The organism is Enterobacter cloacae complex sp. 2024EL-00227, assembly GCF_043945315.1.
GTDB lineage: Bacteria > Pseudomonadota > Gammaproteobacteria > Enterobacterales > Enterobacteriaceae > Enterobacter > Enterobacter roggenkampii.
Window position 1 is genome coordinate 228,578 of sequence record NZ_JBIMQP010000003.1, and the last position, 56,282, is coordinate 284,859.

General features: G+C 54.5%; 56 protein-coding genes, 1 pseudogene and 1 other annotated feature (1 of these 58 cut by a window edge). Of the genes and pseudogenes, 34 read left to right on the forward strand and 23 right to left on the reverse strand.

The genetic code is table 11. The annotated features are described in order from the left end of the window. The first annotated feature begins 155 nt into the window (after positions 1-155). From sapA to ACHH0Z_RS06815, 6 genes are all read left to right on the forward strand, one after another. Positions 156-1,796, forward strand: a complete 1,641-nt coding sequence (gene sapA, locus ACHH0Z_RS06790) for an ABC transporter substrate-binding protein SapA (RefSeq protein WP_008501231.1) — start codon at positions 156-158, stop codon at positions 1,794-1,796. After that, entirely contained in the window at positions 1,793-2,758 is a 966-nt protein-coding gene (sapB, locus tag ACHH0Z_RS06795) for a putrescine export ABC transporter permease SapB (RefSeq protein WP_008501230.1), read from the forward strand. The genes sapA and sapB overlap by 4 nt, the downstream gene beginning before the upstream one ends. Then, on the forward strand, positions 2,745-3,635 hold the full coding sequence (gene sapC / locus ACHH0Z_RS06800; RefSeq protein ID WP_008501229.1) for a putrescine export ABC transporter permease SapC: 891 nt from the start codon (positions 2,745-2,747) through the stop codon (positions 3,633-3,635). The genes sapB and sapC overlap by 14 nt, the downstream gene beginning before the upstream one ends. Further along, complete coding sequence (sapD, locus tag ACHH0Z_RS06805; RefSeq protein WP_008501228.1) at positions 3,635-4,627, forward strand: putrescine export ABC transporter ATP-binding protein SapD; 993 nt, start codon at positions 3,635-3,637, stop codon at positions 4,625-4,627. The genes sapC and sapD overlap by 1 nt, the downstream gene beginning before the upstream one ends. 1 nt (position 4,628) lies before the next feature. After that, entirely contained in the window at positions 4,629-5,435 is an 807-nt protein-coding gene (gene sapF / locus ACHH0Z_RS06810) for a putrescine export ABC transporter ATP-binding protein SapF (RefSeq protein WP_008501227.1), read from the forward strand. A 148-nt stretch (positions 5,436-5,583) separates the two neighbouring features. Next, the gene (locus ACHH0Z_RS06815; RefSeq protein ID WP_045410372.1) at positions 5,584-6,525 is read left to right on the forward strand and encodes an ATP-grasp fold amidoligase family protein; all 942 of its coding nucleotides are present in this window, start codon (positions 5,584-5,586) and stop codon (positions 6,523-6,525) included. Here the strand turns inward: ACHH0Z_RS06815 and ACHH0Z_RS06820 are convergent. Together ACHH0Z_RS06820 and ACHH0Z_RS06825 are read right to left on the reverse strand one after the other, a co-directional pair. After that, positions 6,506-7,570, reverse strand: a complete 1,065-nt coding sequence (locus ACHH0Z_RS06820; protein WP_045410374.1) for an ATP-binding protein — start codon at positions 7,568-7,570, stop codon at positions 6,506-6,508. The genes ACHH0Z_RS06815 and ACHH0Z_RS06820 overlap by 20 nt on opposite strands. After that, positions 7,567-8,271: a response regulator gene (locus tag ACHH0Z_RS06825; protein WP_008501224.1), complete on the reverse strand. Its 705-nt coding sequence runs from the start codon at positions 8,269-8,271 to the stop codon at positions 7,567-7,569. The genes ACHH0Z_RS06820 and ACHH0Z_RS06825 overlap by 4 nt, the downstream gene beginning before the upstream one ends. Positions 8,272-8,542: 271 nt before the next feature. Here ACHH0Z_RS06825 and ACHH0Z_RS06830 point away from each other — a divergent pair, with 271 nt between their 5' ends. The 6 genes from ACHH0Z_RS06830 to pdeR all read left to right on the forward strand — a co-directional run bounded on the left by ACHH0Z_RS06830 (position 8,543) and on the right by pdeR (position 18,656). After that, a complete protein-coding gene (locus ACHH0Z_RS06830; protein ID WP_045410524.1) occupies positions 8,543-8,929 on the forward strand; it encodes a hypothetical protein in 387 nt (128 codons plus the stop codon). A 93-nt stretch (positions 8,930-9,022) separates the two neighbouring features. After that, positions 9,023-12,118, forward strand: a complete 3,096-nt coding sequence (locus tag ACHH0Z_RS06835; protein ID WP_045410377.1) for a multidrug efflux RND transporter permease subunit — start codon at positions 9,023-9,025, stop codon at positions 12,116-12,118. A 270-nt stretch (positions 12,119-12,388) separates the two neighbouring features. Then, positions 12,389-13,177, forward strand: a complete 789-nt coding sequence (gene fabI, locus ACHH0Z_RS06840; RefSeq protein WP_003856831.1) for an enoyl-ACP reductase FabI — start codon at positions 12,389-12,391, stop codon at positions 13,175-13,177. A 154-nt stretch (positions 13,178-13,331) separates the two neighbouring features. Further along, a complete protein-coding gene (locus ACHH0Z_RS06845; RefSeq protein WP_045410379.1) occupies positions 13,332-14,318 on the forward strand; it encodes a CMD domain-containing protein in 987 nt (328 codons plus the stop codon). A gap of 88 nt (positions 14,319-14,406) precedes the next feature. Next, complete coding sequence (locus ACHH0Z_RS06850; protein ID WP_045410380.1) at positions 14,407-16,341, forward strand: exoribonuclease II; 1,935 nt, start codon at positions 14,407-14,409, stop codon at positions 16,339-16,341. Positions 16,342-16,664: 323 nt separating this feature from the next. Next, complete coding sequence (gene pdeR, locus ACHH0Z_RS06855; RefSeq protein ID WP_021240293.1) at positions 16,665-18,656, forward strand: cyclic di-GMP phosphodiesterase; 1,992 nt, start codon at positions 16,665-16,667, stop codon at positions 18,654-18,656. Here pdeR and ACHH0Z_RS06860 read toward each other — a convergent pair. Next, complete coding sequence (locus ACHH0Z_RS06860) at positions 18,653-19,522, reverse strand: crotonase/enoyl-CoA hydratase family protein (RefSeq protein ID WP_045410383.1); 870 nt, start codon at positions 19,520-19,522, stop codon at positions 18,653-18,655. The genes pdeR and ACHH0Z_RS06860 overlap by 4 nt on opposite strands. A 193-nt stretch (positions 19,523-19,715) precedes the next feature. On the opposite strand from ACHH0Z_RS06860, the gene ACHH0Z_RS06865 reads away from it, so the two are divergent. From ACHH0Z_RS06865 to osmB, 3 genes are all read left to right on the forward strand, one after another. Further along, the gene (locus ACHH0Z_RS06865; protein ID WP_021240294.1) at positions 19,716-19,898 is read left to right on the forward strand and encodes a hypothetical protein; all 183 of its coding nucleotides are present in this window, start codon (positions 19,716-19,718) and stop codon (positions 19,896-19,898) included. A 44-nt stretch (positions 19,899-19,942) separates the two neighbouring features. Next, on the forward strand, positions 19,943-20,695 hold the full coding sequence (locus ACHH0Z_RS06870) for a DNA-binding transcriptional regulator YciT (RefSeq protein WP_023327631.1): 753 nt from the start codon (positions 19,943-19,945) through the stop codon (positions 20,693-20,695). 259 nt (positions 20,696-20,954) lie between these two features. Beyond that, entirely contained in the window at positions 20,955-21,173 is a 219-nt protein-coding gene (gene osmB, locus ACHH0Z_RS06875) for an osmotically-inducible lipoprotein OsmB (RefSeq protein ID WP_008501216.1), read from the forward strand. 105 nt (positions 21,174-21,278) lie between these two features. Here the strand turns inward: osmB and yciH are convergent, their stop codons facing one another. From yciH to pgpB, 5 genes are all read right to left on the reverse strand, one after another. Beyond that, positions 21,279-21,605, reverse strand: a complete 327-nt coding sequence (yciH, locus tag ACHH0Z_RS06880; RefSeq protein WP_045410385.1) for a stress response translation initiation inhibitor YciH — start codon at positions 21,603-21,605, stop codon at positions 21,279-21,281. Next, the gene (gene pyrF / locus ACHH0Z_RS06885; protein WP_008501214.1) at positions 21,605-22,342 is read right to left on the reverse strand and encodes an orotidine-5'-phosphate decarboxylase; all 738 of its coding nucleotides are present in this window, start codon (positions 22,340-22,342) and stop codon (positions 21,605-21,607) included. The genes yciH and pyrF overlap by 1 nt, the downstream gene beginning before the upstream one ends. A 185-nt stretch (positions 22,343-22,527) precedes the next feature. Beyond that, positions 22,528-23,697, reverse strand: coding sequence for a lipopolysaccharide assembly protein LapB (gene lapB / locus ACHH0Z_RS06890; protein ID WP_021240297.1), 1,170 nt, complete (start codon positions 23,695-23,697; stop codon positions 22,528-22,530). Between the two features lie 6 nt (positions 23,698-23,703). Further along, on the reverse strand, positions 23,704-24,012 hold the full coding sequence (locus tag ACHH0Z_RS06895; protein WP_008501212.1) for a LapA family protein: 309 nt from the start codon (positions 24,010-24,012) through the stop codon (positions 23,704-23,706). Between the two features lie 148 nt (positions 24,013-24,160). Further along, positions 24,161-24,928, reverse strand: coding sequence for a phosphatidylglycerophosphatase B (gene pgpB / locus ACHH0Z_RS06900; RefSeq protein ID WP_021240298.1), 768 nt, complete (start codon positions 24,926-24,928; stop codon positions 24,161-24,163). Between the two features lie 196 nt (positions 24,929-25,124). Between pgpB and ribA the strand changes: the two genes are divergently transcribed. Continuing rightward, a complete protein-coding gene (gene ribA, locus ACHH0Z_RS06905; RefSeq protein ID WP_008501210.1) occupies positions 25,125-25,715 on the forward strand; it encodes a GTP cyclohydrolase II in 591 nt (196 codons plus the stop codon). A gap of 36 nt (positions 25,716-25,751) precedes the next feature. Here ribA and acnA read toward each other — a convergent pair whose 3' ends face one another. From acnA to topA, 6 genes are all read right to left on the reverse strand, one after another. Then, on the reverse strand, positions 25,752-28,427 hold the full coding sequence (acnA, locus tag ACHH0Z_RS06910; protein ID WP_045410387.1) for an aconitate hydratase AcnA: 2,676 nt from the start codon (positions 28,425-28,427) through the stop codon (positions 25,752-25,754). 161 nt (positions 28,428-28,588) lie between these two features. Then, positions 28,589-28,687 (reverse strand): small membrane protein YmiC, encoded by a 99-nt coding sequence (gene ymiC / locus ACHH0Z_RS06915; protein ID WP_032623144.1) that lies wholly within the window; start codon positions 28,685-28,687, stop codon positions 28,589-28,591. A gap of 137 nt (positions 28,688-28,824) precedes the next feature. Continuing rightward, positions 28,825-28,995: a hypothetical protein gene (locus ACHH0Z_RS06920; protein ID WP_021240301.1), complete on the reverse strand. Its 171-nt coding sequence runs from the start codon at positions 28,993-28,995 to the stop codon at positions 28,825-28,827. Positions 28,996-28,997: 2 nt separating this feature from the next. After that, the gene (locus tag ACHH0Z_RS06925) at positions 28,998-29,138 is read right to left on the reverse strand and encodes a YmiA family putative membrane protein (RefSeq protein ID WP_222424595.1); all 141 of its coding nucleotides are present in this window, start codon (positions 29,136-29,138) and stop codon (positions 28,998-29,000) included. A 336-nt stretch (positions 29,139-29,474) separates the two neighbouring features. Continuing rightward, positions 29,475-30,449 (reverse strand): HTH-type transcriptional regulator CysB, encoded by a 975-nt coding sequence (gene cysB, locus ACHH0Z_RS06930; RefSeq protein ID WP_008502814.1) that lies wholly within the window; start codon positions 30,447-30,449, stop codon positions 29,475-29,477. A gap of 187 nt (positions 30,450-30,636) precedes the next feature. Then, positions 30,637-33,234: a type I DNA topoisomerase gene (gene topA, locus ACHH0Z_RS06935; RefSeq protein WP_023292242.1), complete on the reverse strand. Its 2,598-nt coding sequence runs from the start codon at positions 33,232-33,234 to the stop codon at positions 30,637-30,639. 399 nt (positions 33,235-33,633) lie between these two features. On the opposite strand from topA, the gene ACHH0Z_RS06940 reads away from it, so the two are divergent. Then, on the forward strand, positions 33,634-33,885 hold the full coding sequence (locus ACHH0Z_RS06940) for a YciN family protein (protein ID WP_045410389.1): 252 nt from the start codon (positions 33,634-33,636) through the stop codon (positions 33,883-33,885). Positions 33,886-33,919: 34 nt separating this feature from the next. Here ACHH0Z_RS06940 and sohB read toward each other — a convergent pair whose 3' ends face one another. Next, positions 33,920-34,966: a protease SohB gene (gene sohB, locus ACHH0Z_RS06945; protein ID WP_008502812.1), complete on the reverse strand. Its 1,047-nt coding sequence runs from the start codon at positions 34,964-34,966 to the stop codon at positions 33,920-33,922. A 251-nt stretch (positions 34,967-35,217) separates the two neighbouring features. On the opposite strand from sohB, the gene ACHH0Z_RS06950 reads away from it, so the two are divergent. Continuing rightward, on the forward strand, positions 35,218-35,979 hold the full coding sequence (locus tag ACHH0Z_RS06950) for a YciK family oxidoreductase (protein ID WP_008502811.1): 762 nt from the start codon (positions 35,218-35,220) through the stop codon (positions 35,977-35,979). Continuing rightward, positions 35,976-36,566: a cob(I)yrinic acid a,c-diamide adenosyltransferase gene (gene cobO, locus ACHH0Z_RS06955; protein WP_032652163.1), complete on the forward strand. Its 591-nt coding sequence runs from the start codon at positions 35,976-35,978 to the stop codon at positions 36,564-36,566. Before ACHH0Z_RS06950 ends, cobO begins: the two co-directional genes overlap by 4 nt. Positions 36,567-36,601: 35 nt before the next feature. On the opposite strand, the gene rluB is transcribed toward cobO, so the two are convergent. From rluB to rnm, 3 genes are all read right to left on the reverse strand, one after another. After that, the gene (rluB, locus tag ACHH0Z_RS06960; RefSeq protein WP_395149506.1) at positions 36,602-37,477 is read right to left on the reverse strand and encodes a 23S rRNA pseudouridine(2605) synthase RluB; all 876 of its coding nucleotides are present in this window, start codon (positions 37,475-37,477) and stop codon (positions 36,602-36,604) included. 96 nt (positions 37,478-37,573) lie between these two features. Next, positions 37,574-38,194 (reverse strand): L-threonylcarbamoyladenylate synthase, encoded by a 621-nt coding sequence (locus ACHH0Z_RS06965; RefSeq protein WP_003856793.1) that lies wholly within the window; start codon positions 38,192-38,194, stop codon positions 37,574-37,576. Next, positions 38,191-39,072: an RNase AM gene (gene rnm / locus ACHH0Z_RS06970; protein WP_039266532.1), complete on the reverse strand. Its 882-nt coding sequence runs from the start codon at positions 39,070-39,072 to the stop codon at positions 38,191-38,193. Before rnm ends, ACHH0Z_RS06965 begins: the two co-directional genes overlap by 4 nt. Before the next feature lie 139 nt (positions 39,073-39,211). Between rnm and trpL the strand changes: the two genes are divergently transcribed. The 9 genes from trpL (at position 39,212) to ACHH0Z_RS07015 (ending at position 47,972) form a co-directional block, all read left to right on the forward strand. Beyond that, the gene (gene trpL / locus ACHH0Z_RS06975; protein WP_116311720.1) at positions 39,212-39,256 is read left to right on the forward strand and encodes a trp operon leader peptide; all 45 of its coding nucleotides are present in this window, start codon (positions 39,212-39,214) and stop codon (positions 39,254-39,256) included. Further along, positions 39,233-39,326 (forward strand) — a sequence feature (Trp leader region). (Overlaps the previous gene by 24 nt.) A 25-nt stretch (positions 39,327-39,351) precedes the next feature. Next, positions 39,352-40,914 carry an anthranilate synthase component 1 gene (locus ACHH0Z_RS06980; RefSeq protein WP_045410391.1) on the forward strand — a complete coding sequence of 521 codons (1,563 nt, stop codon included), beginning with the start codon at positions 39,352-39,354 and terminating at the stop codon, positions 40,912-40,914. Then, the gene (trpD, locus tag ACHH0Z_RS06985; RefSeq protein ID WP_045410392.1) at positions 40,914-42,509 is read left to right on the forward strand and encodes a bifunctional anthranilate synthase glutamate amidotransferase component TrpG/anthranilate phosphoribosyltransferase TrpD; all 1,596 of its coding nucleotides are present in this window, start codon (positions 40,914-40,916) and stop codon (positions 42,507-42,509) included. Before ACHH0Z_RS06980 ends, trpD begins: the two co-directional genes overlap by 1 nt. Before the next feature lie 3 nt (positions 42,510-42,512). After that, the gene (trpCF, locus tag ACHH0Z_RS06990; protein WP_008502805.1) at positions 42,513-43,871 is read left to right on the forward strand and encodes a bifunctional indole-3-glycerol-phosphate synthase TrpC/phosphoribosylanthranilate isomerase TrpF; all 1,359 of its coding nucleotides are present in this window, start codon (positions 42,513-42,515) and stop codon (positions 43,869-43,871) included. Positions 43,872-43,881: 10 nt separating this feature from the next. Continuing rightward, positions 43,882-45,075, forward strand: coding sequence for a tryptophan synthase subunit beta (gene trpB, locus ACHH0Z_RS06995; RefSeq protein WP_008502804.1), 1,194 nt, complete (start codon positions 43,882-43,884; stop codon positions 45,073-45,075). Further along, on the forward strand, positions 45,075-45,884 hold the full coding sequence (trpA, locus tag ACHH0Z_RS07000; protein ID WP_045410394.1) for a tryptophan synthase subunit alpha: 810 nt from the start codon (positions 45,075-45,077) through the stop codon (positions 45,882-45,884). The genes trpB and trpA overlap by 1 nt, the downstream gene beginning before the upstream one ends. A 181-nt stretch (positions 45,885-46,065) precedes the next feature. Next, positions 46,066-47,277, forward strand: a complete 1,212-nt coding sequence (gene yedE / locus ACHH0Z_RS07005; protein ID WP_008502802.1) for a selenium metabolism membrane protein YedE/FdhT — start codon at positions 46,066-46,068, stop codon at positions 47,275-47,277. Next, positions 47,274-47,507 carry a sulfurtransferase-like selenium metabolism protein YedF gene (gene yedF / locus ACHH0Z_RS07010; protein ID WP_003856774.1) on the forward strand — a complete coding sequence of 78 codons (234 nt, stop codon included), beginning with the start codon at positions 47,274-47,276 and terminating at the stop codon, positions 47,505-47,507. Before yedE ends, yedF begins: the two co-directional genes overlap by 4 nt. A gap of 126 nt (positions 47,508-47,633) precedes the next feature. Continuing rightward, the gene (locus tag ACHH0Z_RS07015) at positions 47,634-47,972 is read left to right on the forward strand and encodes a hypothetical protein (protein ID WP_071530987.1); all 339 of its coding nucleotides are present in this window, start codon (positions 47,634-47,636) and stop codon (positions 47,970-47,972) included. Between the two features lie 45 nt (positions 47,973-48,017). On the opposite strand, the gene ompW is transcribed toward ACHH0Z_RS07015, so the two are convergent. Beyond that, on the reverse strand, positions 48,018-48,650 hold the full coding sequence (gene ompW / locus ACHH0Z_RS07020) for an outer membrane protein OmpW (RefSeq protein WP_008502800.1): 633 nt from the start codon (positions 48,648-48,650) through the stop codon (positions 48,018-48,020). 282 nt (positions 48,651-48,932) lie between these two features. On the opposite strand from ompW, the gene ACHH0Z_RS07025 reads away from it, so the two are divergent. The 4 genes from ACHH0Z_RS07025 (at position 48,933) to yciA (ending at position 51,202) form a co-directional block, all read left to right on the forward strand. Next, positions 48,933-49,337 carry a YkgJ family cysteine cluster protein gene (locus ACHH0Z_RS07025; protein ID WP_021240310.1) on the forward strand — a complete coding sequence of 135 codons (405 nt, stop codon included), beginning with the start codon at positions 48,933-48,935 and terminating at the stop codon, positions 49,335-49,337. 25 nt (positions 49,338-49,362) lie between these two features. Continuing rightward, complete coding sequence (locus tag ACHH0Z_RS07030) at positions 49,363-50,106, forward strand: YciC family protein (RefSeq protein ID WP_045410396.1); 744 nt, start codon at positions 49,363-49,365, stop codon at positions 50,104-50,106. Between the two features lie 56 nt (positions 50,107-50,162). After that, on the forward strand, positions 50,163-50,702 hold the full coding sequence (locus ACHH0Z_RS07035) for a septation protein A (protein WP_008502797.1): 540 nt from the start codon (positions 50,163-50,165) through the stop codon (positions 50,700-50,702). 104 nt (positions 50,703-50,806) lie between these two features. After that, entirely contained in the window at positions 50,807-51,202 is a 396-nt protein-coding gene (gene yciA, locus ACHH0Z_RS07040; protein WP_008502796.1) for an acyl-CoA thioester hydrolase YciA, read from the forward strand. A gap of 38 nt (positions 51,203-51,240) precedes the next feature. Here yciA and tonB read toward each other — a convergent pair whose 3' ends face one another. Beyond that, the gene (tonB, locus tag ACHH0Z_RS07045; protein WP_023617069.1) at positions 51,241-51,963 is read right to left on the reverse strand and encodes a TonB system transport protein TonB; all 723 of its coding nucleotides are present in this window, start codon (positions 51,961-51,963) and stop codon (positions 51,241-51,243) included. A 220-nt stretch (positions 51,964-52,183) separates the two neighbouring features. Between tonB and ACHH0Z_RS07050 the strand changes: the two genes are divergently transcribed. After that, complete coding sequence (locus ACHH0Z_RS07050; protein ID WP_008502794.1) at positions 52,184-52,480, forward strand: YciI family protein; 297 nt, start codon at positions 52,184-52,186, stop codon at positions 52,478-52,480. A gap of 41 nt (positions 52,481-52,521) precedes the next feature. Here ACHH0Z_RS07050 and ACHH0Z_RS07055 read toward each other — a convergent pair whose 3' ends face one another. Beyond that, positions 52,522-53,475, reverse strand: a complete 954-nt coding sequence (locus ACHH0Z_RS07055) for a helix-turn-helix domain-containing GNAT family N-acetyltransferase (protein ID WP_045352386.1) — start codon at positions 53,473-53,475, stop codon at positions 52,522-52,524. A 464-nt stretch (positions 53,476-53,939) separates the two neighbouring features. Between ACHH0Z_RS07055 and ACHH0Z_RS07060 the strand changes: the two genes are divergently transcribed. Beyond that, a complete protein-coding gene (locus tag ACHH0Z_RS07060; protein WP_127913784.1) occupies positions 53,940-54,959 on the forward strand; it encodes an SMEK domain-containing protein in 1,020 nt (339 codons plus the stop codon). A gap of 127 nt (positions 54,960-55,086) precedes the next feature. Here the strand turns inward: ACHH0Z_RS07060 and ACHH0Z_RS07065 are convergent, their stop codons facing one another. Together ACHH0Z_RS07065 and ACHH0Z_RS07070 are read right to left on the reverse strand one after the other, a co-directional pair. Continuing rightward, on the reverse strand, positions 55,087-55,308 hold the full coding sequence (locus tag ACHH0Z_RS07065; RefSeq protein WP_072050681.1) for a DNA-binding transcriptional regulator: 222 nt from the start codon (positions 55,306-55,308) through the stop codon (positions 55,087-55,089). A gap of 79 nt (positions 55,309-55,387) precedes the next feature. Further along, a pseudogene (locus tag ACHH0Z_RS07070) lies at positions 55,388-56,282 on the reverse strand (phage late control D family protein) (it continues 270 nt past the right edge of the window).

Genomic DNA, 56,282 nt, shown 5'->3' on the forward strand with positions numbered 1-56,282 from the left:
AAGTGGATTGCAGGTATGAACGTGCATCGGGTTGTGACGCTGAGTGACCGACTGCAAACGTTACTGCCCCATTATGCCCTCAGGCTTAAACGATACTGGATAATGTCGTTTAAAATTAGTAGGATAGCCACTTCATATTTAATACCTTAAAAATTATGCGTCTGGTTTTATCGTCCTTTTTTGCACTTGGTCTGTTTAGCAGCCAGGCCTTTGCCGCGCCCGGGCAAACGCCGCAGCCTGACATTCGTGACAGCGGCTTCGTCTATTGCGTAAGCGGCCAGGTGGATACTTTCAACCCGCAAAAAGCGGGCAGCGGCCTGATTGTGGATACCCTTGCCGCGCAGCTTTACGATCGTCTGCTTGATGTAGACCCGTACACTTACCGTCTCGTGCCCGAGCTTGCGGAAAGCTGGGAAGTGCTGGATAACGGCGCAACCTACCGTTTTCACCTGCGCGATGATGTCGCGTTTCAGCGTACGCCGTGGTTTACCCCCTCGCGCAAGCTGAATGCGGATGACGTGGTCTTCACCTTCCAGCGTATCTTCAACCGCAATCACCCGTGGCATAACGTTAACGGCAGCAATTTCCCCTATTTCGACAGCCTGCAGTTTGCCGACACCGTGAAAAGCGTGCGCAAGCTGGATAACCGCACGGTTGAATTTACGCTGACGCGCCCGGATGCCTCATTCCTGTGGCATCTGGCAACCCACTATGCGTCCGTCATGTCGGCCGAATACGCGGCGAAGCTGACGAAAAAAGATCGTCAGGAACTGCTCGATCGTCAGCCGGTCGGCACCGGTCCGTTCCAGCTGGCCGAATACCGCGCCGGGCAATATATTCGTCTGCAGCGCCACGAACACTTCTGGCGCGGTACGCCGCTGATGCCGCAGGTGGTGGTCGATCTCGGCTCTGGCGGAACGGGACGTCTGTCAAAACTGCTCACCGGGGAATGTGACGTGCTTGCCTGGCCCGCGGCCAGCCAGCTCACGATTTTGCGCGACGATCCGCGCCTGCGTCTGACGCTACGTCCGGGGATGAACATCGCCTATCTGGCCTTTAACACCGATAAGCCGCCGTTGAATAACCCTGCCGTTCGTCACGCCCTTGCGCTGGCCATCAACAACCAGCGCCTGATGCAGTCGATTTATTACGGTACGGCGGAAACCGCCGCCTCAATTTTACCGCGCGCCTCGTGGGCCTACGACGGTGAGGCTAAAATTACGGAATACAATCCGGCAAAAGCACGTGAACAGCTGAAAGCGCTGGGCGCAGAAAACCTCACGCTGCAGCTTTGGGTGCCGACCAGCTCCCAGGCGTGGAACCCGAGCCCGCTCAAGACCGCCGAACTGCTGCAGGCGGATATGGCGCAGGTGGGCGTAAAAGTGATCATCGTACCGGTAGAGGGCCGTTTCCAGGAGGCGCGCCTGATGGACATGAATCATGATTTAACCCTCACCGGCTGGGCCACCGACAGCAACGACCCGGACAGCTTCTTCCGGCCGCTGCTGAGCTGTGCGGCGATAAACTCGCAGACCAACTACGCCCACTGGTGTAACCGGGAGTTTGACGCCGTGCTGCAAAAAGCGCTGGCTTCCCAACAGCTGGCCTCGCGCATCGACGCCTATGATGAAGCGCAGAAGATCTTAGCCCAGGAACTCCCGGTGCTGCCGCTGGCCTCTTCCCTGCGCCTTCAGGCGTATCGCTATGATATTAAAGGCCTGGTGCTGAGCCCGTTTGGCAACGCCTCGTTCGCCGGCGTGTCGCGTGAAAAAGAACAAGAGGTGAAAAAACCATGATTATTTTTACCTTGCGCCGGCTCCTGTTGCTGCTGGTGACGCTCTTTTTCCTGAACTTTGTCGGCTTTAGCCTGAGCTATTTCACGCCCCACGCCCCGCTCCAGGGATCGTCGCTGTGGGATGCCTGGCTCTTCTGGTTTAACGGGCTGCTGCACTGGGATTTCGGCGTGTCCAGCATTAACGGGCAGCTGATTTCCGAGCAGTTGAAAGAGGTTTTCCCGGCCACGATGGAGCTGTGCATTCTGGCCTTCGGGTTTGCCCTGATGGTCGGGATCCCCGTGGGCATGCTGGCCGGGATATATCGCAACAAATGGCAGGATAAGTTTATTAGCGCCCTCGCCCTGCTCGGCTTCTCCATTCCGGTCTTCTGGCTGGCGCTGCTGCTGACGCTTTTCTTTTCGCTGACGATGGGCTGGCTCCCGGTTTCTGGCCGTTTTGACCTGCTCTATACGGTTAAATCGGTGACGGGCTTTGCCATTATCGACGCGTGGCTGTCCGATTCCGTGTGGCGGCATGAGATGATCGTCAGCGCCCTGCGCCATATGGTGCTGCCGGTACTGACGCTGGCGGTTGCGCCAACAACCGAAGTGATCCGCCTGATGCGCCTGAGCACCATCGAGGTCTTTGACCAGAACTATGTCAAAGCCGCCGCCACGCGCGGACTGTCGCGCCTGACCATCCTGCGCCGCAACGTCCTGCACAACGCCCTGCCGCCGGTTATTCCGCGTCTGGGATTACAGTTTTCCACCATGCTGACGCTGGCCATGATCACCGAGATGGTCTTTAGCTGGCCGGGCCTCGGACGGTGGTTGATTAACGCTATCCGCCAGCAGGACTATGCCGCGATTTCCGCAGGGGTGATGGTGATTGGTTCGCTGGTGATTATTGTTAACGTGTTGTCCGATATTCTGGGTGCCATGGCTAACCCGTTGAAGCATAAGGAATGGTATGCCCTACGATAACGTATACAGTGAAAAGCGCACGCCCGGTGTGCTGCGTACCGTGTGGCGTAAATTCTATGGTGATACCACGGCGATGATCGGCCTTTATGGCTGCGCCGGTCTGGTGTTGCTGTGCGTCTTTGGCTCCTGGTTTGCGCCGTACGGCATTGACCAGCAGTTCCTTGGCTATCAGCTGCTGCCGCCGTCCTGGTCCCGCTACGGGGAAGTCTCCTTCTTCCTGGGAACGGACGACCTCGGACGTGACGTGTTGAGCCGCCTGCTGAGCGGTGCGGCCCCGACGGTGGGCGGCGCGTTTGTGGTGACGTTCGCGGCCACGATCTGCGGGCTGGCGCTGGGTATTTTTGCGGGATCCACGCATGGCCTGCGCTCGGCGGTGCTTAACCACATTCTGGATACACTGCTGTCGATTCCGTCTCTGCTGCTGGCGATCGTTGTGGTTGCCTTTGCCGGTCCGCACCTGTCGCATGCCATGTTCGCCGTCTGGCTGGCTATCCTGCCCCGCATCGTACGCTCGGTTTACAGCATGGTGCATGACGAGCTGGAAAAAGAGTATGTCGTCGCTGCGCGCCTGGACGGCGCGACCACCTTCAACATCCTGTGGTTTGCCGTGCTGCCTAACATCGCGTCCGGGCTGGTCACCGAGATCACCCGCGCCCTGTCGATGGCGATTCTGGACATCGCGGCGCTCGGCTTCCTCGACCTCGGCGCGCAGCTGCCGTCGCCTGAATGGGGCGCGATGCTCGGTGACGCGCTGGAGTTAATTTACGTGGCGCCGTGGACGGTTATGCTGCCGGGTGCGGCCATCATGGTGAGCGTGCTGCTGATCAACCTGCTGGGCGACGGTATTCGCCGTGCAATTAACGCGGGGGTGCAATAATGCCGCTTCTTGATATTCGCAACCTCACCATTGAATTCAAAACCGGTGAAGGCTGGGTTAAAGCCGTCGATCGCATCAGCATCACCCTCGCGGAGGGTGAAATTCGCGGGCTGGTGGGGGAATCCGGCTCAGGCAAAAGCCTGATCGCCAAAGCCATCTGCGGCGTGGCGAAAGATAACTGGCGCGTCACCGCAGACCGTATGCGGTTTGATGATATCGACCTGCTGCGCCTCTCTCCCCGCGAGCGGCGTAAGCTGGTCGGGCACAACGTCTCCATGATTTTCCAGGAGCCGCAGTCCTGTCTCGACCCGTCCGAGCGCGTGGGCAAACAGCTGATGCAGAACATCCCCGGCTGGACCTATAAAGGCCGCTGGTGGCAGCGCGTGGGCTGGCGCAAGCGTCGCGCCATTGAGCTTTTACACCGCGTCGGGATCAAAGATCACAAAGATGCGATGCGCAGCTTCCCGTACGAGCTGACCGACGGCGAGTGTCAGAAAGTGATGATTGCCATCGCGCTGGCCAATCAGCCGCGTTTGCTGATTGCGGATGAACCGACGAACGCGATGGAACCCACCACGCAGGCGCAAATCTTCCGCCTGCTGTCGCGTCTTAACCAGAACAACAACACCACCATTTTGCTGATCAGCCATGACCTGCAAATGCTCAGCAAATGGGCGGATAAGATTGACGTGATGTACTGCGGACAAACGGTCGAAACCGCGCCGAGTGAAGACCTGATCACCGCGCCGCACCACCCGTATACGCAGGCGCTAATCCGCGCTATTCCCGATTTTGGCAGCGCCATGCCGCATAAGAGCCGCCTGAATACCCTGCCCGGGGCGATTCCGCTGCTGGAATCGTTGCCGATAGGCTGTCGTCTGGGGCCGCGTTGCCCGTATGCTCAGCGTAAATGTATCGAGACGCCACGCCTGACCGGGGCCAAAAATCATCTTTACGCCTGTCATTTCCCGCTGAACATGGAGAGAGAGTGAAATGGTCGAAACCTTGCTGGAAGTCCGCAACCTGAGTAAGACCTTTCGCTACCGCACGGGGCTGTTTCATCGTCAAACTGTCGACGCGGTAAAACCGCTCAGCTTTACCCTGCGTGAAAAACAGACCCTGGCAATCATCGGCGAGAACGGTTCCGGGAAATCCACCCTTGCGAAAATGCTCGCCGGTATGGTTGAACCGACTGCAGGCGAAGTATTGATTGACGATCACCCTCTCACGTTCGGGGATTACTCTTTCCGCAGCCAGCGCATCCGCATGATCTTCCAGGATCCGTCGACCTCGCTCAACCCGCGCCAGCGCATTTCGCAGATCCTCGATTTTCCGCTGCGTCTGAACACCGACCTGGAGCCCGAGGCGCGCCGTAAGCGTATCTTCGAAACACTGCGCATGGTTGGGCTGTTACCGGATCACGAAAGCTACTACCCACACATGCTGGCACCCGGCCAGAAACAGCGTCTGGGTCTGGCGCGTGCGTTGATTTTGCGCCCGAAAGTGATCATTGCTGACGAAGCGCTTGCCTCGCTGGATATGTCGATGCGTTCGCAGCTGATTAACCTGATGCTGGAACTGCAGGAAAAACAGGGCATCTCGTATATCTACGTCACCCAGCATCTGGGGATGATGAAGCACATCAGCGATCAGGTGATGGTTATGCACCAGGGTGAAGTGGTCGAACGCGGCAGCACGGCGGATGTGATGGCCTCCCCGCTTCACGAACTGACAAAACGGCTGATAGCCGGTCATTTCGGTGAAGCATTGACGGCCGATGCGTGGCGCAAAGATCGGTAAACAAACGTTGCACCGCTTAATAAGGATTAAATAGCCTTAACACGCTGTTTAATCCTTAACTTTTTCATCTCCATAGCTGCTCCATATTCTCAGCAAAATACATCAACAGTTCTTCTCCAGAATATCCGGACATTATGGAGGAGAAGAAATGAACAACGCCACTTACGTTCTCAAATATACCGAGTACCTCATCAAAAAATGTCGTTCATTTTTAATGACGGACCTGTACTTTCATACTGTGAGGCTCAAGAAAACATCGGGGAAGCACCCTGACATTAAATCACCCACGACGTTGAGTGAAAAAATATGTCATCGTCTGGTCTATGACCACAATAACGTCTATACCCTGCTTGCCGATAAACTCGCCGTTCGGGAATACGTAATCTCCAGAACAACGCGTGCGAAAACGGTGCCATTACTTGGCGTGTACAGCAAGGTGTCCCAGATTGATTTTTCGACGCTCCCTGAAAAATTTGTCCTTAAGTGCAACCATGACAGTGGCAGCACAATAATATGTACGAACAAAGCGCAATTTAACATCAGGGAAGCGTGTAAAAAACTCAGTCTCGCGTTAAAGAAAAATATGTACTACACCACGCGCGAATGGCAGTACAAAAACATTACGCCAAAAATACTTTGCGAACCGTATGTCGATCTCTTCGATGATGCAGACAGGAACACAGCGCCCGAAATGCTAAGGATCCATTGCTTTCATGGCGTTGCCCACTATGTTGAAGCGGATTTTACGGATGACAGCGGCAAAGGTTTCATCAACGTTTACGACAGGTACTGGAACTTACAACCCTTTCAGATGGAATATCCGAATACACCGTTGGCGCCAGGCGAACCGGCCTTGTTCCGACAAGCGTTGCTGGCATCCCAGGAGCTGGCGGATGGCATTGACTACTGCCGCGTTGACCTCATGCTAAAAAAAGATGAAATCTATTTCAGTGAAATAACCTTAAGCCCGAGACGCGGTAAACTGTCGATTACCCCGCAGGAATGGGATGCTAAGCTAGGAAAAATATGGCATTTACCGCCGGCAGGCACATTTGACCTGCCGCTGACGCTCACGAGTCGGGCCAGGTGAGTTTAAATATCGAGTGGTTTTGCGTTGATAAGGTATAGGTAACATCGCCACCATGCGCCAGCATGATGGCTTTTACCACCGACAAGCCCAAACCACAGCCTTCCGGGTTCAACTGTCTGGCGCCGTTATCGCGCTGAAAGGGCTGAAACAGGAAGTCATGAAACTCCCTGGGGATACCCGGTCCCCCATCCTGAATCAGGATAAAATTGCCTTTATCCGAAACACCATTTTTTACGGTGAGCTTGCGCGAGGTGGAATAGTGTAAGGCATTGTCAAATAAAACGGTCAGACACTGATTGATGCGTAAGGGATCGAATGCGCACTGCTGCTCCCTCAGTTCGGTATGGACGGTAAATGCCTTACGGTTGAACTCGGGCATGAAGGTATCGAGCGCGTCCTGTAGTGTCCCTTTCAGATCCGTTCTGGCCTGGTATAACGTGTATCCTGCCCCGCCATCCGAACTGATAACCCGGAGATCTTCAATCAGACGGGTTAATCCTTCCGTCTGTTTGAGGAGGTTAGTAAACAGCACCGGGTCCGGGGTAAACACACCGTCAACCAGCCCCTGAAGCCTTCCGCGTAAAATGGTGACCGGGGTTCTGAGTTCATGCGCAATCGCAGCATTCCAGGATTTCCGCTGGATATCCAGCGTTTGCAGCTTTTCTGCCATTTCATTGAAATCCGTAACCAGGTGATTGATCTCTCCCAGCCGGGAACTGGCACAGAATGCCCTGGCGTCCAGATCGCCCTGAGAAATTTTTTTCAGGCTGGACGCGACCGCGTTTAGCGGGGTGAGTATTCGCGATGAAAGTTTGACCGTAAAGAATACGGCAATGATCAGGCTGATCGTTGTCGCGGTCCCAATCCATACCCAGTCCCACATCGTCATCTGCTCGTCATCGCCCGCAGCAGGGCCGCCGGGAAGATGATCCAGAATAAAGGAGTAAAAAAACCAGGAGCCCAGTATGGCGATGGCAATTATCGTAAACGTCAGCAACAGCATATACGTTAAGATCTGACGACTCAGGACAGACTCTTTATTCATTTCTTTTCCCCAAGCCGGTAACCCATGCCCCTGATGCTCTCGGGAACGCCATAAAGACCGGCCAGCTCCAGTTTTTTTCGCAGCTTGCTCATATGGCTGTCGACGGTTCTGTCGAGCGTATCGCCTTCCGGCAAACACGCGTTGAGCAACTCTTCACGGGAACAGACCTTGCGCGGATACCGCACCAGGTAAGAAAGCAACTTAAATTCGGTCGTCGTTAAGACCGGGGAGATAACCTCGGGCCCCGCAGTAACCTCCACGTAGAAATCATCCGGATAGACCGTAATGAATGGCGTTCTGAGCGGCAGGGCCCCCGCCTGCTGAAGCGCAGGCTTTGTTCTACGCAGCACCGCCTCAACCCGCGCGACAACTTCCGAAGGGTTGAAGGGTTTGATGACGTAATCATCCGCGCCGAGCCTCAGACCCATAAGTTTATCGACGTCCTGATCGAGAGCGGAAACCATAATGACGGGGACAGCGCTTTCATGGCGAAGCGTGGTAAGCACGCTCCAGCCGTCACACACGGGCAGGTGAATGTCCAGCAAGATGAGATCCGGTTTATGGAGGCGATTGAGCGTTATCGCCTGCTCGCCCTGCCTGGCCCTGAGCGTTTTCATTCCCGAACGCTCTAAGTAGCTCATCAGTATATCGGCGATTTCGTCTTCATCTTCAACAACAAGGATAAGCGTATTTTTGTTCATATTATCTCCGCGGGTGAAATCCCTTTAAGCACGCTATCAGATATCTTGAGCACAATAAGACACAGCCTCCGGGAAAAAGTGCCGTAGTCACGAAAATTTCCCGGTTGATTTAAATGCCCGGTTATTTCTCCACACAGCCTACACATTCAGTCAATAAAGACTCGACAATGTCCGTTCAAAATCGCTAATGAGGCATAACGCGTTGTGCATTGCGGGCTGCAAATTACCACTGTTTCTTAAAGATTTTATGAAGTTGGCTGAAATAATGAACATGGAACTTTCTAAATATTTTTCTCCTAAAAAACTGGGTATATATTTCCTGTTTCTGCTGCAGTCGTGGGGATTACTTTATACCTGGCTGATGCTGGTACACAGAGTGGATGAGAAAGTCGCCTCGACGCTGCTCTCTTCACCCCTTATCTATGGCTGCATCGCATTGTCAGTGGTTTCTCTGGTCATACAAAATAAAGCCGGCGCGTTCATTGAGCTTCTTATCATCGCCTTCTGGCTGATGGTGATTTTTGTTTATCTCATTATTACGTTCACCGTGCTGTTAAACGCGATGCCCGATATTGAGGATCTGATCTTTTACTATGAATGTTATTTGATCATTTTTTTTGGTGGAGCACCGCTGTACCTCATTATGAGAATGATCTGAGCCCTTGCTCCACACATCCTCCATAAACCGCCCACTTCCGCTAAACAGGTGCGCGGTAGAGTCTCTGCCTCACTCTTTTGCACAAAAAAACCAATGCCTCATTTTTTTATTGACCGCCCTATTTTCGCCTGGGTCGTGGCGCTGTTTATCGTCCTGACGGGTCTCCTGTCTATTCCTCGTTTGCCGGTTGCGCAGTATCCGGCGGTGGCACCGCCGGGCATCATTATTTCCGTCAGTTACCCGGGGGCCAGCCCCGATATCATGAATACGTCGGTGGTATCGTTAATCGAGCGCGAAATCTCTGGCGTAGATAATTTGCTCTACTTCGAATCATCCAGCGACACAACCGGTTCGGCGTCTATTACCGTCACGTTTAAACCCGGCACGGACATCAAGCTGGCACAGATGGATCTGCAGAACCAGATTAAGATCGTCGAGCCTCGTCTTCCTCAGGCGGTAAGACAAAACGGCATTAACGTCGAGGCCGCTAATTCTGGATTTTTAATGATGGTGGGGCTGAAGTCCACCAGCGGTCAATTCGAGGAAGCCGACTTAAGCGACTATTTTGCCCGAAACGTCAGTGACGAGCTTCGTCGCGTGCCCGGCGTAGGGAAAGTTCAGCTGTTTGGCGGCGAAAAAGCGCTGCGTATCTGGTTGGATCCGATGAAGCTCCACAGCTACGGCCTTTCGGTGAGCGATGTACTTACTGCTGTTGGCCAGCAAAATGCCCTGGTTTCGCCCGGCAAAACGGGAGATGAACCAGCATCTGCGGGACAAGGCGTAACGTATCCCATCACCGTGAAGGGGCAACTCACTTCGGTAGAGGCGTTCAGAAACATTACCCTGAAATCAGATGCATCGGGCGCGAGGCTGAAACTGTCCGACGTCGCGCGCGTTGAGTCCGGCCTGCAAAGTTACGCTTTCGGTATCCGCGAAAATGGCGTGCCTGCAACGGCTGCGGCAATCCAGCTCTCGCCGGGTGCCAACGCAATGAGTACAGCTTCAGGCGTACGCGCGCGCATCGGCGAGCTTTCCCAGGTATTACCGGAAGGAATGGCGTTTACGGTTCCCTTCGATACCGCGCCGTTTGTGAAACTGTCTATCATGAAGGTGGTTCAGACCTTTGTAGAAGCGATGGTCCTGGTCTTCCTGGTGATGCTTCTGTTTCTGCATAAGATACGCTGTACGCTTATCCCGGCGATTGTTGCTCCCGTCGCACTTCTTGGCACCTTCACGGTGATGTTATTGAGCGGATACTCCATCAATATTCTGACGATGTTCGGCATGGTGCTGGCGATAGGGATTATCGTTGATGATGCCATTGTGGTAGTGGAGAACGTCGAACGACTGATGGCGGAAAAAAGCCTCTCCCCACGGGACGCTACCCGACAGGCCATGCAGGAGATCGCCCCGGCGATTATCGGGATCACGCTGGTGCTCACAGCCGTCTTTATCCCCATGGGGTTTGCTGAGGGTTCGGTCGGGATTATCTATCGACAATTTTGTATTTCTATGGCGGTCTCCATACTGCTGTCCGCGTTTCTGGCCCTGACGCTGACGCCTGCCCTGTGCGCAACGTTACTCAAGCCGCACAAGGCAGGAAAGAGCGGAAGTGGAAGGTTCGCGGCCAGGTTTAACGCGCGCTTCCGTTTGCTCACCGTCTGTTACGAAGCCGGGCTGGGTGCCGTTCTGAAGCGAACCGGGCGTATGCTGCTCCTGTACGTTGCGCTCTGCACGGCGCTGTTTGTTGGATTGTCTTCGCTACCGTCGTCCTTTCTGCCGGATGAAGATCAGGGCTACTTTATGTCCTCTATCCAGCTGCCTTCTAATGCCACGATGCAGCGCACCCTCGACGTGGTCAAAAAATTTGAAGCGGAAATTGCGGCCCGGCAGGACATTGAAAGCAACATTATGATCCTGGGGTTTGGCTTTTCAGGTTCAGGACCGAATTCGGCTATGGCCTTCACCACGCTGAAGGACTGGAAAAATCGGCAGGGCTCGACGGCTCAGGATGAAGCCGACCACATACAGGCCAGCATGACGAACGTCTCTGATGCCGTCACGATGAGCCTGCTCCCGCCGGCCATTTCGGATATGGGCACCTCCTCGGGCTTCACATGGTACGTTCAGGACAGAGCGGGAGCGGGCTATGACGCTCTAAAGAGGGCCGCCGACGCGCTGGTTCTGCAGGCTAATCAACGCCCTGAACTCAGCGATGTCTATATAGACGGTCTGCCGGAAGGAACCAGCCTTGCGCTCCAGGTTGACCGGGAAAAGGCGGAAGCGATGGGCGTCTCATTCGATGAAATCAACCAGACGCTCTCCGTCACCCTGGGCTCAAATTACGTCAACGACTATACGAACAACGGCCGCGTTCAACAGGTGATTATGCAGGCCGATGCCCCTTACCGAATGCAGCCCGAGCAGATACTGAAACTATCAGTGAAAAACCGGATGGGTGAGATGGTGCCGGTATCATCGTTTGCGACGATCTCCTGGAACGTGGCACCGCAGCAGTTGACGCGCTACCAGGGTTATTCTGCTATACGGATTACCGGAAGTGCGGCGTCAGGCGTATCCAGCGGCACTGCAATGAAGGCCATGGAAGGCTTGTCCAGGAGCCTGCCTCAGGGCATGGCGGGTGAGTGGGCCGGGAGTTCGCTACAGGAGATAAAATCGGAATCGCAGCTTCCGGGCCTGATCGCCCTGTCGATACTGGTCGTATTTATGGTGCTCGCCGCGCTGTATGAGAGCTGGTCTATCCCATTCGCGGTCATGCTGGTCGTTCCACTGGGTCTTATCGGCGCGGTAGTAGCGGTGTCTGTCGCCGGTATGACGAATGACGTTTTCTTCAAGGTGGGTCTGATTACGCTCATCGGCCTGTCGGCCAAGAACGCCATTCTGATTGTCGAATTTGCCAGGCAGCTCCATCGTCAGGGGCAGCCCCTGCTGGCGGCAACCGTTCATGCCGCCAGCCAGCGCCTGCGCCCCATTCTGATGACATCGTTAGCCTTTACCTTAGGAGTTGTTCCTCTGATGCTGGCCACCGGTGCGAGCGACAGTACGCAGCATGCCATCGGTACCGGAGTTTTTGGCGGCATGATTAGCGGCACGCTTCTCGCGATCTTCTTCGTACCGGTTTTCTTTATCGTTATTGCGCGCTTCATCGGCAACATCAGGAAAGCGTGAACACCCTTGCGGGATCGCGCCTCCTCGCTGGTTGGATGAGGCGAAGCTGTTGCCGGGTGATATACTGGACGAATGCTGAAATTTCGCGCCCCCGCGAGTCCGCGGCGCATTCTTCGGGGCATGCGACTTCGGAGAAGTGCGAGAAATATCGTGACACAAAGGGCCGTGAGTGGGCTATAATTTCGAGCTAATTTCGAATGATTTTGAAATACTGCCTGTAACGCTATGAATTACAAGGCAAAATAAGCAATGAATATAAGGATTAAAGCTATGGGTTTTCTTTCCGGTAAGCGCATTCTGGTGACTGGCGTTGCCAGCAAACTGTCCATCGCATACGGCATCGCACAGGCAATGCATCGCGAAGGCGCTGAGCTGGCGTTCACCTACCAGAACGACAAGCTGAAAGGCCGTGTTGAAGAGTTTGCCGCGCAGCTGGGTTCCAGCATTGTTCTGGAATGTGACGTTGCACAAGACGAAAGCATCGACGGCATGTTTGCTGAACTGGCAAAAGCATGGCCGAAATTCGACGGTTTCGTTCACTCCATCGGCTTCGCGCCTGGCGACCAGCTGGACGGCGACTACGTGAACGCGGTAACCCGTGATGGCTTCAAAATCGCGCACGACATCAGCTCCTACAGCTTCGTTGCGATGGCGAAATCCTGCCGCGCGATGCTGAACCCGGGCGCAGCCCTGCTGACCCTGTCCTACCTGGGCGCAGAACGTGCGATCCCTAACTACAACGTAATGGGTCTGGCTAAGGCGTCTCTGGAAGCCAACGTACGCTATATGGCGAACGCAATGGGTCCTGAAGGCGTGCGCGTTAACGCCATCTCTGCGGGTCCAATTCGCACCCTGGCCGCTTCCGGTATTAAAGATTTCCGTAAAATGCTGGCACACTGCGAAGCGGTTACCCCGATTCGTCGTACTGTTACCATTGAAGATGTGGGTAACTCTGCAGCATTCCTGTGCTCTGACCTTTCCGCGGGTATCTCCGGCGAAGTGGTTCACGTTGACGGCGGCTTCAACATCGCTGCAATGAACGAGCTGGAAATTAAATAAGCTGTGACTCTCTTCCCGCCCGGGAAGAGAGTATTTCCCCCCGCGTCACCCCTTCGTTATTCCGTTCTGCTATTTGTTATCACCTAACAATATTTTTCCCTTTATCTGCCTTACGCCAGGATATTGATCGCCATTTTGAGATCAAGGAACGCACATGGAACAACGCCGTTTTTCCGGCAAAGGCCACTGGTATCATGAAACCCAGTCAAACCACGCGCAGACGGATGTTCTGCCCCTGGTACCCGAAGCCGCTAACGTCGACGATCGTTTTTTGCTCGATTTAGCCCTGCCTGATGAGATTGTCGCCGCCTGTTCTGGCTGGCTTACCCCTGCCAGAGCCTTATGCCACCAGCTGTTTCCGCTCTCAATTCCCGTGAACCGACTGCATACGCTCAGCGCTTACGATCGACTCAGTACCGCGCTAACGGTCGCTCAGGCCTGCGGCGTTCAGCGGCTCTGTAACCACTACGCCGCCCTCCTCGCCCCGCTTCCCGGCCCGGACTCCTCGCGCGAAAGCAACCGCCGCCTGGCACAAATCACCCAGTATGCCCGCCAGCTCGCCAGCTCACCTGATGTCATTGATGATAAAGCCCGGAACCAGCTTGATGAGGTGGGCCTGTCCACGTACGACATCGTGGTGATTAACCAGATTATCGGCTTTATCGGTTTTCAGGCGCGCGTGGTCGCGATTTTTCAGGCCCTGTTGGGACATCCTGTTCGCTGGTTGCCGGGACATCATATTCAGCCGCACACGATCCCCGCGAGCCACGATGCGTGGATGCCGCTTTTACCCGTCGTCGAACTGCGCTACGCGAATGCGCATCAGCTGGAGTCCCTCTCCCGCTGGCAGGCCGAACCCGCGCTCGAGGCGTTGACGCCGGTGCTTTGTCATGAGCCGACGCTGCTCGACCTGACCGGAGAAATCCTGTTAAACAGCCGCGCGGAGATCCCGCAGACGTCACCCGCACTTTCGGCAGCGGTCGAACTGCTGACCCGCTCGCCGGACCGCTTCAGCGCCGCGCAGTTTACCCCGCTCACGGATCAAGGACTCCAGGGCGAATATGCCATCACGCTGCTTACCCAAAGTGCGTTTGATGGCTGGCTTAATCGTCTGAAAGTGGCGTTTGGTAAAGAGGAATAACCACACTCATTACCCAAAGACCGCTTGCTGAGACAGTGAGAATCGCGTAAAACTGTCAGCCGCTCAATGGCTACGAAAATAGAACATTATGTTTCAGGACAACCCGCTGCTAGCGCAGCTTAAACAGCAACTGCATTCCCAGACGCCGCGTGCAGAAGGGGTCGTAAAAGCCACGGAAAAGGGCTTTGGCTTCCTTGAAGTTGACGCGCAGAAAAGCTACTTCATTCCGCCACCGCAGATGAAGAAAGTGATGCATGGCGACCGCGTCATGGCCGTCATTCATACCGAAAAGGAACGTGAGTCCGCCGAGCCGGAAGAACTGATCGAACCGTTCCTGACCCGCTTTGTGGGTAAGGTGCAGCGAAAAGACGATCGTCTTTCTATCGTGCCGGATCACCCTCTGCTGAAAGATGCCATTCCCTGCCGCGCCGCCCGTGGCGTTGAGCATGATTTTAAAGAAGGCGACTGGGCCGTAGCAGAAATGCGCCGTCATCCTCTGAAGGGCGATCGCGGTTTTTATGCGGAACTGACCCAGTTCATTACCTTTGGCGCCGATCATTTCGTGCCATGGTGGGTTACGCTGGCACGCCACAATCTTGAAAAAGAAGCGCCGAACGGCGTGGCAACCGAGATGCAGGACGAAGGTCTGACGCGTCGCGATCTCACCGCGCTGGAGTTTGTCACCATCGACAGCGCCAGCACCGAAGATATGGACGATGCGCTCTACGCTGAAGAGAGCGCCGACGGCAAACTGCACCTGACTGTTGCCATTGCCGATCCCACCGCCTGGATTGTTGAAGGCAGCAAGCTTGACGAAACGGCGAAAATTCGTGCGTTCACGAACTACCTGCCGGGCTTCAACATCCCAATGCTGCCTCGTGAACTGTCAGACGATCTCTGCTCGCTGCGCCCAAATGAAGTGCGCCCGGTTCTCGCCTGCCGCATGACCATTGCCGCGGATGGCGCGATTGAAGACGATATCGAGTTCTTTGCCGCCACCATCGAGTCGAAAGCCAAGCTGGCCTACGATAACGTCTCCGACTGGCTGGAAAATACCGGTAGCTGGAAACCAGAATCAGACGCCATTGCCGCGCAGATCCGTCTGCTGCATCGCATCTGCCTGAACCGCAGCGAGTGGCGTCAAATCCATGCGCTGGTGTTCAAAGATCGCCCGGATTATCGCTTTGTTCTGGGTGAGAAAGGCGAAGTGCTGGATATCGTGGCCGAGCCGCGACGCATTGCGAACCGCATCGTTGAAGAAGCGATGATTTCCGCCAACATCTGTGCCGCACGCGTGCTGCGCGACAAGCTGGGCTTTGGTATTTACAACGTCCATACCGGCTTCGATCCGGCGAATACCGAAGCGCTGGCGGCCCTGCTGAAGAATCACGACGTGCACGTCGATCCGGAAGAAGTGCTGACCCTGCCGGGCTTCTGCAAGCTTCGCCGCGAACTGGACGCGCAGCCATCGGGCTTCCTGGACAGCCGCATTCGTCGCTTCCAGTCCTTCGCTGAAATCAGCACCGAGCCTGGCCCGCACTTTGGTCTCGGCCTCGAAGCCTACGCGACCTGGACGTCACCGATCCGTAAGTATGGCGATATGGTTAACCACCGTCTGCTGAAAGCGATTATCAAAGGCGAAACCGTTGCCCGCCCTCAGGAGGAGACCACGCTGCAAATGGCCGATCGTCGCCGTCTGAACCGCATGGCAGAGCGTGACGTTGGCGACTGGCTGTACGCGCGCTTCCTGCAGGATAAAGCCGGTACGGATACCCGTTTCGCCGCCGAGATCATTGATATCAGCCGCGGGGGGATGCGCGTCCGCCTGGTCGATAACGGTGCTGTCGCGTTTATTCCGGCGCCATTCCTGCATGCTGTTCGTGATGAAATGGTCTGTAGTCAGGAAAACGGTACGGTGCAAATTAAAGGTGAAACAGTTTACAAAGTCACCGACGTGATTGACGTCACTATCGCTGAAGTCCGTATGGAAACCCGCAGTATTATCGCGCGTCCTGTCGCCTGATAACCTGTTCAATTGTCGGTCATTTCCTTTCCGGAAAGGCCGACAATTTTTCTTTTTATCCCCGCCACAAAATCATTATTTTTTCTTACTATTTTCAGCCTCTCCTCGCCCAAATTCGCCATAATTATCTACAGTAAAAGAGTGTTGTTATATTCGGTTACGTGAATTTTTATACGCTTAGTATCCTTTTAAATCTGACTCGTTTTATTATAAGAATTCAGGGAAAAACAATAAGTTCACTTCGGTTTTGCCGCTGCTTCTCAACGGAAAAGTCGACTGCAAATGAATAATTGGTGCGCTACTGAACAGCTGCGGGAGAAAACATGATGGACGATCTGGAGCAGAATTTGCTGTTTCGCTACATGGGAACCCACAGCCCATGGTGGCGCTTGTCAGCTGACAGCAACGCTCTGCACCTTGCCGCCAGTGAAAATGCCGATGTCACCCAAGTGATTGCGCTGGACGACGATCAGGCCGATCTTATCCGTCATTTAACCGTTATTACCTCCAGCATTTCCATGACGCTCTCGTTATTCGGGGAAGATGTCCCGGTTCACCTTGTAGGCCGTAAAATTACCCGTAACGAGTGGGCCGGTACGGCTTCCGCCTGGAACGATACGCCCTCCGTGGCGCGCGACCTGGCTCAGGGACTCTCTTTTGCGGAACAGGTGGTGTCAGAGGCTAACTCCGTGATTGTTATTCTCGATCAGAATGGCAATATTCAGCGTTTTAACCGACTGAGCGAAGAGTATACCGGCCTCAAAGAGCAAGAAGTGATTGGCCAGAACGTGTTTAAGCTCTTTATGAGCCGCAGCGAAGCGGCTGCCTCAAAGCGCAATATTACCGGTTTCTTCCGCAACGGCAGCTCCTACGAAGTCGAACGCTGGATCAAAACGCGTAAAGGGCAACGACTGTTTCTGTTCAGAAACAAATTCGTTCACAGCGGCAGCGGTAAAAATGAAATTTTCCTTATCTGTTCCGGTACCGATATTACCGAGGAACGCCGCGCTCAGGAGCGGCTGCGCGTGCTGGCCAATACCGATACCATCACCGGCTTACCAAACCGCAATGCGATCCACGACCTGATCTCTGACGCCATCAGTCACCGCGGCGACACGCAGGTTGGCGTGGTGTATCTCGACCTGGATAACTTTAAAAAGGTCAACGACGCTTACGGGCATATGTTTGGCGATCAGCTGTTACAGGCTGTGGCGCTCGCCATTTTGAGCTGTCTGGATGAGGGACAGGTGCTGGCACGACTTGGCGGAGATGAGTTTATCGTCATGGCCACCCATACTTCTCAGGGCTCTCTGGAAGCGATGGCGTCGCGCATTTTAACCCGCCTGCGCCAGCCGTTCCGAATCGGCCTGATCGAAATTTACACCGGCTGTTCCCTGGGCATCGCCCTCGCCCCGCAGCACGGTAACGACCGGGAAAGCGTCATTCGTAACGCCGATACCGCCATGTACACCGCTAAAGAGAACGGCCGGGGCAAGTTCTGCGTCTTCTCGCCCGAGATGAACCAGCGCGTGTTTGAGTATCTCTGGCTGGATACCAACCTGCGTAAGGCGCTGGATAACGACCAGCTCCTGATTCACTACCAGCCTAAAATCACCTGGCGCGGAGAGGTCAGAAGTCTTGAAGCGTTGGTCCGCTGGCAATCGCCCGAACGCGGGTTGATCCCACCGCTGGAGTTTATCTCTTATGCCGAGGAGTCAGGGTTGATTGTGCCGCTGGGCCGCTGGGTGATGCTGGATGTGGTTCGCCAGGTGGCGAAATGGCGCGATAAGGGAATTAACCTGCGCGTGGCCGTGAACGTCTCTGCGCGTCAGCTGGCCGACCAGACTATCTTTAGCGACTTAAAGCAGGCGCTGAAGGATCTGAACTTTGAATACTGCCCGGTCGACGTTGAATTAACCGAAAGCTGTCTCATCGAGAACGAAGAGCTGGCGCTCTCCGTGATCCAGCAGTTCAGCAGGCTGGGGGCGCAAATTCATCTCGACGATTTTGGTACCGGATACTCCTCCCTTTCTCAGCTGGCCCGCTTCCCTATTGACGCCATAAAACTCGATCAATCGTTCGTCAGGGATATTCATAAGCAGTCCATCTCCCAGTCTCTGGTGCGCGCCATCGTCGCGGTGGCGCAGGCGTTAAACCTGCAGGTGATTGCCGAAGGGGTGGAAAATGCAAAAGAAGACGCCTTTCTGACCAAGAACGGCGTCAACGAACGGCAGGGTTTTCTGTTTGCTAAGCCGATGCCCGCTGCCGCATTCGAGCGATGGCTAAAACGATATCAGGCGCGAAAACAGCATTAACTGGCTTTACGCAACCCCGCCGCGTGATGGCGGTTTTGCAGCATGACCAGACGCTCCATGTAGGCGATATCTTTCGGTTCCAGACAGAAAGCCGCGTCTACCCAGTCTTCCGTGATGTCCATTAATTCACTGCGCGGCAATTGCAGAACGCGCGTACGGGCGCGCAGCATCGCCCTCACGCCATTCATTTTTGGCCGTAGCGTGTCGATGAAGGTTCGTGTGGAGACATAGCTTTGTCCGGGTTCAAACAGGAGATCCACCAGGCCATGCTGTTCGTACCATTCCGCCGTATGGGATTCCCCCTTGTAGATGAGTTCCTCCGCCAGCTTCATGCCTGAACGGCGAGCTACCAGAGAATATCCCCCCATGCCCGGGAACAGGTTAAAAGCAATCTCGGGAAAACCTAAACGTGCATCGCGCTGCGCCAGAACGAAATGGTGCGCAAGAGCGGCCTCAAACCCGCCCCCTAACGCGCTGCCTTCGACCATAGCCAGCGAGATGGCCCCCGTATCAAACCCCCGCGATGCGGCATGCACGCAATCAACGCAGGCGCGCGCATAGGCCCGCAACGCTTCACGTCGACCGTGCTGAATACACTCGACGAAGAACTGCAGGTCACCGCCCGCATTATACATCTCGGGAACCAGCGATCCGGTCACCCAAAAATCGACCGCAAAACCAGACTGGCGGACGAGCCATGAAAGGTTCATGATCTCCTCTATTAACGCATGGTTGAAGCAAGGACGTGGCTGAGCCCGCAACATCATCCAGACTGTATGTCGCTCTGCCTCGTAATAGCCTGACAGCTGGGTGAACCGTTCAGTGTCGGTAAACAGTGTGCAGGTAGGCTGATTGATAACTGTCATAGTCTAATTCCTCTTATAAAAAAGCGCGTTGCGCGCAGTTTTAGACTAATCCACTCAATAAGCCCGCAGCATGAGGGGGAATAATTTTATCACTTCCGTTTATGGAATTTGGTTATTGCATTTTTTCCCTTCTCTTTTGAAGCCAATTTCTGCATCATTGAAAATATTAACTTTTCGCGCCTGGGGTAAGATTATGTCAACTATTGACGCACAAGCTGTAGCACAACGAATTGATACCGTGCTGGATATCCTGGTGGCGGGCGATTATCACTCTGCTATCCGTAATCTTGAGATCCTGAAGTCTGAACTTCTTGCTCAGAATGGCGCTGACGATGCGCCCGAAAACAGACAGCCAAAAGCGCCGTGGGAAGTTTAACCCCCACCGTTTCCGACCTCGTTTCGCTTTATTAAATGGATGCTATGAATTCCCGACAACAACTCATTTTGCAGATGGTCATCGATCAGGGACGCGTAAGCGTAGTCGATCTCGCTAAAACCACTGGCGTTTCTGAAGTCACCATCCGTCAGGATCTTAATCTGCTGGAAAAACAGAGCTACCTGCGTCGCGCGCACGGCTATGCGGTCCCGCTGGACAGTGATGACGTTGAGACGCGCATGATGAACAACTACGCGCTCAAACGTGAACTGGCGGAATTTGCTGCGTCCCTGGTGAACAACGGCGAGACCGTTTTTATTGAAAACGGCAGCAGTAATGCCCTTCTGGCGCGAACGCTTGCCGATCAAAAAGACGTTACCATCATCACCGTCAGCAGCTATATCGCGCATTTACTTAAAGAGACGCGCTGCGAGGTGATTCTGCTGGGCGGCATCTATCAGAAAAAAAGTGAAAGCATGGTTGGCCCGCTGACCCGTCAGTACGTCCAGCAGGTCCATTTCAGTAAGGCCTTTATCGGGATTGACGGCTGGCAGCCGGAGACAGGCTTTACCGGCCGGGATATGATGCGCTCTGACGTGGTGAATGCCGTACTGGAAAAAGAGTGCGAAGCCATTGTGCTCACCGACAGCTCTAAATTTGGTGCCGTTCACCCTTACACGATGGGTCCCGCTGCACGCTTTAGCCGCGTGATTACCGATGACCGTTTGAGCGAAGCGCATCGCAATAAACTCGAAGAGAGCGGTTTGATCGTCAATATTATTAAAGCCAGCGCCTGATTTCCCTCCGCGCCCGTATTTCGGGCGCACACGTCTTTCTCTGAGATGATTCTTAACCCTGCTTTAAGAGTTTTTACCTGTTTAACCTGCCCTAAAGTCGTAAAATTACTATTAGCGATATAACAGGAAGTGACTATCACCTGCGTGATGAAGTAACGCCTGCGCGACCAGCTTTCACGGGGAAAAGAATTAAGTATTCGATTAGTCTATACTTAACGTGTACATCTTTCCGTGAATCGATAATTCAGGAGAAAGTATTATGACCTTAACCAGCAAAAAATTAGCCGCCGCTGTTCTGGCAATCACTGTCGCTATGTCCCTGAGCGCATGCTCTAACTGGTCTAAACGTGACCGTAACACCGCGATTGGTGCCGGTGCCGGTGCTCTCGGTGGTGCAGTATTAACGGATGGTAGTACGCTGGGTACATTAGGTGGCGCTGCTGTCGGTGGTATTATCGGTCACCAGGTTGGCAAATAACTATTATCTAAGCCTTCCTCGATATTGCGATATTTAAACGCATTTCAGGTCTGACATACGCACGTATATAACACGAGCCACGGCATTTGCCGTGGCTCATTTATTTTAGCCGCCTGCCAGTTTGACTTTCATGCCTTTGGCTTCGAGCAGTGATTTAATTACATCACGTTTATCACCCTGGATTTCGATAATGCCGTCCTTCACAGCCCCGCCGCATCCACATTTCTTTTTCAGTTCGGCAGCCAGCTTTGTCAGTTCAGCATCATCCAGATCAATACCGGAAATAAGGCAGACCCCTTTCCCCTTACGTCCGCTGGTCTGACGCTGAATGCGCACGATACCGTCCCCCTTAGGACGTTCCACTTTCGTTTTCGGTTCGTCGATACGCCCGCTCTCGGTTGAGTAGACCAGACGGCTGTTGGAATCGGTCATTACGCCCCCTTTTTCAGCGATGCGTTGATAGCCTTAAGCGTCTCTGCCGGGTTTGCAGACTGCGTCACCGGACGTCCAATGACCATATAGTCAACGCCCGCCGCCAGCGCCTGCTCAGGCGTCATGATGCGACGCTGATCGCCCACGTCGCTGCCCGCAGGACGGATCCCCGGCGTAACGAGTTTAAAATCCTGGCCCAGCGCTGATTTGAAACGTACCGCTTCCTGCGCGGAGCAGACTACGCCATCCAGGCCGCACTGCTGCGTCAGACGCGCGAGACGTTCGGCATGTTCCGCAGGTGACAACGTCACGCCAAGGTCGCGTAAATCATTTTCGTCCATACTGGTCAGCACGGTGACGGCGATAAGCAGCGGCGCGTCGTTACCGAACGGCAGGAGCGCCTCACGGGCAGCGGTCATCATTCTTGCCCCACCCGACGCATGGACGTTGACCATCCATACGCCCAGCTCGGCGGCTGCAGCAACGGCGTGGGCCGTGGTGTTCGGAATATCATGGAATTTGAGGTCGAGGAAAACGTCAAAGCCGCGCTGTTGCAGATCGCGAACGATTTGCGGTCCAAACAGCGTGAACATCTCTTTGCCAACTTTCAGGCGGCAATCGCGAGGGTCGATACCGTCGACAAACGCCAGTGCAGCGTCACGCTTATTGTAATCAAGCGCAACAACAACAGGAGAATCCGTAATTACGCGGGAAGTGGAGGATGTAACAGACGTCATGACCAGCCCTTTTCGTCTATGGGCGCGCAGCGGCGCGGAACAGATAAACGGCCAGCATTCTACCTGCCGACGCCGCAAATTGACAGAATCCATTTATCTGCCTGCCAGGCCGGCAAACCGCACGGTGCTCAGAAAGCGTTAAATACCATCAGTATGTTGTAACTAAAATGAAGGCTTTTAAAAAATTACTGCCCGTCCAGGCCGCGGATGGGCTTGATGGTGGACCAGGCCCGGCAGGACGGACAATGCCAGTAGAGCGTGTAGGCGGTAAAACCACACTTCTGGCAACGGTAGCGCGGTTTGCTGCGCACCTGCTCGCCAACCATGTCGCGCAGCACCATCAGGCTCTCTTTCGCGCGCCCTTCTTCCGCGTCGTTCAGGTGATAATCCATCAGCTTATGGAAGACCCGCATGGTCGGATGACGCTGAAGCTGTCGGGTGATATAGACCTGCGCGGTGTCGCCCCCCTCATACTGCTCAACAACGTCAGCAAGCATCAGTTCCGCGGTTGCGCCGGTATTCTCTTCCACGCAGCGACGCAGAAATGCCACCCACTCTTCCCGCTTGTCCAGCTGTTGATAGCAGGTTTGCAGCATTTCCAGCGTTTCACTGACCAGCTCTTTGTCCTGGTCGATAACCCGCAGCAGGCTTTCAACGGCTTTGGCGTAGTCGCCATTCGCCATAAAAACGCGCCCCATCATGATGGAGATACGGGCGCTGTTGCGGTCCGCGGCGGCACCTTTCTTCAGCAGCGCCATGGCTTTGTCCATGTCGTCATTGCCCATCTGCTGAAGGGCAAGCTCACAGTAGAAATGGGCGATCTCAACGCGCTGCTTATCTTTACCCAGCTTCACCAGACGTTCAGCCGTATCAATGGCTTTCTGCCAGTCGCTGGTGGCCTGATAAATCTGCAGGAGCTGCTGCAGCGCGCCGATGCGGAAATCTGTTTCATCTACCAGCTGGGTGAACATATCTTCAGCGCGATCGTACAGCCCCGCGGCCATATAGTCTCGGCCCAGCTGTTGTACCGCCAGGAGACGCTGTTCGTAAGTCAGAGACGCGCTTTCCATCAGGGTCTGGTGGATACGGATGGCGCGGTCAACCTCGCCGCGAGAGCGGAACAGGTTACCGAGAGTGAGATGGGCTTCTACGGTCCCCGTGTCCTCTTTCAGCATGTCGAGGAACAGGTCTACCGCTTTGTCCTGCTGATTGCTCAGGAGGAAGTTCACCCCCGCAACGTAGTCGCGGGAGAGCCGGTTGGCCTCATCCTGTTTTGTTTGTTGCGCACTTCTGCGGCCCATATACCAGCCATAGGCTGCGGCGACAGGCAAAAGCAGAAACAACAACTCCAGCATCGTCGATTATTCCTTCACGACCGGCACGCCAGAGCTTTCCGGCATGTCGGACGCAGGCGCAATGTGATGTTCGAGTCGTTTGATTTTACGTTCAGCGCGCGCAAGCGAAACACGGACTTTTAACCAGAACAAACCGCAAACCAGCCAGCCAATGGCAAAGCCTGCAGCAAATAAGACCGCGAGCAGGCTCGACACGCGATACTCGCCCTGAGCCAGCAGATAGTTAAACGTCACCTGCTGATCGTTTTGTGCACCCAATGTGACTGAAATGACAAAAATCGCCAATACCAGTAAGAAAATGAGTAAATATTTCACATTACTTCCCGTTATGTGGTTCAAGCGAATAAAGTATGTTCAACTTACCGCAATCAGCCTTATAAACTACCATTTTAGTGACGGGCGCGAAATGGAAAAAGTGACGCGCCAGTCATGGATCTATGGGCAAAATGCGCAATATCAACCTTCAGGCGTCCGTTTGGTCCCTTTCGGCTATTTCTTCTTTCTCTTCCGGCGGTGGTGTTAGCGGGCCGCAGAATCGTTCAGCCAGCCAGGTCGCCAGCATAACCAGCATCCACGAGATGAGCGTGGCGACGACCAGGTCCCGTGGCCAGTGCATCCCCAGCAGTAAGCGGCTGCCCATCACTCCCGTCGCCCAGACCAGTAAAATCACGATGGTGACCGTTCGACGTCTAGGCCAAAGCAGCCCAACCCCCAGCAGCGCCCAGCTGGCCGCAAACATGGTGTGGCCGGAGGGAAACGCGAACCCGGTCTCTTTCTGCCAGTGTTTACGCAAGAATTTCGGGATATCCTGCTGTTCCGCAAGCTGTTCTTTCACCAGTGCGCCACGATCTTTACGCTTTAAAGTGTAGAACTCATCCACCGGAACATGGTGCGTTTTTTCCAGCCAGACGACAAAAGGACGCGGCTCCTGAACGCGATCTTTCACCCAGGATTTTACGCCCTGACCGATAAGGATAGCGCCACCGAGGATCGCAAAGAGCATTAGCGCCGCGCGCAGACGAAAGCGCAGGCACCACAGAAACCAGGCGCACAGGAGGACGTGGGTGATAATTCCCCAGGGCTGGGTGACCGTTTCCGTAATCCAGTATAACGTTTTCAGCCACGTGGCGTTCTGCCCGGGCTGCCACATCCACCCTGAAAGCCATACGGCCAAAGGCATAATCAGTAAAATGGCCGCACCTGCTGCCGTACGTCTGGCGATTGAATGCATGTCTTCTCCTTTTTGCTAAGCGTCACAATCATAACTGAAATTTGTTCGCTGGGTGGAGATGTCGGATCGTGCTTTTAACGGTCATATCGCATGGTGCCCATTAGGCGAACCTGCTGAGCTTGTGGCAAAATAAACTGATACAGAAAGCAAAACAGGGCACAGGCACGAAACGTGTCAGCCTACTCTGGAGAATCACATGCAGCTTAAACGTGTGGCAGAAGCCAAACTGCCAACCCCATGGGGCGATTTCCTGATGGTGGGTTTTGAAGAACTGGCAACCGGACAGGATCATGTCGCACTGGTGTATGGCGACATTTCAGGGCAGACGCCGGTGCTGTCCCGCGTCCATTCAGAGTGTCTCACCGGCGACGCGCTGTTCAGCCTGCGCTGTGATTGCGGTTTCCAGCTGGAAGCGGCCCTTTCTCACATTGCTGAAGAAGGCCGCGGCGTGCTGCTTTATCACCGTCAGGAAGGGCGTAACATTGGTTTGCTGAATAAAATTCGCGCCTACGCGCTTCAGGACCAGGGCTACGATACGGTTGAAGCCAACCATCAGCTCGGTTTTGCCGCTGACGAACGTGATTTCACCTTATGCGCCGATATGTTCAAGCTGCTGGGCGTAGACGAAGTTCGTCTGCTGACCAATAACCCGAAAAAAGTGGAGATCCTGACCGAAGCCGGGATCAACATCGTTGAACGTGTACCGCTGATTGTCGGCCGTAACCCGAAAAATGCCCACTACCTTGATACCAAAGCCGCCAAAATGGGCCATCTGCTGAAAGAGTGATATAAAAAGCCCGGCACGCGTGCCGGGCTCGTTTCATCAATCCAGCATCTTACGAATCACGTAATGTAAAATGCCGTCGTTCTGGTAGTAGGTCAGCTCGGTTGCCGTGTCAATACGGCACCGACAATCCAGCACCTCGGTTTTCCCGTCTGCCCGCGTTAACGTTACCGGCACCGTTTTACCCGGCTGCAGGTTTTGCAGGCCGCTAATATCAATCTGCTCTTCCCCGGTCAGGCCCAGCGTTTTACGCGTCACGCCCTGCGGGAACTCAAGCGGCAGGATCCCCATGCCGATCAGATTCGAACGGTGAATACGTTCGAACGATTCGGCGATGACCACCCGAACGCCAAGCAGGCGCGGGCCTTTCGCCGCCCAGTCGCGGCTGGAGCCGGAACCGTACTCTTTCCCGGCAATCACCGCCAGCGGCGTCCCTTCCTGTTGGTATTTGACCGCCGCATCATAAATCGACACGACTTCCGTCCCCGGCAGATGGCGCGTCATGCCCCCTTCCACGCCAGGCACCATTTCGTTACGAATGCGGATGTTGGCAAAGGTCCCGCGCATCATGACTTCATGGTTACCGCGGCGCGAGCCGTAGGAGTTAAAATCGCGGCGTTCCACCCCCCGGCTTTGCAGATAGCGGCCTGCCGGGCTATCGGCTTTGATGCTCCCCGCCGGAGAGATATGATCCGTCGTGACGGAATCCCCCAGCATGGCCAGGATACGCGCGCCATGGATATCCTTAAGCGGCGCCGGCTCGGCCTGCATCTCATCAAAGAACGGCGACAGACGAATATAGGTCGAGTCATCCTGCCAGCCATAGGTATCCGAACCTGCAACGTTGATGGCTTTCCATTCCGGCGTGCCTTCAAAGACTTCCGCGTACTCTTTGCGGAACATCTCGGTAGAGACCTTCTCAACGGCCAGCGCGATTTCACGCGAGGAAGGCCAGATATCTTTCAGATAGACAGGATCATTCTTACGATCGTGACCAATCGGATCGGTCACCAGGTTGATATTCATGTTCCCGGCCAGGGCATAAGCCACCACCAGCGGCGGCGAAGCAAGCCAGTTGGTTTTCACCAGCGGGTGAATGCGCCCTTCAAAGTTTCGGTTACCTGAAAGGACGGCGCCGACCGTCAGGTCACCCTGCTTGATCGCCGTTTCGATAGGTTCAGGCAGTGGCCCGGAATTACCAATACAGGTCGTACAGCCGTAGCCCACGAGGTTGAAGCCCAGCTCGTCCAGGTACGGCGTCAGTTTGGCCTGAGCCAGGTAATCCGACACCACTTTGGAGCCCGGCGCCAGCGAGGCCTTAACCCACGGCTGAGGTTTTAGCCCAAGCTCTACCGCCTTCTTAGCCAGCAGACCGGCCGCCATTAATACGCTGGGGTTGGAAGTATTGGTGCAGGAGGTAATCGCGGCAATCACAACTGCACCGTCCGGAAGCTGATACTGATGTCCGTTCAGAACATAGTCGACGGGACGATGGTCTTTCTGCGCCACGTTCACTTCCAGGGCATTGCTGTCGGCAAACGCTTTCGGCACGTCGGTCAGCGCAACCCTGTCCTGCGGGCGTTTCGGCCCCGCGAGGCTCGCTTCGACGCTTCCCATATCGAGTTCAAGCGTGCTGGTGAAAACAGGCTCATCGCCCGGATTGCGCCACATGCCCTGCGCTTTGGTGTACGCTTCCACCAGCGCGACCTGCTCTTCGCTGCGGCCGCTGAGGCGCATGTACTCCAGCGTGACGTCGTCAATGGGGAAAAAGCCGCAGGTGGCACCGTATTCCGGCGCCATATTGGCAATGGTGGCGCGGTCGGCCAGCGGCAGCGAATCCAGTCCGTCACCGTAGAATTCGACAAACTTGCCTACCACACCATGCTTGCGCAGCATCTGGGTGACGGTCAGCACCAGGTCGGTGGCGGTAATGCCTTCAGAGAGCTTTCCGGTCAGCTTGAAGCCCACCACATCCGGAATAAGCATGGATACCGGCTGGCCGAGCATGGCGGCTTCCGCTTCAATACCGCCGACGCCCCAGCCCAGCACGCCCAGACCGTTGATCATGGTGGTATGTGAATCCGTGCCCACCAGCGTGTCCGGATAAGCCACCCACTCTTTATCCTGCAATTCGCTCCAGACGGCTTTACCCAGATATTCAAGGTTTACCTGGTGACAAATGCCGGTGCCTGGCGGGACCACGCTAAAACGGCTGAACGCCTGCTGTCCCCACTTCAGGAAGACGTAGCGCTCGTGGTTACGCTCCATCTCGAGACGAACGTTTTCACCAAAGGCATCGTCATCACCGAAGTGGTCAACGGTCACGGAGTGGTCAATGACGAGGTCAACGGGGGAAAGCGGGTTAACCTTTGCCGTATCTCCGCCGAGACGCTTCACGGCTTCGCGCATCGCGGCTAAATCAACCACGGCCGGAACACCGGTAAAGTCCTGCATCAGCACCCTTGCCGGGCGGTAGGCGATTTCTCTGTCGGCATGGGCCTTCTCAAGCCACCCTGCCAGCGCCTGGATATCATCGAGCGTGACGGATTCACCGTCCTGCCAGCGCAAGAGATTTTCAAGTAAAACTTTCAAGGACTTGGGTAAACGCGAAATGTCCCCAAGCGTTCTGGCAGCCAGCGGCAGGCTGTAGTAATGCCAGGTTTTATTTTCTGCCTGTAATGTGTCCTTACTGGCTTCGCGTAGGGTTAACGACATAAGCTCCTCCTTAATCACAGAGATGTCCCGACAATCATCAGGGCTGTAATTAAAGATAACACAAAGATGTCGTAACGTTTTGATAACAACCCAAATTGATAAATTTCGGATTGGTCCACAAGGGGGAAACAAAAAACCCCGCCGTAGCGAGGTTTTACAATTTAGTGGAGCGCCAGCCAGATGAGCTGACTCCAGAACAGAATCGACACGGTAAAAACGCCGATCCACGACCAGTATTTGTGAGACGTCATGTTATTCATCATAGGGACACCAGGCATTATTTATAAAAATTCCGAGGTTGTTCCTCAGTGCTATATTGCTGATGTGTATTTATTAAAGAGTACAAAAGTGCAGAGTCGATATTCAGACTATTTGCATCATTAGGCAATAAACTAAATTATTGTTTTTTGGGTTCGTCTTCTGCGAACACATCAATAAACGCTTGCTGCTGCGGCGTCAGTTTCCAGGACGCAGGTACAACAGTTGCAGGTGCTTTACGCCCTCTGTGGCCGTTGTCACGATGCTGACACATCTGTTTTACCGAAGCGGTACGTACCGTCACTGCCATATTTAACCCCAATATCTCCAGGCCAGGAGAGCAACAGCCACCCAAAACAAGGCGGAGACGAGAAAGACCGCCAGCCAGGCTTTACGCTTGAGCGCATGATCCCTTTGCGGTTCTTCACTTCCTGAAGGCATTGCTAACCTCATACAATCGACATCGCTTATCATTTAGGACCAAACAATTGGTACAATTAATCATCTGTTGAGATAAATCCTAAAGAAACTTTAGCCGAAAAGCCAGTGAATTTACGCACCGGGAGGTATGAAATATTCAATCTTTTGACCAGAAATAAATTATTGAAAAGAAAAATTTGCGGAGGCGTAAATTAGTTTCTACTTTTGTCGCCAATTCACGACATTAAAACCTTACAAAGCAAATGGCTAATGACATTATATGGCAGGGAAAGCAGATGATGATAATTCTAATTTAGCTTTGAGGCGTTATTTCGGTATCTTTCCCTGGGGGAAAGATAACGGGTGTGATTATTTTTCGGGGAGTTTGATGTCTTTAAACATCTCTTCAATATCTTCATTTGAGCGTAATGCCACGGCGGTATCCACCACGTCACGCGTTAAATGAGGGGCAAAGCGCTGAATAAAATCATACATATAGCTGCGCAGGAAGGTGCTGCGGCGGAACCCAATTTTTGTGGTGCTATGGCTGAAAACGTCGTGCGCATCAAGACGCACCAGGTCAGGGTCTGACACCGGATCGACCGCCATGCTGGCGATGACGCCCACACCCAATCCAAGCCGGACATAGGTCTTAATCACGTCCGCATCGGTCGCGGTAAAGACAATGCGCGGCGTTAACCCTGCCCGGTTAAATGCCGTATCAAGCTCGGACCGGCCGGTAAAGCCAAACGTATAGGTCACCAGAGGATACTGGGCCAGCTCTTCGATAGTGACCGACCCTTTACCCGCCAGGGGGTGATCGGGGGTCACCACAATAGAACGGTTCCAGTGGTAGCACGGGAGCATCACCAGATCGTCATACAGGTGAAGCGCTTCGGTGGCGATGGCAAAGTCTGCATTCCCCTTAGAGACGGCTTCAGCGATTTGCGTTGGCGAGCCCTGGTGCATATGCAACGAGACGCGAGGATAACGCTCGATAAAGCCTTTGATCACGCCGGGTAGCGCATAGCGCGCCTGAGTATGCGTCGTGGCAATATACAGCGAGCCTTTATCCGGCCAGGTATGCTCCCCCGCCACAGACTTAATCGCATCGACTTTAGAGAGGACTTCCCGCGCTATGCGGATGATTTCCTGCCCTGCAGGCGTCACCTGAGTGAGATGCTTACCGCTGCGGGCGAAGATCTGAATGCCTAACTCATCCTCCAGCATACGAACTTGTTTGCTGATGCCCGGTTGCGAGGTATAGAGCCCCTCGGCGGTAGAAGAGACGTTAAGGTTATGATTCACCACCTCAACAATATAACGAAGCTGCTGTAATTTCATGCCAGACCATCCGATTTAGCGCATGCGGTCATTCGCTTAAGACGATTTAATAATAAGAAACGGGTTAACTATAACCACTATATCATTTATAGCCTGACTGTATAGTACGGAACAAAAAATAATAACAAGGTAATAAAAAAGGGCCGGAAATCCGGCCCTTTTACAGGTAAGTTACGGTTAGGGAAGATTATTTCTTGCCTTCAACCCATTTGCCATCGACAAAGAAGGCTGACCATCCGGTCGCTTTACCCTCTTTCTCTGCCGCAACATACTGCTGCTTTGTTTTACGGCTAAAACGCACCACGGTTTTGTTGCCTTCCGGATCCTGCTGCGGCGCATCGGCCAGATAACGCAGTTTCTCCGGCAGACGATCGCGGAAGCGATATAGCTCTTCCACCAGCGGCGCGCGGGTTTCACGCGATTTCGGGAAGGTGTTGGCGGCCAGGAAGACACCTGCCGCGCCGTCACGCAGCACGAAGTACGCGTCGGATTTCTCACACGGCAATTCTGGCAGCGGAACCGGATCTTCCTTCGGCGGGGCCACTTCACCGTTACGCAGAATTTTGCGCGTGTTTTTACATTCGTCGTTGGTACAGGCCATGTACTTACCGAAACGTCCCATTTTCAGGTGCATTTCAGAACCACACTTCTCGCACTCCACAATCGGGCCGTCATAGCCTTTAATGCGGAACTCGCCCTCTTCGATCTCATACCCGTCACACGTTGGGTTATTACCGCACACGTGCAGCTTGCGTTTTGGATCGATCAGGTAGCTGTCCATTGCCGTGCCGCATTTTTTGCAGCGGCGCTTGGCACGCAGAGCGTTCGTTTCCGCATCGTCACCTTCCAGCACGTTGAGAACTTCGTTCTCCGGCACCAGGTTGATGGTGGTTTTGCAGCGCTCTTTTGGCGACAGCGCATAGCCGGAGCAGCCCAGGAACACGCCCGTGGTGGCAGTACGGATCCCCATCTTGCGGCCACAGGTTGGGCAGTCGATGCTGGTCAGTACCATCTGGTTAGGCAGCATGCCGCCCTCTTCAGGGTCTTTCTCCGCTTTTTCAAGCTGGTCGGTGAAGTCGCTGAAGAAGCTGTCGAGGACCTTTTTCCATTCCGCCTGGTGGCTGGCGACCTGGTCGAGACTGTCTTCCATTTGCGCGGTGAAATCGTAGTTCATCAGTTCGCGGAAGTTAGCTTCCAGACGGTCGGTGACGATCTCACCCATTTTTTCCGCATAGAAACGACGGTTTTCAACACGGACGTACCCACGATCCTGGATCGTCGAGATAATAGACGCATAGGTCGACGGACGGCCAATACCGCGTTTTTCCAGCTCTTTTACCAGGGAGGCTTCACTGAAGCGTGCCGGTGGCTTGGTGAAGTGCTGAGCCGGGATCAGCTCAACCAGAGACAGTTCATCACCTTTGTTCACCGCAGGCAGCGTTCGGTCTTCATCACCTTTACGCAGCGCAGGCATCACTTTTGTCCAGCCGTCGAAACGCAGAATACGACCGCGCGCCTTGAGACGGAAATCACCCGCGCCAACGGTCAGCGTGGTGGAGTCGTACTGGGCTGGGGTCATCTGGCACGCCACGAACTGACGCCAGATCAGCTGATACAGCTTCTGCGCGTCGGCTTCCATATCTTTCAGCGATTCAGCCAGCACGGAGACATCAGAAGGACGAATCGCTTCGTGCGCTTCCTGAGAATTCTCTTTACTGGCGAACTGGTTAGCGCTTTCCGGCAGGTATTTCTTACCGAAGTTGTCGCTGATGTAGCCACGCACCATGTTGACCGCGTCCTGACTCAGGTTGGTTGAGTCGGTACGCATGTAGGTGATGTAACCTGCTTCATACAAGCGCTGGGCCATCATCATGGTCTTCTTCACGCCGTAACCCAGACGGGTGCTCGCCGCCTGTTGCAGGGTGGAGGTGATAAACGGCGCACCAGGCTTGCTGCTGGTCGGCTTGTCTTCACGTTCCAGCACCTGATAGCGTGCCTTTTCCAGCAGCGCCACGGCGGCCATGGTCTGGTCGCGGTTTTCCGGGCGGAAAGGCTTATCGTTCTGGTGGCTTACCTGCAGCGGCAGAGCGTCACCGCCCGGCGTGGTCACACTGGCATCGACTTCCCAGAACTCTTCCGGCACGAAGGCTTTAATTTCGCGCTCGCGCTCAACGACCAGACGCACGGCGACGGATTGCACACGACCTGCGGACAGGCCACGGGCAATCTTTTTCCACAGCAGTGGAGAAACCATGTAGCCCACAACGCGGTCCATAAAGCGACGCGCCTGCTGGGCGTTAACGCGATCGATATTCAGCTCGCCCGGCTTCTCAAACGCCTGACGAATCGCATTCTTCGTAATTTCGTTAAACACTACGCGGCTGTAGCGTTTGTCATCACCCCCGATCACTTCCCGCAGGTGCCACGCAATGGCTTCCCCTTCGCGGTCAAGGTCGGTTGCGAGATAGATGTGGTCTGCTTTTTCAGCCAGCTGCTTCAGCTCGTTAACGACTTTTTCTTTCCCTGGAAGCACTTCATATTGTGCATCCCAGTTATGCCATGGGTTAACACCCATGCGGTTGACAAGCGCGCTACGTTCATCCTTTTTAGGCTTTTTAGCCCCTTTGGTGGAGGTAGAGTCTGCGCTCTTTTTGCTGGCTGAGCCACTGGTCGGCAAATCGCGGATATGACCAACGCTGGACTTAACCACGTAGTCATTACCCAGATACTTATTGATCGTTTTGGCTTTTGCCGGGGACTCAACGATGACGAGAGCTTTACCCATATTCACCTTTACCTAATTTAATTCTTCCAGGAATACGCCGCACGTTGATTTCCCTTCCGCTGACGACGAGCCAATGATATTGCGACTGCGTCAGGAGATATCAACCCCTTTGTCTTACCGGGCGTTAAAGAAAAGACGCCCAGGTGATTGAGTTCTCGGGTATTTTTCTCACATCTCGTGTAATTCGTGACGAATTCCCGGTTGAATGTCAAGCAATTCTGTTGCCAGAATGACGAAAGCGCACACTCTACCTGATAAAATTCGTTACGCAACTTTATTAGCATGCAAAAGCAAATCCTGCCAGCCAGGCCCCTGCACCTTATCCCCTCACATTACAGGGAAAATTTGCCCCCAAAGCGCCCTCGGCGTAGACTATTGTCACTGTTTAAGGAGTGGATTATGCAGAATACGACCCAACCTATTGACCGAGCCTCTCTGCTTGTCGAAGCAAACAAGCTTATTCGTGACCATGAAGATACGCTGGCAGGCATTGAAGCCACCGGCGTTGAGCAGCGTAATGGCGTGCTGGTTTTCAGCGGCGAATACTTCCTTGATGAACAGGGCTTACCGACCCCGAAAAGCACCGCCGTGTTTAACATGTTTAAATACCTGGCACATACGCTTTCCGAGAAATATCACCTGGTCGATTAACGTAAAACGCGAGGCATAAGCCTCGCGTTTTTGTTTACAGCAGCGGTTTTTGTCCACGCTGTAGCCAGCGGAGCAGCAGGCGGTCCGCGCTTTCTGCCGCACTGTTGGTAAAGCGGTCAAGGAGTCGCTTGCGCTGGGCAAAGCGGACGCCCACCAGTTCCCGGCCTTCCATCAGGTTGAGCAGCAGATCGTCGCTGGTTCCGACTTCATCTACAAGCCCTTTCTCCTGCGCCTGAACGCCGTACCAGTGCTCACCCGTTGCGACCTGCTCAATGTCCAGCGTCGGGCGCATACGGTGCACAAAGTCTTTAAAGAGATGATGTGTTTCGTTGAGATCCTCACGGAATTTTTGGCGCCCTTCTTCCGTGTTTTCCCCCAGCAGCGTCAGGGTGCGTTTGTACTGACCCGCAGTGTGAAGCTCGATATCAATCTCTTTATTTTTCAGGAAGCGGTTAAAGTTCGGGATCTGTGCGACCACGCCGATCGAGCCGATAATCGAGAACGGTGCGGCCACAATTTTGTCCGCCACGCAGGCCATCATGTAGCCACCACTCGCCGCCACTTTATCTACGGCCACGGTCAGCGGGATCTGTTTTTCACGCAGGCGCTGCAGCTGAGAGGCCGCCAGGCCGTAGCCGTGCACCACGCCTCCCGGGCTTTCAAGACGAACAACGACCTGATCCTGCGGCGTGGCCACGGCCAGCACGGCAGTGACCTCTTCGCGCAAAGACGCGACTTCATGCGCATCCATGCTGCCTTTAAAATCGAGCACGTAAACCCGTGGCGTGACCTTATCCTGTGGCGTATTGAGCTTCGCCTTTGCCTTTGCCGCTTTGGCTTCCTGCTTATGCTTTTTCTTCTGCGCTTTGAGCCACAGCTTCTGTTGATGACTATCAAGCAGGGCCAGAGACATCTCTTCCTGCATCTCTTTATACTGCTCGCTCAGGCGGGTGATGCGTAACTCCCCACGCTGACGCTTGCGCTGCGTCAGGTTGACAATCAGAACGGCAACCACCGCAATGGCAATCACCACCGTCGCGATTTTCGCCAAAAACAACCCATATTGAGAAAGTAATTCCACGCGTTCCACCTTGATTTAACCACGAATCTTTCACGGCAGTGTACAACACCCCTGCCCATGCGTCTCGCTCGTGACACTACCTCTGCGAGGCGCCTTCAGGAATCCCCGGTCTGGCGTTTAAATATTTGCAAATTGTTAATTTTACAGCAATGCGTCCTGTAGACTGATTGAATTATCAGGCGAATTCGGGCATAAAGCCGAAAAGTCACAAAAGAAGGCGTGTTTTAGTCACCGTGCGCCGAGGAGTCACCTTGCATTATCAACCGCAAAAAAATCTGCTGCAGAACCGCATCATTCTTGTCACTGGGGCCAGCGACGGGATTGGCCGTGAAGCGGCGCTGACCTACGCTGAGTATGGCGCGAGCGTCATCCTGACCGGCCGCAACGAAGAAAAACTTAAAGGGGTGGCGCAGGAGATTGAAGCCGCAGGGGGTATTCCTGCTCGCTGGTACACGCTCGATCTGCTCACCTGCACGCCCGCGTCATGTCAGGAGCTTGCTCACCGGATCAGCACCCATTACCCGCGCCTGGACGGCGTACTGCATAATGCCGGCTTGCTTGGCGAAGTTCGCCCGATGGATGAACAGGATCCCGAGATCTGGCAGGAGGTCATGCAGGTCAACGTCAACGGGACGTTTTTCCTGACCCAGGCACTGCTTCCTTTATTACTCAAATCGGATTCGGGTTCACTGGTGTTCACCTCCTCCAGCGTAGGCCGTGAGGGGCGTGCAAACTGGGGTGCCTATGCCGTATCAAAATTCGCAACCGAGGGCATGATGCAGGTGCTGGCAGAGGAGTACCAAAGCCGCCATCTTCGCGTAAACTGCATTAACCCGGGCGGTACGCGCACAAAAATGCGCGCCAGCGCCTTCCCGACGGAAGACCCGCAGAAGCTGAAAACGCCGGCAGACATTATGCCGCTCTATCTCTGGCTGATGGGCGACGACAGCCGCCGCAAAACCGGGATGACCTTTGACGCCCAGCCGGGCCGTAAACCAGGAATCTCGCAATGAGTGAAGAACGTCATCAGCAGCGCCAGCAGCGGCTGAAGGAACAGGTCGATGCACGCGTCGCGGCCGCTCAGGACGAGCGCGGGATCGTCATCGTCTTTACCGGCAACGGCAAAGGGAAAACCACGGCCGCATTCGGCACGGCGACACGCGCCGTCGGCCACGGGCAGAAGGTCGGCGTTATCCAGTTTATTAAAGGTGAGTGGCCTAACGGCGAGCGTAATCTGCTTGAGCCTCACGGCGTTGAGTTCCAGGTGATGGCGACCGGCTTTACGTGGGACACCCAGAACCGCGAAACCGATACCGCAGCCTGCCTGGCCGTCTGGGAGCACGCCAAAAGAATGCTGGCCGATCCCTCGCTGAATATGGTTCTGCTGGATGAGATCACCTATATGGTCGCCTACGACTACCTGCCGCTGGAAGCCGTGCTGGACGCACTGAAAAACCGTCCCGCCCATCAGACGGTCATCATCACGGGGCGCGGGTGTCATCGGGATATTCTGGAGCTGGCAGATACCGTCAGCGAGCTGCGTCCGGTTAAACATGCGTTTGATGCGGGCATCAAAGCGCAAATAGGGATTGATTACTAAAGAAAAAAGCCCGGTGTCTTCACCGGGCTTTTACATTAACCGTTGTTATTACGGCTGCCAGAGCGGCGGTTGCTGCTCACCTGGCTGTGACGCTTCACCGCACGGCGAATCTGGTTCGCCTTCATGCGGCGACGATCTTTCCCCACCGCCACTTTAGAAGTGGTTTCCGGCGTCAGGCCGACCAGCTCGCGCAGGTAGTTGGTCTGGGTCAGATCCAGTTCGGTATATCCCCCACGCGGCAGGCCTTTTGGCAGCAGGATGTCGCCGTAACGGACACGGATCAGGCGGCTAACCTGCACGCCTACCGCTTCCCAGAGACGACGCACCTCGCGGTTGCGGCCTTCGGTCAGGGTCACGTTGTACCACTGGTTGATGCCTTCCCCACCGGTAAATTTGATGGTTTTGAACGCCGCAGGACCGTCTTCCAGCTGAACGCCACGCGACAGGTCGCGCAGTTTATTCTCATCAACCTGGCCGAACACGCGCACCGCGTATTCACGTTCCACTTCACGGCTTGGATGCATCAGACGGTTTGCCAGTTCACCATCGGTGGTAAACAGCAGCAGACCGCAGGTGTTCACGTCCAGACGGCCAACGGCAATCCAGCGAGCGCCACGCAGTTTAGGCAGACGGTCAAACACCGTCGGGCGACCTTCCGGGTCATTGCGGGTACACAGCTCGCCTTCCGGCTTATAGTAAGCCAGCACGCGGCAGATCTGCTCAGCGGACTCTTTCACGGAGATAAGATGACCGTCGATGCGGATCTTCAGCCCCGGTACGATTTCTACGCGGTCACCCAGCGTGGCGATTTTACCGTCCACACTCACGCGGCCCGCTTCAATAATGGCTTCGATTTCACGGCGTGAACCGTGGCCGGCACGCGCCAGCACTTTCTGTAACTTCTCGCTCATTGAGCTTCCTCAGGTGTCGCCTTCACAGGCGTCGAATCAGGTCAAAAGAGGGCCGAGCCCTGCTTTGATGGCCGCGTAGTATATCTGCTTATACCATTACAAGAAAGGCTTTACGTCACCCACGCCTTCACGAATCACTTCCGGTGCATCTTCGGTTAAGTCGACCACGGTGGTCGGCTGCTGGCCGAGATAACCGCCGTGAATAATCAGCTCGACCACCTTCTCCAGACGATCTTTGATCTCTTCCGGATCGGACTCGGTAAACTCGCTGCCGGGCAGCATCAGCGAGGTAGACAGCATCGGTTCACCGAGGGTTTCCAGCAGCGCCTGCGCAATCGGGTTCGACGGCACGCGCATGCCGATAGTCTTACGCTTTTCCTGCAGCAGACGGCGCGGCACCTCTTTCGTTCCTTTCAGGATGAAGGTGTAGTTGCCCGGCGTGTTGTTCTTAATCAGGCGAAACGCCACGTTATCCACATAAGCATAGGTGGACAGCTCAGAGAGATCGCGGCACATCAGGGTAAAGTTATGGCCGTCCGGCAACTGGCGAATACGGCAAATGCGTTCCATCGCCCCTTTATCTTCAATTTTGCAGCCCAGCGCGTAGCCGGAATCGGTCGGGTAGACAATCACGCCGCCTTTGCGGACGATCTCCACGGCCTGGTTAATCAGGCGTGGCTGCGGGTTATCCGGATGGATATAGAAAAACTGACTCATACTTCCCTCTCTTCAAATTGCTGCGGCTGTTCCCAGAGCTGCCAGACCGGCTCAACGCCAGCGGGCAGCCAGAGCTTGCGCCCCAGTTCGATCCAGGCGCAGGGCTGATGGAAATCAGAACCCTGTGACCCAAGCAGGCCGTACTGTCGGGCATAGGTCGCGAGCTGCGCGCGCTCATTGGGCGCCTGCTGACACTGGGCGACTTCCATCGCCTCACCACCGTTTTCGGCAAAGTGCGCCAGCAGCCTTTTCAGCCATTTAGCAGAAAGATTATACCGCCCCGGATGGGCCAGCACGGCCTTACCGCCAGAATGATGAATCACATCAATAGCTTGTTTTATTGTACACCACTGTGGCGGAACGTATCCGGTTTTCCCGCGCGCCAGATACTTTTTAAAGACATCCGCCATCGTCGTGGCTTTACCCGCCTCTACCAGAAAACGGGCGAAATGACCGCGCGTAACCGCCCCGCCGTTCGCCAGCTTTTGCGCACCTTCCAGCGCGCCAGGAATATGTGCCTTTTCCAGACGCTCGCCGATCATCTCTGCGCGCTGGTTGCGGCGCGTTTTTTGTTCTTGCAAAAACTCAATAAGTGCCGGATGGTCTATATCGATGTTCAGGCCAACGATATGAATCTCATGGTTTTCCCAGACGGTCGAAATCTCGACGCCGGACACCAGATTGAGTGCCAGCCCGCAGCGGGCAATCTCGGCGCGCGCTGCCGGAATGGCATCCGTCGTATCGTGATCGGTTATCGCCAGCGTGCCGATGCGCATTTCAACGGCACGATGAACCAGGGCTTCGGGTGTCAGCAGGCCATCAGAGGCCTGAGTATGGCTGTGTAAATCATAAATAATCGCGTAGGTGGTATCGCTCAAAGCACTTCCCATAACAGGTTGAAGACATCCGAAACCGCCATGATACCGACTTAACGTGAAATTCTGAAATCAAGGGTTGACAACACGCCATCGAACTAGTTAACTAGTACGCAAGTTCACACGAGAAAGGTATCTGAAAATGACAGCACATTTCACTCTGCACGGCTGGTGGCGTACTCCCTGATCTTCGGGCAGTGTCACGCGTCTGCGAAATGCAAACAGATACCCGCCCGCTACTCAGCGGGCTTTTTTTTGAACAGAATAAATGAGAACACCAACATGCAAACAGCCAAACCCCATCTCGAATTGCTGACCTGCGAGGCGGCCTATCGCCACAACCCGACCGCGCTGTTTCATCAGGTGTGCGGGGCTCGCCCGGCAACGCTGCTGCTGGAATCTGCGGACATCGACAGCAAGGACGATCTGAAAAGCCTTCTGCTGGTCGACAGCGCGTTGCGCATTACCGCCTTAGGTGACACTGTCACTATTAAGGCTTTGTCAGACAATGGCGCATCGCTGCTGCCGCTGCTGGATGCCGCCCTGCCTTCAGGCATCGAAAACGAACGTCATCCAGAAATGCGCATTCTGCATTTCCCGCCGGTTAGCCAACTGTTAGATGAAGACGCGCGCCTCTGTTCCCTGTCCGTCTTTGATGCCTTCCGCCTGCTGCAAAACCTGGTCACCGTTCCGCACGATGAGCGTGAAGCGATGTTCTTTGGCGGGCTGTTTGCTTACGACCTGGTCGCGGGATTTGAAGATTTGCCGGAAACCGAGCAGGGCAATCGCTGCCCGGACTACTGTTTCTATCTGGCCGAAACCCTGCTGGTGATCGACCATCAGAAACAATACACCCGCATTCAGGCCAGCCTGTTCACGCCTTCTGGCGCTGAGAAAACCCGTCTGGAGCACCGCATAGCGCAGCTTCAGCAGCAGATGACGGAAGCGCCACCTGCGCTTCCTGTACAGCGCGTGGAAAAAATGACCTGCGAAGTGAACCAGACCGACGATCAGTACGGTGCCGTGGTTCGCCAGATGCAAAAGGCGATTCGCGCCGGAGAAATTTTCCAGGTGGTACCGTCCCGTCGCTTCTCGCTGCCCTGCCCGTCTCCGCTGGCCGCTTACGATGTGCTGAAAAAGAGCAACCCAAGCCCGTACATGTTCTTTATGCAGGACAACGACTTCACGCTGTTCGGCGCTTCGCCGGAAAGCTCGCTGAAATATGACGCCACCAGCCGCCAGATTGAGATCTACCCGATCGCCGGAACCCGTCCACGCGGACGTCGCGCAGACGGCTCGCTGGATCGCGATCTCGACAGCCGTATCGAGCTGGAAATGCGTACCGACCATAAAGAACTCTCCGAGCACCTGATGCTGGTTGACCTGGCGCGTAACGATCTGGCCCGTATTTGCACCCCGGGCAGCCGCTACGTGGCGGACCTGACTAAAGTCGACCGCTATTCGTTCGTGATGCACCTGGTCTCCCGCGTGGTGGGCGAGCTGCGCCACGACCTCGACGTGCTGCACGCCTACCGCGCCTGCATGAACATGGGCACCCTGAGCGGTGCGCCGAAAGTGCGCGCCATGCAGCTGATTGCCGCCGCCGAAGGACGCCGTCGCGGCAGCTACGGCGGCGCGGTGGGCTATTTTACGGCCCACGGTGACCTCGATACCTGCATCGTGATCCGCTCCGCCTATGTCGAAGACGGTATTGCCACCGTCCAGGCGGGTGCCGGGATTGTTCTTGATTCCGTTCCGCAGTCTGAAGCTGACGAAACGCGCAGCAAAGCGCGTGCGGTCCTTCGCGCCATTGCTACCGCACACCATGCACAGGAGATTTTCTGATGGCTGAGATTCTGCTGCTCGATAATATCGACTCCTTTACCTATAACCTGGCAGATCAGCTGCGTGCGAATGGCCATAACGTCGTTATCTATCGCAACCACGTCCCGGCGCAGACCCTGATTGACCGTCTGGCAACCATGCAAAACCCGGTGCTGATGCTCTCCCCCGGGCCAGGCGCACCGAGCGAAGCGGGCTGTATGCCGGAGCTGCTGACCCGCATGCGCGGCAAGCTGCCGATTATCGGCATCTGTCTCGGCCATCAGGCGATTGTGGAAGCCTACGGCGGCTACGTCGGCCAGGCGGGTGAGATCCTGCACGGTAAAGCGTCCAGCATTGAACATGACGGCCAGGCGATGTTTGCCGGGCTGCCGAATCCGCTTCCGGTCGCGCGCTACCACTCGCTGGTCGGCAGCAACATTCCCGCCGGGCTGACGATCAACGCCTCGTTTGAAGGGATGGTGATGGCGGTACGTCACGACGCGGATCGCGTCTGCGGGATGCAGTTCCATCCGGAATCCATCCTGACCTCCCACGGTGCCCGCCTGCTGGAACAGACGCTCGACTGGGCCTTACAGAAGCTGGAGCAGACCAACACCCTGCAGCCGATTCTGGAAAAACTGTATCAGGCGCAAACCCTGAGCCAGCAGGAGAGCCACCAGCTCTTCTCCTCCGTGGTTCGCGGTGAGCTAAAGCCGGAACAGCTGGCGGCCGCGCTGGTGAGCATGAAGGTGCGCGGCGAAAGCCCACAGGAGATCGCCGGTGCCGCTACGGCCCTGCTGGAAAATGCCGCCCCGTTCCCGCGCCCGGACTATCCGTTTGCCGATATTGTCGGTACCGGCGGTGACGGCAGCAACAGTATCAATATTTCAACCGCCAGCGCCTTTGTGGCCGCAGCGTATGGCCTGAAGGTGGCGAAGCACGGTAACCGCAGCGTGTCCAGCCGGTCGGGCTCGTCTGATTTGCTCGCGGCATTCGGCATTAATCTCGATATGAACGCCGAACGTTCCCGTGAAGCGCTGGATGACCTGGGCGTCTGCTTCCTGTTTGCGCCGAAGTATCACACCGGTTTCCGCCACGCAATGCCGGTTCGTCAGCAGCTGAAAACCCGCACGCTGTTTAACGTGCTCGGCCCGCTGATCAACCCGGCCCATCCGCCGCTGGCGCTGATCGGTGTCTACAGTCCGGAACTGGTCCTGCCGATTGCCGAGACCCTGCGCGTGCTGGGTTACCAGCGTGCCGCCGTGGTGCACAGCGGCGGAATGGACGAAGTGTCTCTGCATGCCCCGACGCTGGTAGCCGAACTGCGCGACGGTGAAATCCTGAGCTACCAGCTCGAAGCCGCTGACTTTGGTTTAACTCCGTATCACCAGGAAGCGCTGGCAGGCGGTACCCCGGAAGAAAACCGTGACATTCTGACGCGCTTATTACAAGGTAAGGGAGAGGTCGCCCATGAGGCCGCCGTTGCCGCCAACGTCGCCATGCTGATGCGTTTGCACGGTGAGGAAGACCTTAAGGCCAACGTTCAAAAAGTTCTGGATGTACTGCGCTCCGGTGCAGCTTACGATCGCGTTACCGCACTTGCGGCAAGAGGGTAAAGAATGCAGACCGTTTTAGCGAAAATCGTTGCCGATAAGGCCATCTGGGTGGAAGCCCGCAAGCAACAGCAGCCGCTTGCCAGTTTCCAGAACGACGTCGTCCCGAGCAGCCGGCGTTTCTATGACGCCCTGCAGGGTGCGCGCACCGCGTTTATTCTTGAGTGCAAAAAAGCGTCCCCGTCCAAAGGCGTTATTCGTGACGATTTCGACCCGGCGCGCATTGCCGGTATTTATAAGCATCATGCCTCAGCCATCTCCGTGCTGACGGATGAGAAATATTTTCAGGGCAGCTTCGATTTTCTGCCGATCGTCAGCGGCATCGCGCCGCAGCCGATCCTGTGCAAAGACTTTATTATCGACCCTTATCAGATTTGGCTGGCGCGCTTTTACCAGGCCGACGCCTGCCTGCTGATGCTCTCGGTGCTTGACGACGAGCAGTACCGCCAGCTCTCTGCCGTCGCGCACAGCCTGAAAATGGGCGTGCTGACCGAAGTGAGTAATGAAGAGGAGCTGGAGCGCGCGATTGCGCTGGAAGCCAAAGTGGTCGGCATTAACAACCGCGATCTGCGTGACCTGTCCATTGACCTGAACCGCACGCGCCAGCTGGCGCCGCGTCTGGGATCTGGCGTCACGGTCATCAGCGAATCCGGCATTAACAGCTACGCCCAGGTGCGCGAGCTGAGCCACTTCGCCAACGGTTTCCTGATTGGCTCCGCCATGATGGAACATGACGATCTCAATGCGGCAGTACGTCGCGTGCTGCTGGGTGAGAACAAAGTCTGCGGTTTAACCCGCGAACAGGACGCCCAGGCCGCGTATGAAGCCGGAGCGATTTATGGCGGGCTGATTTTTGTGGATTCCTCTCCTCGCGCGGTCAGCGAAGAGCAGGCGCGTAAGGTCATCGCCGCGGCTCCACTCAGCTATGTTGGCGTGTTCCGCAATGCGGATATCGCCGAGGTGGTTGAAAAAGCCGACGCGTTATCCCTGAGCGCGGTGCAGCTTCACGGCGATGAAGATCAGGCCTATATCGATGCCCTGCGCGCCACGCTGGCGCCGCAGGTACAGATCTGGAAAGCGCAACGCGTTGACGATACGTTGCCCCCGCGTAACCTGAACCACGTGGATAAATACGTTCTCGATAACGGTCAGGGCGGAACCGGCCAGCGTTTTGACTGGTCCCTGCTGAACGGCGAAAAGCTGGACAACGTTCTGCTGGCGGGCGGATTAAGCCCGGATAACTGTGTAGAAGCCGCGAAAACCGGCTGCGCAGGCCTCGATTTCAATTCAGGCGTAGAGTCCCAGCCGGGTAGTAAAGATGCCAGCAAACTGGCCTCGGTTTTTAAAACTCTGCGTGCATATTAAGGAAGAGAAGATGACGACATTACTTAACCCGTATTTTGGTGAGTTCGGCGGGATGTACGTCCCGCAAATCCTGATGCCCGCGCTGCGCCAGCTGGAAGAAGCGTTTGTAAGCGCGCAGAAGGATCCGGCGTTTCAGGCTGAATTTACCGACCTGCTGAAAAACTATGCAGGCCGCCCAACGGCCCTGACCAAATGCCGCAATCTGACAGAAGGCACGAAAACTACGCTGTATCTTAAGCGTGAAGACCTGCTGCACGGCGGCGCGCACAAGACTAACCAGGTGCTGGGCCAGGCCCTGCTTGCGAAGCGTATGGGCAAAACCGAAATTATCGCCGAAACCGGCGCAGGCCAGCACGGCGTGGCCTCGGCGCTCGCCAGCGCCCTGCTCGGCCTGAAATGCCGCATCTATATGGGGGCGAAAGACGTTGAGCGTCAGTCTCCAAACGTTTTCCGTATGCGTCTGATGGGTGCGGAAGTGATCCCGGTGCACAGCGGATCCGCGACGCTGAAGGATGCCTGTAACGAAGCGCTGCGCGACTGGTCTGGCAGCTACGAAACCGCGCACTATATGCTCGGTACCGCGGCGGGCCCGCACCCGTTCCCGACCATCGTGCGTGAGTTCCAGCGCATGATCGGGGAAGAGACCAAAGCGCAGATCCTCGAAAAAGAGGGTCGTCTGCCGGATGCGGTCATCGCCTGCGTCGGCGGCGGGTCAAACGCCATCGGCATGTTCGCAGACTTTATCGACGACACCCGCGTGGGTCTGATTGGCGTCGAGCCTGCGGGTCACGGCATTGAATCGGGTGAACACGGCGCGCCGCTGAAGCATGGCCGCGTGGGGATCTACTTCGGCATGAAATCCCCGATGATGCAGACCGATGAAGGCCAGATTGAAGAGTCTTACTCTATCTCCGCTGGCCTCGACTTCCCGTCCGTCGGGCCGCAGCACGCCTATCTGAACAGCACCGGTCGTGCGGACTATGTCTCCATTACCGATGACGAAGCGCTGGAAGCGTTCAAAACGCTGTGCCGCAGCGAAGGGATCATCCCGGCGCTGGAATCTTCACACGCTCTGGCCCATGCGCTGAAAATGATGAAAGACAATCCGGAAAAAGAGCAGCTGCTGGTGGTCAACCTTTCCGGACGCGGTGACAAAGATATCTTCACCGTTCACGATATTCTGAAAGCACGAGGGGAAATCTGATGGAACGCTACGATAACGTATTTGCAGAACTGAAATCCCGCCAGGAAGGCGCGTTCGTTCCCTTCGTCATCCTGGGCGATCCGGGCCCTGAACAGTCGCTGAAGATCATCGACACCCTGATTGAATCCGGTGCCGATGCGCTGGAGCTGGGGATCCCGTTCTCTGACCCGCTGGCGGATGGCCCGACTATCCAGAATGCGACGCTGCGCGCGTTTGCTTCGGGCGTGACGCCAACCCAGTGCTTCGAAATGCTGGCGGCGATCCGTCAGAAGCACCCCACTATCCCGATTGGCCTGCTGATGTACGCCAACCTCGTGTTCAACCGCGGTATCGATGAATTTTACGCCGAGTGCGCACGCGTGGGCGTCGACTCTGTTCTGGTCGCCGACGTGCCGGTCGAGGAGTCCGCGCCGTTCCGCCAGGCGGCGATGCGTCACAACGTCGCCCCGATTTTCATCTGCCCGCCGAACGCCGATGACACACTGCTGCGCCAGATAGCCTCTTACGGGCGCGGTTACACGTATCTGCTCTCCCGCGCAGGCGTGACCGGTGCCGAGAATAAAGCGGCCCTGCCGCTGCATCATCTGGTGGAAAAGCTGGCCGAGTACCATGCCGCGCCGCCGCTGCAGGGCTTCGGGATCTCCTCTCCAGACCAGGTCACCGCGGCGATTGACGCGAAGGCCGCAGGTGCCATTTCCGGCTCTGCGATAGTGAAGATCATTGAGAAGAACGTGGACAAGCCCGAGCAGATGCTGGCCGAGCTGAAGGCGTTTGTGACCGCCATGAAGGCGGCAACGCGTAAAGCCTGACCCCTCCACCGTCTGGCACCCTTGCCAGACGGTTACCTTTTCTTCCCCGTCTTCAACAAAGAATGACATCAAAATTGATCCTATCGATATTTTCGGTGTGAATGGCTTTTCAAACTGTCGTGTAAGCGTATGATCTGGACTCTTTTTTATCTTTAATCCTTCTGAGTTCAGAGGCTTATTCATGTCATGGCAATCCTTCAAACAGGCTTACCTGGTTAAGTTCTGGTCACCCGTTCCGGCCGTTATCGCGGCAGGCATTCTCTCTACTTATTATTTTGGCATTACCGGCACCTTCTGGGCCGTGACCGGCGAGTTCACCCGCTGGGGTGGTCAATTGCTGCAACTCGCTGGCGTGCATGCCGAAGAGTGGGGATACTTTAAGCTCATCCACCTCGACGGTACGCCGCTCACCCGCATCGACGGGATGATGATTATCGGCATGTTCGGCGGCTGTTTCGCGGCCGCGCTGTGGGCAAATAACGTTAAGTTGCGTATGCCCAAAAGCCGGATCCGCATTTTGCAGGCGGTTGTCGGCGGCATGATTGCCGGTTTCGGCGCGCGTCTGGCGATGGGGTGTAACCTTGCCGCCTTCTTTACCGGGATCCCGCAGTTTTCGCTTCACGCCTGGTTCTTTGCCGTCGCCACGGCCATCGGCTCTTACTTTGGCGCAAAATTCACCCTGCTGCCGCTGTTTCGTATTCCAGTGAAAATGACAAAAGTCAGCGCAGCGTCTCCGTTGACCCAGAAGCCCTCTCAGGCCCGCCGCCGTTTCCGCCTCGGAATGCTGGTCTTTTTCGCCATGGTGGCATGGGCGCTCTGCACCGCCCTGAACCAGCCTAAGCTCGGTCTGGCGATGCTGTTCGGTGTGGGTTTTGGTCTGCTCATTGAACGCGCGCAGATCTGCTTTACCTCCGCGTTTCGCGATATGTGGATCACCGGGCGGACGATGATGGCGAAGGCGATTATCGCCGGGATGGCAGTCAGCGCCATCGGCATCTTCAGCTATGTTCAACTGGGTGTTGAACCAAAAATCATGTGGGCCGGTCCTAACGCGGTCATTGGCGGCCTGCTGTTCGGCTTCGGGATCGTGCTGGCTGGCGGGTGTGAAACCGGCTGGATGTATCGCGCCGTCGAAGGTCAGGTGCACTACTGGTGGGTGGGGCTGGGCAATGTGATTGGCTCGACGATCCTGGCGTACTGCTGGGATGACGTGTCACCCGTCCTGGCTACCCGCTGGGACAAGGTCAACCTGCTGAATACCTTCGGACCTCTCGGCGGCCTGCTCGTCACCTACGCCCTGCTGTTGGTCGCTTTTTTACTGGTCGTCGCACAGGAGAGACGTTTCTTCCGCCGTGCGGGCGTTAAAACAGAAACGCAGGAGAATGCAGCATGAAAGAGATCGTGCCTGATTATCGTCTGGATATGGTTGGCGAGCCCTGTCCATATCCGGCGGTGGCTACGCTTGAAGCGCTGCCGCAGCTTAAGAAAGGTGAAATTCTGGAGGTGGTCAGCGACTGCCCGCAGTCCATCAACAACATACCGCTGGATGCGAAAAACCACGGTTATACGGTGCTGGATATCCAGCAGGATGGCCCAACCATTCGCTATCTGATTCAAAAATGATCGCTAAGGGCCTCGTCAGGGGCCTTTATCGTATTGAATTATAAGACATCTTGATCCACGGCAAAAACGTTATTTATGACTTAAGTAAAATCTCATTTCCCTTTTGAAGGAGGTTTTCGCGGTTTGATGTATTTACGAGCTTTACTGGTCTTCGCCTTATTGATTCCCTTCCACGCGCTGTCCCTGAATTTCTCTTCTACTTTCCTGCGTCTTAATTGTCCGCAAAGAGGACTTGTCGAGGTTATTCTGCACGTTTATGACCACACTCAGGAACGGTGGCGCGGCCATTTTGAAACCGGTGCGGGGCATAAACGTGCGGGTGATACCGAAATGATCCCGTTTGCCAACGGCGATATTCTCTTCCATTCCGTATCCAGCGACGCTTTCAGCTATTTATATGATGGGGAAACGATCCTGAGGCACTGCGTAAAGCTCGATGAGCGGCCGGTTTATCCGTCGTTTTGACGTGAGCAAAGCAAACTGGCCACCCTGTGGCCAGTTTGACGGGGATCAGAAACGATAACCCGCAGAGAACATAAACACCCACGGATCCAGGCGAGTGCTGATACTTTGCTGCTGACCGCCCGCCTTGAAGCGTACGTCCGTATCAATATCCATATACCAGACCGAGGCGTTGATCAGCCAGTCGCGGTTAATCAGATAATCCAGGCCAACCTGCCCCGCCATGCCCCACGAATCTTTCAGGCTGAGATCCGTCAGACCCGCCTCTTTACCGGTATCGTTGAATTTCTCATCAAAGAAGGTGGTGTAGTTCACACCGGCGCCAATATATGGACGCACCTTGCTGCTTGAGTCGCCGAAGTACCACTGCGCCATCAGCGTTGGCGGTAAATGGTGAACCGTGGCGATATCACCGGTTGGCCCGAGGCCCACGCGATGACGGAACGGCGTTGCGGCCAGAAGCTCAACGCCCACGTTATCCGTCGCCATATAGGTGAAGGTTAAACCTAACTGGGTGTTATTACTGACGTTAAAACCGCCCATTCCCAGCACGTTATCCGAACCTTCAGTTGGGCGAGCCGTAGCCGAACCGGCACGAATAAAGAATTCGCCTGCTTCATGCGCATACGCGCCGCCAGAGAGACTGCTTAATACAAGGGCTGCCACCGCTAATTTTTTCATATCCGCTCCATCGTTGTGGTTTTAATCGCGGATGAGAATATACTCACAAAAGAGTAATAAGTGATCTGCCACAGATCACATTAAAACCAGTAACTTAACATTCATTGATCTGGATTAATTTTTTGTTACGCACTCAAAACCAATAAGTTGTTTCCATGTCAATTTTTGGCATTTCACGGTTACAAAATTTCCCCTTTTCCCCCTCTTGCTCTTCCTCTGGCGGCTGGATAATTTATCGCTCTCACAAATTGATTTGATGCGTTCTTCTTTTGCAGGTGTGCCATGAGTGATATCAACCCGTGCATGACGTGCGGAGCCTGTTGTGCGTATTTTCGAGTCTCTTTCTACTGGGCCGAAGCCAGCGATGGCGGTGGTACCGTTCCGGTTCATCTTACCGAGCCGTTAACCCCCTTTTTGCGCTGCATGAGCGGCACGAACCAAAAGCAGGCCCGCTGTGTGGCGCTCCAGGGTGAGCCTGGGGTCTCGACCCGATGTTCCATCTATGAGGATCGCCCCAGCCCGTGCCGGGAATTTGCCATGTCGGGGGAAGATGGCCAAGTCAACGAAGCCTGTAACCGCGCCCGCGCGCGGGTTGGATTACCGCCGCTTTACAAAGATATGCTTTTCCATACAAGCCTTGATGCTGCCACAGCAGGTGCATCCGGTGTACAATTGCCGGCTAATTAACACCTGCAATACTCAAGGAGAGTGCATGTCTATCACGGCGAAGTCTGTCTACCGTGACACGGGAAACTTTTTCCGCAATCAGTTCATTACCTTTTTACTGATCGCGTTGCTTTGCGCCTTTATCACGGTGGTGCTGGGCCATGCCTTCTCACCGAGTGAAGAACAGATTGCCAGCCTGAGCCAGGGCGACCATCTTGCGGGTAGCGTGGGGTTGTTTGAGCTGGTGCAAAATATGACGCCAGAGCAGCAGCAAATCCTGCTGCGCGCCTCTGCCGCGTCCACGTTCTCAGGCCTGATTGGTAATGCAATTCTGGCGGGCGGCGTTTTGCTGATGATTCAGCTGGTATCGGCGGGTCACCGCGTCAGCGCCTTACGCGCGATTGGGGCGAGTGTACCGGTCTTACCTAAGCTGTTTATCCTGATCTTTTTAACCACGATGCTGGTGCAAATGGGGATTATGCTGGTCGTGGTGCCGGGCGTTTTACTGGCTATCGTGCTCGCATTTGCGCCGGTGATGGTTGTGCAGGATAAGATGGGAATTTTTACAGCGATGCGCAGCAGCATCAGACTGGCATGGGCTAATATGCGTCTGGTGGCGCCCGCCGTGATCGGCTGGCTGCTGGCCAAAACGCTCCTGTTATTGTTTGCACCGAATTTTGCGGTATTAACGCCTAACGTCGGCGCCGTGGTGGCGAATACGCTGAGCAATCTCATTTCAGCGGTACTGCTCGTCTATCTGTTCCGCCTGTATATGTTAATTCGTCAGTAATCCCGAGGCGGGGGGTATCTCTGTCTCCCGCCCCGCTCAGAAGATGGAATCACAGAATGAAGCAGTTTCTTGATTTTTTACCGCTCGCGGTGTTTTTCGCTGTCTATAAGTTGTACGACATTTTTGCTGCAACAAAAGCGTTAATCGTCGTGACCGCCGTTGTGCTGATCTACAGTTGGATTCGCTATCGCAAAGTCGAAAAAATGGCGCTTATCACGTTCGTTTTAGTAGCGGTGTTCGGTGGATTGACCATTGCCTTGCATGATGTTGAATTTATTAAGTGGAAGGTGACTGTTATTTATGCGTTGTTTGCAGCAGCGCTATTGTTCAGTCAATGGTTCATGAAAAAGCCCCTTATCCAGAGCATGTTAGGTAAAGAACTCACGCTTCCGCAGGTGGTCTGGTCGCGTCTGAATACCGCCTGGGCAATCTTCTTTATTCTTTGCGGTCTCGCTAACATCTATATTGCCTTCTGGCTGCCGCAGGATATCTGGGTCAACTTTAAGGTCTTTGGCCTGACCGCGCTGACGCTTATCTTCACGCTGTTAAGCGGCGTATACATCTATCGTCATATGCCGCAGGACGACAACCACTGATTACTGACTGACCAGAACGTCAACGACGGGCGTTCTGGTCTGTTCTCTCCGCACGCGAATCATAGTAGCATCCCGCCTGAAGTCTTCCGTTACGAGTTAATACAATGACAACAACTAACGCCCCTCAGGGCGAACTGGTTTTACGCACACTGGCAATGCCCGCTGACACCAATGCCAATGGCGATATTTTTGGCGGCTGGCTGATGTCGCAGATGGATATGGGCGGCGCAATTCTGGCAAAAGAGATTGCCCACGGGCGCGTGGTCACCGTGAGAGTGGACGGCATGACCTTCCTGCGCCCGGTTGCGGTGGGTGATGTGGTTTGCTGCTACGCGCGCTGCGTGAAGCGCGGCAATACCTCCATTTCCATCAATATCGAAGTCTGGGTGAAGAAAGTCTCTTCTGAGCCGATTGGGCAACGCTATAAGGCCACTGAAGCGCTGTTTATTTATGTTGCCGTGGACAGCGAGGGTAAACCTCGTCAACTTCCGCAGGCCTGATCGACAGGCAAAAAAAAGCCTCCTTTCGGAGGCTTTTTTTATTCCATCTGCGCCCCGCCGTTCAGGCGGAAAACAATATTGACGATCAATCCGCTGCCCGGCTTGCCTGGCTCATAGCGCCATCTGCGCATGGCAGATTTCACTTCGCGCTCAAACATATTAGAAGGTTGCGCAGACAAGATTTCCACATTATCCACGCGGCCATCCGCAGTGACGTCAAATTTCACCCGTACGCGGCCTTCAATACGCAAGGCCTGAGCTCGCGCCGGATACTGAGGCTGATTGCGGCTTACGGCGCGCGGGCCCGCTGGTGCGGTTACGGTTGGCTTTGACGTCGTTGCCGTATTGTTCATCACCGGACGTGAAGGCGCTGCATTTTCGACTGGCTGGGTCGCGCGCGGTTCAACCGGACGTTCCTCGCGTTTCGGACGCTCCTCGACCTTCTTCACCGGCTTTGGCTTCGGCTTAGGTTTTGGCTTCGGTTCAGGTTTGTGGATCACCACCGGGGCTTCCTTCGGTGGCTCCGGAACGGGCTCGGGTTCTGGCTCCGGTTCAGCCACCGGCTGTGGCGGCGGAGGGGCAACCTGCGGCGGTTCAAGATCCGCTGGCGATACCATCGTCACCGAAATCGGCTGCGCGGGCGCGGGCATTTCAATAACCTGATGAACCGAGGTATACAGCAGACCCGCCACAACGGCACCGTGAATCACGACAGAAAGCAGCGTCGGCCAGGGAAAGCGGCGAGGTAAATCAAGGGTCATCGAAGTCATAGTCATCAACGTTAAAAAACCGAACCCTGATTTTAAATGCAAATAGCAATCATATTCAATAAGACACTTTGCTCTGGCGCAACTTTAGCGCCTGAGAGGCCAAAAAAGGCGCATACAGATCAGGGTATTAACATTGTTTTTATTTTACATTGCAGTCGTTTGCCCTTTCACATAACGTAACTGACACTTTTACCGGTTAAGGAGCTTCGCCGTGTTTTACGTGATTTACTCTGAAGATGTTGCTGATTCGCTCGAAAAACGCCAGTCTGTGCGCCCTGCGCATCTGGCACGTTTGCAGTTACTTCAGGATGAAGGCCGATTACTGACCGCTGGCCCCATGCCTGCGGTAGACAGCAACGATCCGGGTGCTGCCGGTTTCTCCGGCTCCACGGTCATTGCTGAGTTTGAATCCCAGGAAGCCGCTCAGGCCTGGGCTGACGCAGACCCGTACGTTGCAGCGGGCGTGTATGCAAAAGTGACGGTGAGACCGTATAAAAAAGTGTTCTGACACCAAAGCGGCTCCGAAAGGAGCCTTTTCTAGGGTGGCGACTACGCGCCTCTGTGCCGGGTAAACTGCTGCTCTGTAATAAGGCTTCCCCACTGATCGCCTTCCCACTCTTTTACCAGCGTAAACCCATACGACTCGTACAGACGCCTGGCGGCGGTCAGCTTATTGAACGTCCAGAGGTGCACAGCTGAAAAACCGGCGCTGTCGCAAAACCGCATGGCTTCATTCAGCAGTTTTTTCCCCACGCCGTGCCCCCGGCAGCCATCATCAAGAATAAACCAGCGAAGATGGGCTTCACCCGGCGCCAGATCCTCGCCATCGATCGCCACCGAGCCGACAATTTTGTCGTTGAGCACTGCCAGCCAAATCTGGTTACAGGGCTTCTCCAGTCTTTCACTAAACTCAGCCAGCCCCGAAGCCACTTTGGCCTCGAAGAAGCGACCAAAATTATGCTCCCGCGAATAATAACTGCCATGCATCTCCGCGATACGGCCAATCATGCCCGGGATATACCCCTGCACTATCTTCAGCTCATCGGGCTGCATATCGTTGCCCACCTCCCGACACGCCAGCAGCGCGTTGGCATAAAGGGAGAGACCCTCAGAAATGGTCAGCTGCTGGGCAGGAGCAAGACGCTTTATTGCTGTGACCACGCGCTCATTGCTGAAGGAATTAATTTTGCTGACCGTCTCGTGACCTTTCGCGGTCAGCCTGAGGCTCTTTGCTCTCGCATCCTCGGTAGAAATGACCTCCTCGAGTTCGCCTGCGGCAATCAGGCGAGCCAGCATCCGGCTGACGCTGGACTTTTCCAGGCCCAGCAGCTGTACCAGCTGACTCGCCGTCATCTCTTTTCGTAGGGCAATTTCGACCAGAGTATGGACGGCCGAAGGCGAGTAATTCGTTGAGGCCAGGGTAGAACCCATAAAACCTAACTCTCGCACCATCAGGCGCGAGGAACGTCGAATAACACTGACTACCGGGGTTTCGCTGTGCATGTTATGCCCTCACCATTTAGTTGTACTATACAACTAAATGGTGAGGGATTGTCAAACACAATGAAAAAAGGCTCCCGCAGGAGCCATTTTAAACGCTTCAACACAATGAAATAAAAGGATTTATTTCATCCTATGCCCACTTATTGACCACATTGATGATACGATAAGCCCCGCAAAAGCGGGGCTTATATAAATAATATTTGATGTACGGTCGCCTACCATTGGGGAGCCTGTTCTTGACTTCCCAATTGTAACGTGCATATGTTTTATAGTGTGGAAAGCGTATGAAATTAATCATCTAATATCCTCGCGAAACACTTCAGTTTTGTTACTCTTAGTTTCATCGAATTTAGGTTAGAGAGATTTAGCGCAAGCGATCATAACAAATAATCTTTTAATAAAGTCATTACGCTGTTAAGGTAAAAAAACGTCGGTAAGTTAAACCTCTTTTTATAAGGACAAGAATGATGCTCAATCGTCAGGTTCAGAATAACAATATAACGTTTGCTTTTTCTTTACTGAGCACTGTCATAACATTCAATAGTAAACAAGGACTTTTTGATATAAATAAAACACTCGAGTCTGTGTTAATCCAGATACTTAACAAAACATATAATTTATCTTTAAATAACTTAAATATAGAAAAACATAATCACCCTGCTGTTGACTTAGGCGATATCAGTAGCGGTTTAGCTATTCAGGTCACTTCCGACGGTTCAAAAGATAAATTTGTCAAAACCATGGATATGTTAGTGAAACATGACTTGCACAATATATACAATGAAGTTTGGATGTTAATAATTTCTAACGATCCTATACAACATCATACAAAAAAAGGATTCATAACTCATGTCAGAAATTTATCCGACCTTGCAAAATCCATTTGCGAAAAACCCAGCCCTGAATTTGATTACTTATACAATATATGTGAAAAAGAGTTTGGAGTTTACTTTCCGGGAAGAAACGCTTCTATATTAAAACCAACGCAGATAGCCAGCATTAATCCTAACATTAACATTGATAAGTTTATTAGCACCAATGGAATAGACCTCGTCTATGAGTATGCCAACATTACAATTGAAGATATTAGAGACGATTTGATACTATTAAAAAACACAATATCTCAACTTAATGAAGAACAACGCTGGTTTCTCTTTAGGGCTTTAGAGCACACAATAAAGAATGAAAACGGGAAATATATTGAAACGTGTAAAATACCTAAAAGCATAATTTATAGCGGCAAAAGCCAAAGTGAAAGATTAGCTATATGGGAAATTATAGACTCCCTCATACATATGAATCTGGCTTATTACGATGAAGAGGATTATAATTTGCAGACTCCCGTCTTTGGCATTTACTTCAAAAAAGGAAAATATGAGGATTTCGATTATTTCCCGGCTCTCTCAACCTTTATAAAAAAAACGTCACAACTACACAACCTTGAAAAATTAATAGTTAACTGTGATTTTTCGTTTATCGTATAGTTGAACTAACCTCATACATTTGAAATGTCTAAGTGAGATGTCTTTAGATTAAAAATTACGGGTTTTATTAGAAGGGAATAAAACATAACTTATAATTAAGCCCTGTGGTAGCAGGGCTCGTATTTAGTTACTGCCAGTGGATTTGTTGCTGACCTGATGATGTCGGGTGAGGTGCCGCGGGCACAACTATCCCCGGCGATACGATAAAGCGCTCTTCCGTCTCAGTTGTCACAAACGTCGCGCTGCAGTTGATGTTTGTGCACTGGTGATAGCGCTCTTTGGTCGTGTCGGTAAAATAGCGACTTGTGCGGGCGTGAGCGGCAAAATGGCATTTTGGACAGTGAAACATGGCGAGCACTTCATTTAATTTTCGATGCGTTAATTTTATCAAATTTACCCCTACAAAACAAATAGTTAAAAACACATCACTACGTTAATTCTTCGCTTTCGTACTCCACACCCGAAACCTTCACCTCAAGCTCTAAGCCCGTCGTGTAGCCGTTCCCGTTGAGGTTATGCACAACCCGGCTGATTATCCATGCCTGCTCGTCTATAACGCGCTTAAAGCCTTTCACCGCGATGGGCGTTTCAGGAAATAAATCTGCCCGGCCAATTGCCAGCGAGATTGAAAACTCCGCAACGCCGCGCTGCAGCTTGTCCCACTTCGCCTGAGCGGCGCGCATGGCCTGCGCCTTAGTCGCGTAGATGGTCGTCAGCTCCAGCACGTTGTCAGCCTCACCGGCCATGTACTCACCCTCGCGCGCTTGCTACTCTTTTAGCTTTAGTCTTTGCCGGGGCTTTTGTCGCTTTCGGGTGCTGCAGCGCGCGGAGGTGCTTCACTTTGGGCTTACGCCTGAGCTTCACCTTCTGCTTTTGCGGTTTCGGGTCTTTAGTGTGCAGCCATTTTGCCGTAACGCCGGTGTAGGCTTCCCGGTCAGCAATGGCAAACTGATGACGATCGCCGTCGCCGCGCTCAAGCGTCATCTGCGGAATGGGCTTTCCGCTGGCCGTCTTACCACTCCCCGCTTTCAGGAATAACAGTTTCCCCGCTTTTACCGAAACCGCCGCACCGTACCGGTCAGCCAGGCGGGAAAGAAACACCGCGTCCGATTCCTGCGACTGGTCAATGTGAGGCACGGCGACGGCTTTCAGCGTGTCGGCCACGCTGGCCATCAGCTTATTGCGTGCCGCAATCGTCTCGACAATTTGCCCGAGCGTGGTGTCATGCCATGACTGTTCCCGGCGCGAGTTCAGCGTCCCGCGAAAATCGGCGCTGCGCCCCCGGATGGTCAGCGAATCAGGCGCGCCCCTGTGCTCGATTTC

Coding starts and splice junctions, on each gene's coding strand:
- sapA (WP_008501231.1), top strand. CDS start 156: ATGCGTCTGGTTTTATCGTCCTTTTTTGCACTTGGTCTGTTTAGCAGC.
- sapB (WP_008501230.1), top strand. CDS start 1,793: ATGATTATTTTTACCTTGCGCCGGCTCCTGTTGCTGCTGGTGACGCTC.
- sapC (WP_008501229.1), top strand. CDS start 2,745: ATGCCCTACGATAACGTATACAGTGAAAAGCGCACGCCCGGTGTGCTG.
- sapD (WP_008501228.1), top strand. CDS start 3,635: ATGCCGCTTCTTGATATTCGCAACCTCACCATTGAATTCAAAACCGGT.
- sapF (WP_008501227.1), top strand. CDS start 4,629: ATGGTCGAAACCTTGCTGGAAGTCCGCAACCTGAGTAAGACCTTTCGC.
- ACHH0Z_RS06815 (WP_045410372.1), top strand. CDS start 5,584: ATGAACAACGCCACTTACGTTCTCAAATATACCGAGTACCTCATCAAA.
- ACHH0Z_RS06820 (WP_045410374.1), bottom strand. CDS start 7,570: ATGAATAAAGAGTCTGTCCTGAGTCGTCAGATCTTAACGTATATGCTG.
- ACHH0Z_RS06825 (WP_008501224.1), bottom strand. CDS start 8,271: ATGAACAAAAATACGCTTATCCTTGTTGTTGAAGATGAAGACGAAATC.
- ACHH0Z_RS06830 (WP_045410524.1), top strand. CDS start 8,543: ATGGAACTTTCTAAATATTTTTCTCCTAAAAAACTGGGTATATATTTC.
- ACHH0Z_RS06835 (WP_045410377.1), top strand. CDS start 9,023: ATGCCTCATTTTTTTATTGACCGCCCTATTTTCGCCTGGGTCGTGGCG.
- fabI (WP_003856831.1), top strand. CDS start 12,389: ATGGGTTTTCTTTCCGGTAAGCGCATTCTGGTGACTGGCGTTGCCAGC.
- ACHH0Z_RS06845 (WP_045410379.1), top strand. CDS start 13,332: ATGGAACAACGCCGTTTTTCCGGCAAAGGCCACTGGTATCATGAAACC.
- ACHH0Z_RS06850 (WP_045410380.1), top strand. CDS start 14,407: ATGTTTCAGGACAACCCGCTGCTAGCGCAGCTTAAACAGCAACTGCAT.
- pdeR (WP_021240293.1), top strand. CDS start 16,665: ATGATGGACGATCTGGAGCAGAATTTGCTGTTTCGCTACATGGGAACC.
- ACHH0Z_RS06860 (WP_045410383.1), bottom strand. CDS start 19,522: ATGACAGTTATCAATCAGCCTACCTGCACACTGTTTACCGACACTGAA.
- ACHH0Z_RS06865 (WP_021240294.1), top strand. CDS start 19,716: ATGTCAACTATTGACGCACAAGCTGTAGCACAACGAATTGATACCGTG.
- ACHH0Z_RS06870 (WP_023327631.1), top strand. CDS start 19,943: ATGAATTCCCGACAACAACTCATTTTGCAGATGGTCATCGATCAGGGA.
- osmB (WP_008501216.1), top strand. CDS start 20,955: ATGACCTTAACCAGCAAAAAATTAGCCGCCGCTGTTCTGGCAATCACT.
- yciH (WP_045410385.1), bottom strand. CDS start 21,605: ATGACCGATTCCAACAGCCGTCTGGTCTACTCAACCGAGAGCGGGCGT.
- pyrF (WP_008501214.1), bottom strand. CDS start 22,342: ATGACGTCTGTTACATCCTCCACTTCCCGCGTAATTACGGATTCTCCT.
- lapB (WP_021240297.1), bottom strand. CDS start 23,697: ATGCTGGAGTTGTTGTTTCTGCTTTTGCCTGTCGCCGCAGCCTATGGC.
- pgpB (WP_021240298.1), bottom strand. CDS start 24,928: ATGCATTCAATCGCCAGACGTACGGCAGCAGGTGCGGCCATTTTACTG.
- ribA (WP_008501210.1), top strand. CDS start 25,125: ATGCAGCTTAAACGTGTGGCAGAAGCCAAACTGCCAACCCCATGGGGC.
- acnA (WP_045410387.1), bottom strand. CDS start 28,427: ATGTCGTTAACCCTACGCGAAGCCAGTAAGGACACATTACAGGCAGAA.
- ymiC (WP_032623144.1), bottom strand. CDS start 28,687: ATGAATAACATGACGTCTCACAAATACTGGTCGTGGATCGGCGTTTTT.
- ACHH0Z_RS06920 (WP_021240301.1), bottom strand. CDS start 28,995: ATGGCAGTGACGGTACGTACCGCTTCGGTAAAACAGATGTGTCAGCAT.
- ACHH0Z_RS06925 (WP_222424595.1), bottom strand. CDS start 29,138: ATGAGGTTAGCAATGCCTTCAGGAAGTGAAGAACCGCAAAGGGATCAT.
- cysB (WP_008502814.1), bottom strand. CDS start 30,449: ATGAAATTACAGCAGCTTCGTTATATTGTTGAGGTGGTGAATCATAAC.
- topA (WP_023292242.1), bottom strand. CDS start 33,234: ATGGGTAAAGCTCTCGTCATCGTTGAGTCCCCGGCAAAAGCCAAAACG.
- ACHH0Z_RS06940 (WP_045410389.1), top strand. CDS start 33,634: ATGCAGAATACGACCCAACCTATTGACCGAGCCTCTCTGCTTGTCGAA.
- cobO (WP_032652163.1), top strand. CDS start 35,976: ATGAGTGAAGAACGTCATCAGCAGCGCCAGCAGCGGCTGAAGGAACAG.
- rluB (WP_395149506.1), bottom strand. CDS start 37,477: ATGAGCGAGAAGTTACAGAAAGTGCTGGCGCGTGCCGGCCACGGTTCA.
- ACHH0Z_RS06965 (WP_003856793.1), bottom strand. CDS start 38,194: ATGAGTCAGTTTTTCTATATCCATCCGGATAACCCGCAGCCACGCCTG.
- ACHH0Z_RS06980 (WP_045410391.1), top strand. CDS start 39,352: ATGCAAACAGCCAAACCCCATCTCGAATTGCTGACCTGCGAGGCGGCC.
- trpD (WP_045410392.1), top strand. CDS start 40,914: ATGGCTGAGATTCTGCTGCTCGATAATATCGACTCCTTTACCTATAAC.
- trpCF (WP_008502805.1), top strand. CDS start 42,513: ATGCAGACCGTTTTAGCGAAAATCGTTGCCGATAAGGCCATCTGGGTG.
- trpB (WP_008502804.1), top strand. CDS start 43,882: ATGACGACATTACTTAACCCGTATTTTGGTGAGTTCGGCGGGATGTAC.
- trpA (WP_045410394.1), top strand. CDS start 45,075: ATGGAACGCTACGATAACGTATTTGCAGAACTGAAATCCCGCCAGGAA.
- yedE (WP_008502802.1), top strand. CDS start 46,066: ATGTCATGGCAATCCTTCAAACAGGCTTACCTGGTTAAGTTCTGGTCA.
- yedF (WP_003856774.1), top strand. CDS start 47,274: ATGAAAGAGATCGTGCCTGATTATCGTCTGGATATGGTTGGCGAGCCC.
- ACHH0Z_RS07015 (WP_071530987.1), top strand. CDS start 47,634: ATGTATTTACGAGCTTTACTGGTCTTCGCCTTATTGATTCCCTTCCAC.
- ompW (WP_008502800.1), bottom strand. CDS start 48,650: ATGAAAAAATTAGCGGTGGCAGCCCTTGTATTAAGCAGTCTCTCTGGC.
- ACHH0Z_RS07025 (WP_021240310.1), top strand. CDS start 48,933: ATGAGTGATATCAACCCGTGCATGACGTGCGGAGCCTGTTGTGCGTAT.
- ACHH0Z_RS07030 (WP_045410396.1), top strand. CDS start 49,363: ATGTCTATCACGGCGAAGTCTGTCTACCGTGACACGGGAAACTTTTTC.
- ACHH0Z_RS07035 (WP_008502797.1), top strand. CDS start 50,163: ATGAAGCAGTTTCTTGATTTTTTACCGCTCGCGGTGTTTTTCGCTGTC.
- yciA (WP_008502796.1), top strand. CDS start 50,807: ATGACAACAACTAACGCCCCTCAGGGCGAACTGGTTTTACGCACACTG.
- tonB (WP_023617069.1), bottom strand. CDS start 51,963: ATGACCCTTGATTTACCTCGCCGCTTTCCCTGGCCGACGCTGCTTTCT.
- ACHH0Z_RS07055 (WP_045352386.1), bottom strand. CDS start 53,475: ATGCACAGCGAAACCCCGGTAGTCAGTGTTATTCGACGTTCCTCGCGC.
- ACHH0Z_RS07060 (WP_127913784.1), top strand. CDS start 53,940: ATGATGCTCAATCGTCAGGTTCAGAATAACAATATAACGTTTGCTTTT.
- ACHH0Z_RS07065 (WP_072050681.1), bottom strand. CDS start 55,308: ATGTTTCACTGTCCAAAATGCCATTTTGCCGCTCACGCCCGCACAAGT.